The sequence below is a fragment of the Paenibacillus barcinonensis genome (assembly GCF_003217495.1).
In the GTDB taxonomy this organism is placed as follows: Bacteria; Bacillota; Bacilli; order Paenibacillales; family Paenibacillaceae; genus Paenibacillus; species Paenibacillus barcinonensis.
The window spans coordinates 346,030-402,855 of sequence record NZ_QJSW01000001.1 but is presented as its reverse complement, the minus strand read 5'-3'; the positions used below and the strand labels follow the sequence as shown (position 1 = coordinate 402,855).

Sequence of the window (56,826 nt, the reverse complement as noted above, 5' to 3'; positions counted from 1 at the left end):
AAACTTGTATATGAAAAATAAAGTCAGCCATATTGCCGCATTGTATTACGGTCTGGGTAATGCTTTCTCTATGCTTGGACTGGAGCCGGTATCTACATTATCTTATGGACAGCGTGTGGGCAGGAGCACTTCTACAGGAGTCACCGGAGCGACTGGTGTAACAGGAATAACAGGAATAACAGGAATAACAGGAGCCGCTGGAGTAACAGGCACAACTGGAGCAACCGGCCCTGACTTTGCAAGTGAAGGCTTTTTCGCTTTTCTTGCCATCTGTCCACAGCAGCAGCTATTAGTTTGTCCATAGCAGCAGGTGTTAACCCGACTTTTCTTGTGCAGCAAACATCATCCGCAGAACCACACTGGTTAGTGGAGCATCTCCTATCTTAAAGGTATCAGTAACCTTACTCACCTTGCGAGCAGTCCTTGGGAGCGGAATAGTAACGTTGGCTGCCGAAGTTACGTTAAGTACGGGGGATGTTATCGGCTTATTCTATGCAGCTAACGGTATCGTATGGTCAGTTCATCAGATGACTTAATCCATATGATCTCTTGCTAAGCAGATTCGGGATTCCCTCCGAATCTGCTTTTATTTTTCTGAATAAGAGTTCGTACGGCCAAACAAGCATGTCACCTTTTTTTAGCTTTCCTGACAATTCAACCGTTATAAGCTTCAAATGATCAGGCTGAGCTCATATAATATCGCTAATAGTTCTCTCGAAATAAAATGCATAAGGTGATTCATCGTCACGAAAGGATTGGTCTTCATGAGTCTGGAAGCATTGAATGAACGTGTGAGAAATGACTTGACGTTTCTGTCTTATGGCGGGTCCAGTTGGGTGCGAGCCAAAGAGCAGGCAGAGGGCCATGTGTATGATGTCGTTATTGTCGGCGGTGGGCAGAGTGGCCTTGGCGCTGCATTTGGACTTTTGCGTGAACGGATATCCAACATCCTGATCATTGACGAGAATCCGGCTGGACAAGAGGGACCCTGGGAAACCTATGCTCGAATGGTGACTTTGCGAACGCCGAAGCATCTGACATCCATTGATTTGGGCATTCCATCCTTGACATTCAGATCGTGGTGGGAGGCGCAGAACGGGCGTGAGGGATGGGAAAAGCTCGACAAAATCCCGCGCGGAGAATGGATGAACTATTTGCGCTGGTATCGGGAGGTGCTTGAGCTTCCCATGCGAAACGAAGTCAGGCTGAAGCTGATTGAACCGGCTGTTCAAGCTGATATCGAAAACGGTCTGATGGATCAAAATAGCGGGATTTATCGCCTTCATATTGAGGGGCCAGGGACAACCGATAACGTCATCCTTGCTCGGAAAGTTGTGCTTGCAACCGGCATTCAGGGAGGGGGCGAATGGCATGTGCCTTCCATGATTGCTGACCGATTACCGAAGGAATTGTACGCCCATACTTCGGAAGAGATTGATTTTGAACGTTTAAAAGGGAAAAAGATTGCTGTCCTTGGCGGCGGAGCCTCCGCTTTTGATAATGCAAGCTACGCATTGGCCTCGGGAGTACAGGAGGCGCATGTATTTGTGCGGCGGGAGCAGCTGCCCAGCGTTAATCCGATACGTCAGATGGAGCAATCTGGCATGATTGAACGCTTCCATGCATTACCTGTCGCTGATAAATATCGGGTGATCTCTCATTTCTTCAAATATAATCAGCCGCCGACCAATGATACGTTTAATCGCGCTGCTGCCTGGCCGGGGTTTGTTCTGCATCTTCACTCCCCATGGCTGAGTGTGGAGGCGGGGGAGCGAGGTGTATTGGTGCAAACACCGCAGGGGCAATTCAGGTTTGATTATCTCATCATCAGCACCGGACTGCTGAGTGATCCTGCGTTACGGCCAGAGCTTGGCCTGATCGAGAAACATATTGCACGATGGAGTGATTGTTACCAAGCGTCGCAGGAGTATCGCAATGCCTTGTTGGATGCTCATCCATTCTTGAGTCCTGGCTTTGCTATGACAAGCCGAACAGAGCAAGGCAAGCCTGTGCTGCATGGACTGTTTATGTTCAATTATTCGGCACTTGCGAGCTGCGGCTTATCGGCTTCTGCTATTTCAGGCACCAGAGCTGCTATTCCCAAGCTGGTTACTGCCATCGCAGATCAATTGTTTCTGGATGATCGGGAAGACATTTTACAGCAGTTTTATACCTATGAAGACCAGGAATTCACGGCCGTTTGGACGCCAAATAACGTTCTTGCAGAGTAAATTGCTCAAGCATGTAATCCATTTATCGCACAGTGCTCGCGCTGTGCGTTTTTTGTTTTTGTAAACATTGTTTTACAGGGGTCTTTTATTTATTGTAAAATGTCGTTTGGAACATGTTAAAGGCAGGGATTAGAAATGGAGCAAATAGAACCAAGCAAACAGATGAGCTATGAACAATTCAGAGCACATGTGAAAAGAGCATCGCGTTTACGTAATGTGCCTTTAATCAAAATTGTAGCTTTTCAAGAGAAGTATATGAAGATTGAAGAAATGCAATTTTATGATGTGGAACATAATTATATGAGTGTTCAGGCTTGTAATACGTTATGGATGAATCTCAAGGACAAATCATTTCGTACAGTGGTGTCTCAACCGTTGCAGTTTTATCAGCAGATGACCAATCTTGGACGGCATTCTCTTGGAATCTGATTCGGGAGTTGTATGATACGGCTGTTCCTGTTCTGGTGGATTATGATGCATCCCAATACTACACTCTCGAACAGCTGGTTGATATTTTGGTGACCGACGAGGATATGCTGATTGAGCAGCTTGAGATGGGACGTTTCAAAGGAGCCTTCATCAATGAAGAGGGGAAATGGCTCAAGCCAAAGCCGGAAGTAGGAAGCAACGAACTGCTGTAACCGTCAAAATCCTGCAGCACTGCCGTCAGTAGAGGCGGGTGCTGCAGGATTTTTTCGAGCAGATGAACCTGGTGCTATCCGTTGCCTGACACTCGTCGAACGACAAAACCGTCCTTGCACCGGTTCGGAGGACCGGGAACGGCAAGCACTTGTTTGCTTTGAATCATGATGCCTTTGAGATTTGAACGTAATTGAGGAGAGCGTCCATTCAACCGGCAATGGCGGAATTGAATAGGAGTAAACTTGGATAAAGCAGAGGTGACCCCGGCGACGGTAGGTGCCTCAACAATCCATTCCGCCGAGGATTGGGGTCCGGAATAACGCTGTACTGTGCGGAATGTCCAGCCTTTGCTCCCGTTTCTCAACGTGATGCACCAGGTTTTACGTGTAATTTTCGTAATCGAGGCCTGCATCTTATCCCCCGGTGATACAGGGAAAGGAATCATTGTCTCCGCGCTCGGCAGTATTTCCCACCAGGCGTAATATACGGGTTTGCCGTTGATCCAGTCGTGACTGGTTCCCGTCTGAATCAGATCTGCATTATTGTAGCCATCAATGCCAATCCAGGCAGAGGAGTAAGCGTTCATCCGGGAGGGAAGGACATAAGGTACTGTCCATTCTGCAGATATACGCTGATAGCTACGGGGTGATCCAAGCTTTGCATAACCGCTCCAGTTGGAGGAGACCCATCCGGGCTGAAGGGCTGTGTGTTTTTTCGGCTGTTTAAGCTCACAAGGTTGCCGCCGCTTACGAATACGATCCGTCATCTCATGCATCACCTTTCATTAGTAACTTGCAAGATCAAGTACAGTTAAGGCCTCTTTTGCGTGGCCTATGGCTGGATGTAATATTTAATTCACGTGAGATGCCATGTGAAAGGTACAACTGGTCAAGAAAACAAGTCGAATGATGAAACTTTTTGAAGGTTTTTAAATTATTTTGAATGAAAGTGATTGTTTTTTGCGGGATTTATGATACTATAGAAGCAGTTGGAGGAATGAAAATGCTGACTGAAGAACGATATGCTGCAATTGTAGAGCGCTTACATTTACAGGGAATTGTGAAGTTGCAAGAGCTGGTTGATGTGCTTGGCGTTTCTGAATCCACAATTAGAAGAGATTTGATTGATCTGGAAAGCCGTCAGATGCTCAAACGTATTCATGGTGGTGCCTCACTGGTGAATGAAAAAACACTAGAACCAGGCATGGAGGAAAAAACGTTCAAAAACATTCAACAAAAAACAATCATTGCTCGTCTAGCGGCGCAGGAGATTCAGAATGGTGAATGCATCTACCTGGATGCTGGTACAACAACGTTGGCTATGATTCCTTTTATTGAAGCCAGAGATGTAACAGTAGTCACTAACGGACTTTCCCATGTAGAGGCGCTGGTAAGCAAGCGAATTCGCAGCTACCTGCTAGGCGGTATGATGAAAATTCATACGAAAGCGGTCATCGGCAGCATTGCGTTGCAGAACATGGATAATTTCCGATTCGACAAGTGTTTTTTGGGAAGTAACGGTGTAGATCCTGAGATGGGGTATACAACGCCTGATCCGGAGGAAGCCTTGATTAAGAGGCGTGCACATCAGTTGTCAGGAAAATCCTATGTGCTGGCTGATTCCAGCAAAATTGGGGATATTACTTTTGCCAAATTGTTTGATTTGGAGGAGGCGGATCTGATTACAGAGCGAATGCCTGAACATTGGCGGACGGTAATCACCCAGAAAACTAAAATAATTGAGGGATAGCGATGATATATACGATAACACTCAACCCGTCCATTGATTACATCGTAGAAGTGGACGATCTGAAGCTAGGTGGACTTAACCGCATGAATCGGGACTTGAAGCTCCCTGGTGGCAAAGGCATCAACGTTTCCCGTATTCTGAATCAGCTTGGGGCAGCCAATACGGCCATCGGATTTTTGGGTGGTTTTACAGGTCGTTTCATTAACGACAAGCTTCAGGAAGAAGCCATTCAAACCGACTTTGTCACCATTGCTGATGACACTCGCATTAACATCAAGCTGAAGCATGGAGACGAAACCGAGATTAACGGTCTTGGACCAGCCATTCATGCAGAGGAGGCAGATCAACTGCTGCATAAGTTATCTTCCTTGCAAAAAGGAGATATCGTCATTCTGTCTGGCAGTGTTCCGCCATCACTTGGTTCAGATTTCTATGATCGTCTCATTCAAGTCTGCAAGCAGACAGAAGCCGAGTTTGTCATTGATACAACGGGGCCTGCGCTGATGGAAGCGCTGGTACATCAGCCTCTGCTGGTCAAGCCGAATCATCATGAACTGGCCGAATTGTTTGGTGTAACCATCGAGACTCGTGAGCAACTGGTTTCTTACGGAAGAAAATTGCTCCAAGCCGGCGCAAAACACGTGCTGATCTCCATGGCTGGAGAAGGGGCACTGTTCATCACCGGGACGGATGTTTATCATGCAAACGTGCCTAAAGGAAAGGTGAGAAATTCAGTCGGTGCCGGTGATTCCATGATTGGTGGATTTGTAGGTACGTATGTACTGCAAGCAGACTTGTTTGAAGCTTTCCGTACAGGCGTAGCATCCGGCAGTGCAACGGCTTTCTCGGATGACTTGGCAGCGCGTGAATTGATTGAGGAATTGCGTGAGCAGGTTACGATTACCAAGCTGTAGGCAGCAAGTGCATAACAGGGTATGAAATGTTAACACATAAATAATGATGAAGAACAGTTACAGGGATGGCCTGCTGCTGCGGGCCACCCGAACTTAAGGGAGTGTTCCAAGATGAAAATCACTGAATTAATGCTTCAAGAAGCGATGATCATGGATCTGCAAGCGACTACCAAAGAGGAAGCAATTGACGAACTGATTGCGAGTCTGAATCGCAGCGGTCGAATTAATGATCCTGTGCTCTTTAAAGAAATGATCTATAAAAGAGAAGCGGAATCCAGCACAGGCATCGGTGGCGGTATCGCTATGCCACACGCCAAAACAAAAGCAGTAAATGAACCGACGGTTGTTTTTGCGAAAAGCAGCAAAGGTCTTGATTTCGAATCGCTGGATGATCAGCCTGCTCAACTCTTTTTCATGATTGCTGCTCCTGAAGGCGCGGGCAACACCCATCTCCGCACACTCGCGGCTCTTTCAAGGCTGCTAGTTGATAGCGATTTCATCGCCGAGCTGATGAATACGAATACACCTCAAGAAGTAAGCGCTCTGTTTGATGCGAAGCAGGCAGAGGCTGCTGCGAAGGAAGCCGAGAAGGAGAAAGCCAAAGCAGAGAAAGAAGCACAGGCGGCTGGTGCATCTAGTCGTGCTAACAACTCTGGTGTAATTGTTGGCAATGCCAATACCGAGGATTTTGTGGTTGCCGTGACAGCTTGTCCGACAGGTATTGCGCATACGTTTATGGCTGAGGATGCCTTGAAGAAAAAAGCGCAGGAAATGGGCATCAACATTCGTGTTGAGACCAATGGCTCCGAAGGTGCACAGAATGTACTCACGGCTGACGAGATCGCTCGCGCCAAGGGTGTAATTATTGCGGCTGACAAAAATGTCGAGATGGCTCGCTTTGATGGCAAACCGGTACTTCAGAGACCGGTAAGTGATGGTATTCGTAAATCCGAAGAGCTGATTCGTAAGGCAGTCAACGGAGATGCACCGATCTATCGCAGTCAAGGCGGAGGCTCCAAGGATGAAGCTGCAAGTGACAGCAAAATGAGCGTAGGAAGCAAAATCTACAAAGATTTGATGAACGGTATTTCACACATGCTGCCATTCGTTGTCGGTGGGGGTATCCTGCTGGCGATCTCATTCCTGTTTGAGCAGATTGCAAGTCCTGACAATCCCATTGTGAAGCTGCTGCAAACCATTGGCGGCGGTGACGGAGCATTCCACTTCCTGATCCCTGTCCTTGCCGGATTTATTGCAATGAGTATCGGTGATCGTCCAGCTCTGATGCCAGGTATGGTCGGCGGTTTGATGGCTGTGAATTCCAATGCCGGTTTCCTTGGTGGTCTGGCTGCCGGTTTCCTGGCGGGTTACGTTATTCTTGGTCTGCGTAAAGCGTTGAAAGGTCTGCCAAAAGCGATTGATGGTTTGAAGCCAATCCTGATCTATCCAGTGCTTGGGTTGCTAATCGTTGGTGCAATTGCATACTACATTTTTGATCCGATTTTTGGTTCTCTGAATACATGGCTTGTAGATGTACTTGGCAATCTGGGTACAGGTAACAAAGTATTGCTCGGTCTGTTGCTCGGCGGTATGATGGCTATTGATATGGGTGGTCCTTTTAACAAAGCGGCTTATACATTTGCCATCGGTGTATTTACTTCTAGCGGTAACACAGATGGTGCATGGATGGCTGCAGTTATGGCAGGCGGTATGGCTCCACCTCTGGCAATCGCATTGGCAACCACATTTTTCAAATCCAAATTCACGGAGCAGGAACGTAAATCCGGTTTGACGAACTATGTGCTTGGCTTGTCGTTCATTACCGAAGGTGCCATTCCATTTGCAGCGGCTGACCCGCTTCGTGTCCTGACATCCTGTATTATCGGTTCTGCGGTAGCGGGTGGTCTTACACAGCTGTGGAGCATTAACGTACCCGCTCCTCACGGTGGTATTTTCGTAGCGGCGCTGGCTAACCATGCCTTGCTCTTCCTGCTCGCTGTGGCTATTGGTTCGGTCGTTTCCGGTCTCATACTGGGATTGTGGAAAAAGGCACCGGCAATTGTTAAATAACAATCAGATGATCACATCAATAAACAAATGATGACCCGTTGGCATCTCTCCACTTGATAATTCATGGAGAGATGCTTTTTTATATTTTCAAACCACAGGCCATTTCACTTTACGCAAGGCATCCAGCAGCTCAGCAGGGGCATGCAGATTGTCACGTACCAGATCACGTGGTGTTAAAGCCATCCACTGGTTGAGAGATACATCCTCAAAGCGGTCGCTGCGGAAGATTTCCAGAAACCATAACGTGTCTTTGCCTGTATTCTGTATATAGTGCCCCATGGCTAAGGGGACATAGCCGACATCTCCAGCCCTGTAATCAAACGTACGTGCATTGCCTTCCCCGCCAAAAACCGTCATCCTGCCTTCACCTGTCAGATAGTACTGCCATTCATCCGCATTGGGATGCCAGTGTAGTTCACGCATCGCTCCAGGTTTGATCTCGACAAGGGCTGCAGCGACTGTGGTTGAGGCAGGGAAGTTGGTGGAATCCACAATACGTACGCTTCCTCCGGGTGTGATGAGAGGCTCCTGTGCAAGCAAACGATAGGTGAATGAGAGGGGAACTGTACCGTAGGGAGACTGAACCTTCTGGCTTTCGAGGGAGCCGGGTACAGTATCCTGGAAAATGTAAACCTGCTCCTTGGGCATCGACTGAAAGGCCGATTCAGGTACTCCAAAATTCAACGATAAAACCTCTGGCGGGGTGTGCGCAAACCAGTCAGTGATAGAGAGTGTATTCAAGTCCGAGAAGCTGCCATCATCAAACACTAATAAAAATTCACAGCCGTTCTCCAGCCCCTGAATGGAGTGAGGCAGACCTTTAGGGAAAAACCAAAGGTCACCCGGACCGACATCGGCAATAAAATTACGCCCGTTCTGATCCACAGAAGTGATTCTGGCTGTTCCCCATATCATATAGGCCCATTCCGATTGCTGATGCCAGTGAAGTTCTCGTACCCCGCCTGGCGTTAGACTCATATTGACTCCTGCGAGCGTGGTGGCAATGGGGAGATCACGTACGGTAATTTCACGTGACCAGCCGCCATGATTCAGCTGCATGTGGGTATCGGAGAAGGACATTCTCAGATTAGGCAGCAAGCCATGATCTGTCTTGGGGGGCACAAGCATATCTGGATTCTGAATATCCCGCAGCACGTCCCTTGGACCGTAATCAGGCCCTCCGGCACCATCACTGCGTATGGGCTGCGGTATGATGAAAGGCTGGCCGCTGGGTTGTTTTCCCTTACTCATGATATAGCTCCTTCCGCTGTTGGCCTCAATCCTTTGAGACACGGCATTTTCACTATGATTACACCTATGAGCAGGGGCTTGGCAATTATGATGGACATTGGAACTTATGCTTATAGATGTGCTCTACACGGTGCAGCACAGCAGCGCTCTGCTCCGTAAAACGCAGGCGAGCCAGTTTATTGTTGACAAGATAACTGCCCGACTCATGTGTAGTGTTCCCTAGCCCTGCGGCATATAGGAGAGATGCACCTCGGGTTGGAGGAGGGAAAAACAATTTCATGACAGGTTTGATATAGAAGGGTAAGCCTGATAAGTTATTCGCTCTTAATGTGTTGTTCCCGCCAGGGTCCACACTTAGAAGATGTATGCCGTCTGCCTGGGCAGCAGCTGCAGCCTCTTGAGTCCACAACGAAAGCGCAAGCTTGGATGCAGCATAGGGGCCAAACAGCTTTTTAAAGGATATAGGCTGTTCCAGCGTTTGAAGATTGAATGATCTCAGCATGCAAAAAGCAGTTGTGGAGGTGTTCACTACGGTTTTCATCCGTCCTTCACGCAGCAGTGGGTAGAGCTCTCGATAGATGATGTACGGAACTACAGTCTGGAGCTCAAAATGCAGCTCATGGCCTTGAGCGGAGTACAGGAGGCTGGGCGCGCTTCCTCCGGCATTGTTAAACAGGACATCAATGGCGTGGGTTTTGAGGCGAATGTGCTCAAGTGCAGCGTGGAGGCTGGTGTAGCTCGTCAAATCGGCTTGTACGGCGTACAGCTGGCCTGAGGCCAATGCGGCTTGAATGTCGGGGTGTTCGGGAAAGGCGGAGCGGTTCAGACCGATAACCTGCCACTGATTTGTTAGAAGCTTTCGTGTGAGCTCCAGGCCGATTCCTGATGTGGAGCCTGTAATAAGGGCTGTGCGTAATAAGGGAGTAATGTTCATAATAACCTCCATGAAGAATGTATTGTTATATCGAAATACACTCTATAATTTGGAGTGGACTCCAAGTCAAGAGACATATTTTCGACTTGACTTGGAGCTGGCTCCAAATTGTATGATAGAGAGAACTATGTATACAGGAGGGCTGATAATGAGTGGTCATATGATGTTTTCCATTCATTAGACGTCACAACGGTCAGGTTTATCCAAAGATACCATTCGCTATTATGAGAAAATCGGGCTTCTTCCCCGTGCCGAGCGGAAGGCCAGCCGCCACCGTGTCTATTCCGAGCAGGACATTCACACGATGAGTCTGATTACTTGTCTGAAGAAAACAGGCATGTCACTGGAGGAATTGAAACCCTTTTTACACATGTCGCTGGAGTCGGATCTTGATGATTTCCCGGAGGAGCGGGAGATGCTAATCAATTATCAGCAAAAAGTAAAGGCACAGATTACATCGCTGCAGCAAGTGATTGATTTTATTGACGATAAGCTCGCTCAGCGCAGCATGTTCCCGGAGAAATGTAAGATTGATGATGAGCATCTGCTAACGGGATTGGAGAAAAAGAATACATTTTCTTATTAAATTTGACGTTTGTGACGTTAATTAATATAACCGCAACGGGCCATTACCGTGGAAACTGAGAAAGGAGGCAACCCATGACATTACAACAATTGAAGTATGTAATTGAAGTTGCTACACACGGTTCCATGAATGAAGCCGCCAAACGGCTCTTCATCTCTCAGCCCAGTTTGTCCAATGCGATTCGCGATCTGGAGCAGGAAATGCGTATAACGATTTTTGAGCGCACGAATAAAGGCATTACCCTTTCCAAGGAGGGGGTAGAATTTCTGAGTTATGCACGACAGGTCGTGGAGCAGGCAGAGCTGCTGGAAAATAGGTATTTAAATGCAAAGCCTTCACCTCAGCATTTTTCGGTATCCACTCAGCATTATGCCTTCGCAGTGAATGCATTTGTAAAGCTTGTTCAACAATATGGTCATGATGAATATGAGCTTGCCCTGCGCGAGACGAAGACGTATGAGATTATTCAGGATGTCAAGAGCCTTCGCAGCGAGATTGGCATTCTGTATCTGAATGAGTTTAATGCCAAGGTTATCAATAAATTGCTGAAAGACGCGGGTCTTGTGTTTACGAGCCTGTTTACTGCCAAGCCGCATATCTTCATCAGTGTAAACAATCCGCTCGCCAAGCAGGCATCTGTGGCTATCGAACAGCTTCAGGACTATCCTTACCTGTCCTTTGATCAGGGTGAGTATAATTCATTTCATTTTTCCGAGGAAATTCTAAGCACGTTATCACATCCGAAAAGCATTCAGGTCAATGATCGGGCAACATTGTTTAATCTGTTAATCGGTCTCAATGGATATACCATCTCAACAGGAGTGCTTAGTGCTGACCTGAACGGTAACGAGATTATTCCAGTTCCGCTCGAATGTGAGGAGTCCATTAATGTCGGCTGGATCAGTCATAAGAGCACATCGCTTTCCAATCTGGGTGTTGCTTATGTGCATGCTTTACACGAGGCTACCCAGTCACAGGAATGATTCTCAGGGTATCAGTAAGTGAGTGTGAGCAATCAGGGCGAGAGCATTCAGATTTTAGGGAATAAAGAAAGTCAGATTGTCAGGATAAAAGGGGAGTCGCAGCTTGAGAGTGTTATATCGGGATAAAAGTGAGCAGCATGAGTTAACAGTATATGATACCAAGAGACTCTATGGTGAACAGGGGCGCTTCCGTGTACTGCAGTTCTCGGACGATGCAGTTCAGGGGGCTCTTGATCTAGAGCAGCCTTCTCGAATTGTACTGGAGTATCCACGGGCGATGCTGCATCTGATGGAGCGCAATGATCCGCAGTATAGTCGTGTTTTTGTGGTGGGTCACGGGATTGGCACGATACCTTCTTATTTATCTGATCGACAGGTTAAGGTGGCTGAGCTTGATGCCGAGGTTGTCTGGATAAGTCAACACTTTTTTGGCTACACAGGTCCAGAGATCATGGTGGGCGATGGTCGTGAACTGTTGGAACGGGAAAAATCCGGCACGTATGATTATGTGGTTATTGATGCTTTTTCTGCATCCGGTACACCGGAGCAGTTTACGAATCAATCCTTTTTTGCAATGGTTAAGGACAGGCTTGATGCAGATGGTGCTGTACTGCTTAATGTATTTGGTCGTTCTGGAAATGACACGCTGGTCAACGCGATCTACACCACACTTGGGAAGACGTTCGCCTATACACGGGCCTTTGCATTCCCTGCGGAGCCAAATGACGTACAGAATCGCATTCTAATGGGCAGCCATAGGCCGATTGATGTTCAGGTGAGGCAGATGTCCGGCTTTGTGGAACAACGGCTTGAGGAAGGTTATATAATCGAGGGGTGACCGAGACGGTTAGTGAATGGTAAGATGCCCGGATTGAAATTTGTCATGAAATCGTCAATCCTAAAAATTATATGTGAAGATATTATTTTTCTTTATTGCTTCTTAACAACTTTGATATAAGATAGAGTGGATATGCCTTTTTATGAAAATCCGGGGGAACCAAACATGATTGCAAACGATGAAAAATCCAGATTAGGCAGAAAAGTCAGAAGATTCAGGAAAATCAGTCTTACCGCTTTGCTTAGCGGACTTGTTACAATTTCGGTGTTGATGACTTTGACCATCATGGTGATTACGTTGTATACGACCCAGAAACAGGAGCTGGTCAACAACACGCTTTCGCTGAATTATGCAAGTGCAGTGCAGATGAGCCAAACGTTAAACTCATTATTTGAATCCATGCAAAAGAGCTTGAAGCAGGGAGCGGACTATCTTAAAAATGTTGATTACAAAGATAAGGAGACCTTAAACAATACATTGAACTTAATTCACCAGAGCAGTGATTATTTTAACTCTGTTGCGCTTGTGGATGAGACGGGGCTAATGCAGTCCATTTCACCTTATTCTAAAGTTAGTGTTGGAAAATATGTGAAATCTGAGTCGGCCAAAGCGGCCATTAAAGCTAAATCCTCATACATATCGGATGCATATATTACACCACGTACAAAGCGAAGAATTATATTTATTAGTGAGCCGGTCTTTGGTGCTAACGGTAATTACAAAGGTACAATTGGTGGAAATATATATTTGCAGGAGAACAATATACTCGATTTATTGTTCGGAAGTCAATTAAAAGGTAGCAATGGGGCTTATTTCTTTATTGTTGATCATAAAGGCACCTTGTTGTTTCATCCAAACGTAAGCAAAATTGGGAAAAACATTAGTGAAAATACCGTGGTCCGCAAACTGTTGCAAAACAAGACCGGCAAGGAGCAATATACGAACCTGGAGGGTGCGAATTCGCTGGCAGGGTACTACAAAGTTCCTGCAACCGATTGGGGAGTAGTTATCGTATCACCCACTAAAATGGTATATGATCAGTTAAATCGTCAGATTGGACTGCTGCTGCTGTATACCTCCTTACCGTTTGTGTTGCTGACTCTTGTGGCGCTCAGAGTCGCCCGCAGGCTTGTGCAGCCTTTTGTATATTTGGCTAACCTGGTACAACAGGTGGACAAGGGACGAACAGAGCTGCCTGTTGTAAAGCCTCACTGGAACAGGGAGGTGGATCTTCTTACACGCACCGTAATCGGAGCTATGGCCAGCTTCAGAAACAAGACAGATCAGCTTGTGTACGATGCCAGAACGGACATGTTAACCGGTTTAAATAATCGCAGAACCTTCGAGGAGGTTATACAAAACTGGATTCATGAGCACATTTCTTTTGCAATCGTTGTGCTGGATATTGACCGTTTTAAGTTAATTAATGATACCTTTGGTCATTCAACCGGAGATGAGGTACTTAAACAGATTGCCAGACTGATTCAACTGTCTGTTCGACCTGAGGATGTTTGTTCCCGCTTTGGCGGGGAAGAGTTTGTGGTGTTGCTGCGGAATTATGATTCGAAGATGGCCTTTGAAATAGCTGAACACATCCGAATCTCTGTTGAAAAAAGTGTGCTGGCAGTTGATCGCAGAGTAACCATCTCGGCAGGTATTGCAGAATTCCCACTGCATGCCCGGTCTGAAACCGAATTGTTCCATTTAGCGGATAATGCATTATATCTGGCAAAGGAAGAGGGACGTAATCGTACCATTGTGATTCAGTCGGTAGAAAATAAGACACCGATTAGCAACAAATAACAAGCAGAAGCAGGCCCTAAGCAGGGTCTGCTTCTGCTTGTTATTTCCCTTGAGAAGAGATGGGCAAGAGCTTCGCTTTGTGTATGCTGCTTTATTCTACAAATGGGGGACGCAGCATATCAAGTTTCATGCTCCGCATTAAATCGAGCCCTGCTTGATCATATGCTTGACCAGAACTGCCAAACCGAAGCAGGGTAGCCTGAGAGTGTTCAAGGTGGCGTGTAGCGACAGCCTGAATATATGCACCTGCTTCAACTGCGGCGGGGTAAATATTTGTGGACGCGTGAAAGCCGGCTCCGACAAAGCAAAGTTTTGATTCCATCCCATGCAAGCCTCCTATCAGCTTTTTAAATAACTGTAACCGGATCAGGTTGTACGTTCCTAAACATAGGCGGTTTACAAAGAACAAAAAAGGACAAATGTCCCATCGGGACAAGTAGATAAAAAAGTGGTTGCAATATATTTACGTAACATGTATACTCTGAATTACGGTAAAACAAGGAATTGCTTCACCGGATGCCATTTTCATCGTTGATGAGGAGACGCAACATATGCGGTCGTGGCGGAATTGGCAGACGCGCACGGTTCAGGTCCGTGTGGGCTAACCCCCCGTGGAGGTTCGAGTCCTCTCGACCGCATCAGATAAAAAAGGTTTGTACGCTACCGATATGGTGGTGTACAAACCTTTTTTTGTATTCAGGACTCCTGTTTCTGGATACGGTTCTGCCTGATCATAGCGGTGAGCAGACCGGATACCATTCCAGCCAAGCCACATAAGGCAACACAGCACATTAACGGGTATGGAGCCAAGCGTAACAGAAATGCAATTCCGCTTCCTAACGTGGTGCCTGCAAGAAAGCCGAGTGAGAGACCTATCGGTTTGTGTGACTTCATCGTTTCACCTATTTCCTGGATCAGAGTATACAGCAGATGTAAGCAGCTTTCGTTCTTGTACTTCGGCGTTTAGAATATGTAGTCATACCTTCGCTGTGTGATATCATTTTGTGGTATTTGCGGGGAAACTATGCATCCGTTATAACTGGAAGTTCAGGGCGTGCCGAATTTGTATTTAAAAAAAGCTTTGCCTTCCCTGCGGGAGACAAAGCTTTTTGGCTGTTCGCTGTTTAAGTCATGATCGCTTACGATTTTTTCAGAATCACATCTGCGAACAAAATAGTTTTCGGGATGCGGAAAAATTGCTCCGCTTGTTCCTGAAACGCGGCAGAAGGCAGCGTTCCCTGATGCAGCCATTTGCGGAAAGTGCCGGGGTGAACCCCGATCCAGTGGCTGACATCTGTCACCGACAAATCATGGACCATACACAGGCCAGTCAGAATACGGTTACTCACCGGTGAGCGGGTGACCGTTCGCTTCATAAAGCGTGATGGCTCGGGTTGACAGATAACAGGACTGTTACGCACGACTTCTTCATTAAAGAGAATATGCCGCGGATAGCCAAGCAACTGACAGGTTTTGTCCAGATTGGTGCTGCCGGGTATTCGCCCTTCATACACCCACGCGCTTACACTGCGTGAGGAGATCGAGAGATCTTCGGCGAGCTGAGACAATTTAATATCGTTGGCCATCAGCACGGCAAGAAGAACACGATTGCGGATTTGACAGCGTGTCGGTTTACGGAACCGCTTGACGCGGACACCTTTTCCCAAATATTTACGGTTGATCAGAGACCACGCCTGGATGGAATGTTGTTCTGGTTGATTAGGCATATTTCCTCCGATTTTTTTAACCAAATACTACAATAAAAAAAGAGGTACTTCAAGTGTCCCATTTACCTGATTTAAAACCGAAAGAGTGCTGTCTCAGATGAAAGAGGGAACTATGAACTAGACTTCATGTTAAACACATCCTAGTATATTCCTAGATTACAATGATTCACTAAAAATGATGGAATGATTTGTGCAGTATTCAATAAAAAATAGTTCTATAGAACTAACTATAGGTCTTTGGGACTTTTATGTGTTTTTTTGCTTACATCACGCTGTTTATATCTCTGAACGTTCATTCCTGAATATAATTTTTTTGATATGAATGGACTCTGATATGCGCAAATCTGAAATGATAAATCCGCATCCTCTGCAAGGCAGTTGAACTGTCACAATCTCTCATTCTCACATATATTGTAGGGTACTCCAGGCGAAGTTGAAGGGTACCCGGAGGAAAAGAAAACAAGGGAGAGGTGAGGAACGTGAGTCCAGCGGTGAGTACGTTTACTGCCATTTCAGGTGCGTTTGTAACGTTTGCTTTTGGAGGCTGGGATCAGCTGCTTAGTTTGCTCGCAATTGCTATGGCTGTTGATTACATTACAGGTCTGGCGGCGGCTGTGAGGACGGGAACGGGACTCAATAGTAATATTGGCTTCTGGGGGATCGCGCGTAAGGGATTGATGTTGACGATTGTTCTGCTGGCTCACCGCATTGATCTGATTATGGGAACTGACATTATCAAAGGTGGTGCTATTTACTTTTATCTTGTGAATGAATTGATCTCGATTACTGAGAATTACGCCAAAATAGGCTTGCCACTACCTAACAAGCTTAGACAGGCCATAGCTGTGCTTAAGAAGCAGGAGGAACAAGGGCGTTTGCCTGACCGCGAATGGGCCAAGCCGCTGGAGTCTTCCACAAATATGTATTCACCTGCAGAGCATGATACAGAAAATGTTGGGACACCCGGCAAGGAAGAGGAGAAACCAGAGAACGGGAGGGCAGCTTCTGTTCCGCAGCCGGAATCGGGCAAGGGCCCGCCAGAATAATTTTTTCGATGTTAGGGAAACCATGCAGGCATCCTTCCGTATTAAAGAGTGATATGATATATTTTGGATACACGAAACATTGCAATAACATCCAACTATATTAAATCAAACGAGGTGTTTGGCCAGATGATTAAACATATTGTCCTGTTCAAAATGAAAGATCGCTCTGCAGAAACTATTGAAGCTGCTGCCCAGGTTCTTCGTAATCTGGAAGGCAAGATTGATGTTCTGATCTCGCTTGATGTAGGAATTGACGTCTTGCGCTCAGACAGATCATTCGACATTTCATTAACTGCGGAGTTTGCTTCGCTGGAAGATCTTCAGGCGTACCAGGTTCACCCTCTTCATCAGGATGTTATCAAATATATGAACGAAGTTAGAGAGCAATCCATCGCTGTTGACTATGAGTTCTAATAAGTTAAACATTCTACTATGGGTTTAAAGGGGAATCTGCATGAGCGATTTAAGAGACGTTATGGAATTTTTATATATTTTTATCGTGTTTCTGATCGCGTGCCCTGTTATGATCTTCTGGCTCAAGCGCAGAGGCAAACGAAATAGATAACTCACTGAACAGGAAGTGAATGAATGTATTATGTGAATAGGGACCAGATCGCTCGCCGGCTTCATGCTGTACCGGAAGTGGCGGAAGCCCTCAGGCATGCTGTACAAGCATGGGATGGGGGTCTGGTGTTAGGAATGGTACAGGAGCGCTGTCTGCATCTGGCTATCGAGATTGTGACCGATGTGGGCAGTTATCTCATTGACGGCTTCATTATGAGAGATGCAAGCAGTTACGATGATATCATTCAAATCAACTACGAAGAAAAGGTGTTTGATGAATCCACGTATGAGGCTTTGCGCGAGCTTGTCTTATTGCGTAAACCGCTCGTGCAAGACTATTACAGCTGGCAGCGTGAAGCGCTTCATCCGCTAAGCTCAATATTGCCGGAGATTTTAGAACAATTCTCCAGTCAGGTCAGCACTTATGTGGAAAAAGAACTTGGTCCTTTTCAGGGAAATGAAGGCCAAGGGACCGAGTAAGGAATGAGGGAAGCAGTATGGAGAATGAAGAATCCAAAGAAACTAGTTCAGGCAATCGTGAAGGGGATGAGCTCGCTTCGGGTTTTCACCCCGTATACATGGTTGAATTTCTGTTCAGAGAGCGACCGGAGCTGAATCGGCATATGTTGCAGGAGGCGTTGATTAAACGTACAGGACAAGGCCGACTGGATGTCAAGCAGGGGGAGAATGAGCACGATTTGCAAGAAATGCTCCTCTTCTATCATCTGGAGCACAAGGTTGCTTTTCAGGAAGGAAGCATTCCGGCTCAGACTTGTATCCTTCCGGTGCATGAGATTAAAGAGCGTAATCGTTTTGCGGGGGCGCTGCAGCAAGCCTGGCACTGGCCTGAGGCGGGACAGGCTGTAGCTTCAGCGAGGTACGCAATTCGTATTCATGATCTCTTTACTGCTGCCATGCCGCGTAAGAAACGTCTGGATTTGTTCCAGAAGGCGGTACTGGCTGTGTTGGATACGTTAGAATGTGATGCAATTTACTGGTATGGCAGCGACAAGCTGGTTGAGCCTGAAGGTTATGTCCTGTCGCAGAAGCGTGAGGAACACCTCTATGCAGCGATGAATGTGCGGATGTATCAGGCAGGAGGCACGGAGGAGCAACGTGAACTCGTGATGGATACAGTCGGTTTATCAGCTCTTGGTGTGCCGGATGTACAATGTCACTTTAGAGGCCTTGAGCCGGATACCGTTGCCCAGACGCTACTTGGCGCTGCGTATTACATATTTGATCAGGGAGATGTGCTTCAGGATGGTCAGACATTAGGCTCATCTGGTGGGCGTCGCTGGCGCTGTGAGCATCAGACTGCTTTAATCGCACCAGGGCGATATGTCATTGATCTGAATCCGGGAGAAGAGCATGCTGTGGCTGAGCAGCAGTCCGTTCGATAAAATGAAATAGCGATGGGCCATCTCAACCGGAGTGGGGGAGTTCACTTTTTTTCCAGTTCGGAGTGTCAGATCAAGCCCTTTATGCTTATAATGCATCAACAGAGTAGGCATTAGCCCAGAAAAGCAGATCATATGGCCTCTGTGCAGATTGATGCCGAAATCAAACTCAAGGGAGAGATTAAATATGAAGGATTCAAACAAAAACTTGTTGTGGGGCGCTTTAATCGGATCGGTCGTTGGTTCTGTCACTGCACTGTTGCTTGCTCCTAAATCGGGACGTGAATTGCGTCAGGACATTACAGATGGCGCTCGCCAGGTATCGGACAAAGGCCAGGAGCTGGCTTTCAAAGTCGGGGAACAAAGCTCGCAGCTTGTATCCAAAGTGAAGGAAACAGCAGATGTGGTTATTAAGGATATTCAGTCCTGGCGCTGCTCGTCGGATGGCAAGGAAATTCGAATCTCGGCCACAATTACGGATACAGACAAATTAGAAGAACAGGCACAAGATCAAGCTCAGACTGAGGAGATTCAGGCTGAGGAGCAAGTTCAGGAGCAAAGTCTGGCTCCAGAAGCTGTATCAGAAGAGCAAGGTACAGGTAACGTTGTTCAGCTCCCTGTAGCTGATGAGTCCAAGGCTCAGAGCTAAGAAATAAACAGGTTTAATGTATATGGATATGAGCAGGCTTTCCCGTTGTGGAGCAAAGCCTGCTTTGTTGTGTGTTCATGCGCTGCATGACGATGGGCGGTATGCCTCTGAATTTGAACACGGCGATGAAATCGGGTAAGATGTAGGTACCTTTTTGCCGGGAAGTTCATAGAGTAGGTAGAAGGCTTTTTGAGATGCACTATAGGTGAAAGGCTTTTTGATTTGTGTTATCAGAATGAATTTAATGAAGAAGGAAGCGGTGTGTTCGTGCAGCAAGCTATTGCTATATTAGACTCCGGTGTAGGGGGATTGACGGTTGCGAAGGAAGTGATGCGCCAACTCCCACGGGAAAAGATCATTTATTTTGGAGATACTGCCCGGACACCGTACGGACCCCGTTCGTCCGAACAAGTGAAACAATTTACGGAGCAAATCGTTGATTTTTTAATCCAGTTCAATCCGAAAGTTATCGTTATCGCCTGCAATACCGCGACAGCCGCCGCATTGGAATATATTCGGGCCAAGGTGAATGTGCCTGTGATCGGTGTTATCCATCCGGGGGCAAGAGCAGCCATTATGGCAACACGAACCGGACGAATTGGTGTGATTGGAACGGTAGGTACCATCGGAAGTGGAGCATACACATCGGCACTCAAGCAGCTGTCTCCATATGTAGATGTGGTCAGTCAGGCTTGTCCGGCGCTGGTGCCTCTGGTGGAGCAAGGTGAATTTCGTTCAGAACATACCACCCATACGGTGGACCAGGCGCTCGGAGAGATTAAAGGGCAGCCTATTGATTGTCTTATTCTTGGCTGTACACATTATCCGTTTCTGATGGACACCATTCAGGATGTGATGGGGCAAGAAGTGAAGCTTATCAGCTCAGCTGATGAAACAGCCAGAGAGATCAGTACGATATTGTATGATAAACGCAAGCTGGCTAGCGGGGATGAAACGCCTGTTCATCAGTTTTTCTGTACAGGTGATCCGCGCATGTTCCAGAACATTACGAAGCAGTGGCTCGGAGAGCAGATCTCCAAGACACCTGTCGTCTGGCAGGTTACACAATTATCCTAATATGCATATGCTTGTGATAAGGGAATTATCTATTTTCGGACCTGGTGAACAGGTCCGTTTTTTTGTGTTTTTATGAGTGTTCCTATTCTTTGTTTCATAATGGAATTCCCTATCAAGGGGTCTGCGAACGATGTCACATGACGGACAACCAGGCTCGCATACGTATAATACAGACACGGTCAGGCAAGAGCCGGACAGGGAGAAACGGGTCTGTGGGAAGGAGAGCAATATGGAACTGCAATGGATTATTGTGAAAAAAGGAGATACGCTGCCGCGGATTGCTTCCGCATATCGGATGACCGAGGAATTGTTATGTGCACTGAATCCTGAAGCTGCGGCTCAGCCCTATTTGCTTGCTGGACAGATGCTGCGTGTGATGCCAGGAACGGGTCGCAGATATGCGGTTCCACCGGGAGAGACTGTGCACACAACGGCACTGCGTTTCGGATTGACAGAAGAGCGGCTGCGTGAGCAGAACCCCGAGCTTGCCGGTATACAGGATTGGAGTGGTTGCTGCATTCATATTCCTGAGGCTGGAGGAAACAGGGTTATAAATATCAAAGGTGAGTATGGATATCGTGAACTCATGAAAGACATACAGCAATTGGAGTCGTGTTATTCCTGCATTGAATCCGGCACGATCGGTACAAGTGTGATGGGGAAAGCGCTGCCTTATGTACGAATCGGCAATGGTCCTCGCCACGTTCATGTGAATGCATCGGTTCATGCCAATGAATGGCTGACTTCACCGGTGCTGATGAGGTGTATTGAAGAATATGCCGCGGCATATCACTCCAATGCAATGTGGCATTCATTCGATCCGAAGCGCTGGATGCAGGAAACGACACTATGGGCCGTGCCTATGGTCAATCCAGACGGGGTAGAACTGGTTCAGGAGGGGGTGGTGAATCATCATGTATATGAGTCCCAATTACTCGAATGGAACGGTGGTCGTACACACTTCACGCATTGGAAGGCCAATATTCGCGGGGTGGATCTTAACGATCAATTCCCTGCTCATTGGGAAGAGGAGGTTGCGCGTAGAGGGGTTACTTCGCCTGGACCCCGGGATTATGCGGGAACTGCGCCCTTAACGGAACCGGAGGCACAGGCGCTTGTGGAGTGGACACAGCAGCATGATTTTGCGGCTGTGGTTTCCCTGCATAGTCAAGGCCAAGAGATTTACTGGAATTATCGGGATCTGGAGCCGAGAGAGAGTGCACCGCTGTCACGCAAGCTGGCCAAAGCTTCGGGGTATAAAGCAGTGAAGCTTGGCGGTAGTGATGCCGGTTATAAGGACTGGTTCATTCAGACGTTTGGAAAGCCGGGTTTTACGGTGGAGGTGGGTCTTGGCGTGAATCCGCTGCCTGTGGAGCAGTTCGATGACATCTGTGTGGAAGTAGGCAGGCTGCTGGCAGCACTGTTATCCCATGGCTTACGTGAAGAAGGAAGCTCTGTTAAGCGATGAGCGCGAAAGAGGGTTTATGGATCTGTACAGCAACGGGCGCCGTGAACGGTGTTCGTTGTTTATTTTTTTATAACAAGCGTGATTCTACAGGTTATTCACATCAATGTTATTGCGAATAGTTGCAACTTTCTTTACAATAGATGCTGGAGTCCAAATGAATGCTGAAATTGTTGAAACCAGCAATGACAATATAGGAGATGAATTGAATGAACTGCAAAATTACTCGTAATGCAGCGAAAGTGCTGAAGCTTGAACTGGACAAGCCGGAGAACGAAGGCAAATTATTGCGTGTTGTGATTACACATGCGCACGGAGATCACGCTCACTATGGACTTGATCTGGATACGCCAGGAGATAATGATACCGTGGTATCTACGGATAAAGGCATTGATGTTATTTTGGAAAATGGTCAACCTATGCTGGATGGCGTCAAAATTGATTACCTCTACTTGCCTGAGGAAGGGTTTGTCATCACGAATCCGTCCAAGGGTAACCACGGCGACCACTAAGGGAGCGAAGAAGGGGAAACCATGGCTAACGATATCCGCGTATGCGAAAAATGTAATCATATTCGATTGAAGTCGATCGTGCCCAAGCTGGAGAAAATGGCGCCAGGCACAGAGATTAAGATCGGTTGCAAGTCGTATTGCGGCCCATGTGCAAAGCGTGCCTTTGTATTCATTAATGGCCGCTACATCAGTGCGCCTTCGGAGGAAGAGGTACTCGCCAAGGTCGCGAAGTTTGTGAAGTAATAGCCCAACGCTGCAGACCATTGTACAGGCAGAGCAGTGGCTTGTGCATACCGAACAGGCTACATTCTATCCAGAATCAGCACGTACACAGAGAAAAATAATACGTTCCTTTTACAACGAACCTGTAGGCAATTAGCCTGCAGGTTTTCTTTTTTTTTGATTGGGGATAACGCTTAGAATTCGGTCAGAAGGTTAATAGAGCAGAGAGCGGGCAAAAATCAATACGGGAGGTACAGGATGACAAAACATATTACGGATTGTACAATTCTGAACAACGGAGTGACAATGCCATGGCTTGGAATCGGAACCTATAAGGCCAAGGGGAAAGAAGTGCAGGAGTCGGTAGAGACTGCACTGGAGGTCGGGTATCGGAGCATTGATACGGCATCGGTCTATGGGAATGAGGAGGAAGTGGGACAAGCCATTGCGCGTAGTGGGGTTGCCCGTAACGAGTTGTTTGTAACGACTAAGCTTTGGAATGATGATCAAGGCTTCGATTCCACGCTTCGAGCTTTTGAAGCCAGCCAGAAGGCACTGGGTCTGAATGTCATTGATCTGTATTTGATTCATTGGCCTGGCCGGGATCAGTACAAGGAGACGTGGAGGGCGTTTGAGCGTTTGTACAGCGAAGGAAGTGTTCGCGCCATTGGTGTAAGTAATTTTCAGGTGCATCATCTGCGTGATCTTATAGATGAAGGTGGTACGGTGCCTGCGGTGAATCAGGTGGAATTGCATCCTGGACTGATTCAGCAGGAATTACAGGATTTCTGCGGAGAACAGGGAATACAGCTGGAGGCTTGGAGTCCGATTATGAAAGGTAAACTGAATCACGATTCTACACTCAAAGGTTTGGCTCAGAAGTATGGCAAAACACCAGCTCAAATTATTTTACGCTGGGACATTCAGAATCAGATTGTCACCATTCCTAAATCGGTAACTCCTGCACGGATACGAGAAAATGCGGATATTTTTGATTTTGAGCTGACGCCAGATGAGCTGAGACAGATTGATGCGCTGGATGCAGACAAGCGGACGGGACCGCACCCGGACCAGTTGTTTTGGGATTAAGGGGCCAAGCTAATTGTCTAATAGATGGACGTTGGTGAAGCGCCGGTGTTGAATCGTTCTTTCGATCACTGTTGTATTCGAATACAACGGCGAACGCTCCGCTTCTACAGAAGCGATTTCTTCCCCTCCGCAGCAACGTTTTGGAAATTGAGCTTCGTAAAGTAGGGGGCAGGAACTAAACGGAGGGCTTCGCTTTCAGCTCTGCTTGGGGAGCTTGAGGGCAAATCGTAAAGACAGCTAACAGCAACCTCTAACCAAAAAAGCAGCAGGATCTCGGGAATTGTTTCCCGGACCTGCTGCTTTTTTGGGTTAGTTAGACGGTTTGTTTGGAGGGATTTCGCATCCCTCGTCAGTGCATACACCGCCATCTGCTGCGGCATCTGCAGATTCAACGATGGTGAATGGGGAATGCTCATCCCATGCTTTCTGTAATGCATTCAGGAACACTTCATCAGGCTGTGCCCCGGAAACGGCAAATTTGCGATCCAGTACGAAAAATGGAACACCCTGGATGCCGAGCTGTGCGCCCTCTGCTTGATCCGCACGAACGTTTTCAGTGAATTGGTCGCTGGACAAGACTGCAGCTGCAGCATCGCGATCCAAGCCCACTTCCTGAGCCAGATCAGCTAACACCTCATGGTCACCTGTGTGTTTTCCTTCAATAAATACGGCTTGGAACAAGCGTTCACTCAGTTCCAGTGCTTTGCCTTGTGTATCCGCCCAATGAGTCAAGCGGTGAGCAGCGAAGGAGTTCGTAGGGACCATGGCATCAATGTTGTATTCAAGACCAGCGGTACGCGCATTAGCATTCATCTGGGCGTTCATTCCCCGAGCCTGCTCCTCGCTGATGTTGTACTTTGAAGTAAGGTACTCGGTGTTCGTTTTGCCGCTGTTCAGTTCTGCATTGGGATCAAGCTCAAAGCTTTTGAATTGCAGCTTCACTTGGTCACGGTGAGGGAACTGCTCCAGTACGTTTTCCAGACGGCGCTTACCAATATAACAGAAAGGGCACATAAAATCGGACCATACTTCAATATTCATTCTATTTATAACCTCCATTATGTTTGCAATTGAAACCGTTATAGTTACAATTATAAAGCGACTTTCAATTATTCGCAAGTTAATCGTGTTTATTGCGATAAGCTTTGGACCAATGATCAGGCTGAAGTTCATTTAGCGTTTTGAAAATAAGCTTTCCAGCGGGATCATATACTGCAGCTTTCACTTCCTCGCCCCAGAAAAAGAGGCGCTCCTGACAGATTCCGCATGGCGTGAGCACTTTAAATGCAGAGTTCTCATCATCTCGTGCAATGCAGAGGGAATGTGTTACGCGTTCATTTAGTTTGTGGGCCTCCAGGTATGCTCCGGTTTCCATACATAGATGAACGGCGTCATTTATGACTTCTGGTGCCACGCTGATAAGCAAAGAACCAGCATCGGTATAGACGGCTCCGGCTCCGCCCCATCCTTGAGGATAACGTTGCTTAACAAATTCGGCGGCTGCATCAAACAGGTTTTGTTCGATTTCATGTGAACGGATATTGGATGTCATGTTGTGATATTCTCCTTTTTGGAACGGCTTACTGGTTTTCCTCGCGGAACTTGCGAATCAGGTCATAGGTAATCAGAGTGTCGGAAACATGCAGATGCTGGGATGCTTGCTCAAAACCGGCTTTGCAGGCATTGATATCTGTTGTTTCGTGTGTCGAAAGATCATAACAGGACCCGCTTGTGTAGATATAATCATCTGAGGGAAGGTAGAATACCTTGCCATCCGTGAACGAGCGGTTACGCAGAACGACCATCCGTTCCGAGCCATCGTATACGTCACTCCCCATATGGTAATAGGATTCATCGGATATCCCAAGCAAATGCAGCACCGACGGTGTGATATCCAGCTGTCCGGCTGGCTGCTCATACGTGCCGGCTTTCGCTCCGTCCGGTAAATGGACCAGCAAGGGGACTTCGTTCATTATCTGGGCCATATCGAGATCATTCAGCGAGCGGCCGAGAAATTTTTCGTATTGAGGTTTGTCCTTGATGGAGCTGTCGTGGTCACCGTAGAACATAAAAATCGTCTTCTCCCATAATCCGCGATTTTTCAGGTCCTCCACCATACCGCCGAGCGCTGCATCTACGTAATGAACGGACTGCAAGTAATTCCCGAACATGGTACCCTGAAATTCACCCACATCCAGCTGCTGTTTATCTTTAGGTATGGAGGCATAGGGGTGGTGGCTGCTAAGTGTGATAAGGAACGAGTAAAAGGGCTCTTGAACCTCGCTGCTCATTTTCTCTACGGATTGACGGAAAAAGGATACATCCGACAAAGACCAGCCAAGCGGATCGTCTTCTACAAAATCATTTTTGCTGTAAAACTTGTCATATTTCATATTCTGGTACATCGTATATCGATTCCAGAAGCCGCTCTCATAGGCGTGAAATACGTTGGTGCTGTAACCCTGATCCTTCAAAATGGAAGGCAACGAGTCGTACGTATGGTCCGCGTAACGGACAAATGCCGATCCTGACGGAAGAGGATGCAGCGAGATGTTGGCGCCAAAGTCGGCATCCGATGTTCTGCCCTGTCCGGTCTGATGATAGAAGTGGCTGTAATATTGGCTCTCTTTCATCAATTCATTAAAATGGGGTGTGATCTCCTGGCCGCCAATACGTTGCCCGATCATAAAATTCATAATGGCTTCGCCCTGCACAATAATGACGTTGCTGTCTTTATATTTTCCAAACAAAGCCTGATTGTTCTGTAATGTATTCGACTTCTGTCGATCTGTGAAATAAGCCTGCACCTGCTCAACATCGGCTGGATCAGCCTCAGCGCCGGAACCGATGTTGTCCTTGACATATGAGTATACATCATAGCCGTGAAACGCCAGCAATCCGGTTACGTTGTACATGGATACATTCCACCAGTTGTTGTCAAACAGTCCTTTGGCCCAGGTTGTGCTGGAATGATAGATGGGTCCTACGCCGAGGCCGAGTCCCAATACAAGTGCTATGCTACCTGCGAGCAGGCGGTGGTGGAGACGTTTATGACGTGAGGATGCTTCAGCATATCGACTACGCTTGCCGAACAGCATAATGACTGCGAACGGAACGACAAGCAGCAAGTCGGCAAAAAACCAGACATCATGCGCATGGATTAACGTAGCGATACTGTCGCCGAGGGAATCCACCTGCCGAGCCTGTAATAGCACCGGAACCGTAAGGAAATCCTGAAAATAGCGATAATAGACCATATCGGCATAGATTAGTGCGGTAAGAAGCAGATGAAGGATGGCAAGGGCTGCGATCATGCCTCTACGTGGCAGCCACCAGACCCAGAATGACAGGAGCAGGAGTGAGCCGACGGCAATGACTTTGTCGATCAGTCCCATCGTAATGTTGTAGGCATGCAGATCATGATGCAGCAGCATCAGTTTAAGCAGAATGAGTACAGTGAAGATGACATATAACGTCAATGGATGACGCAGAAGCCTGCGCGCTCTGGAGCTTCGCATAGGCTGAGTAATAACCATGTGTGTTCCCCCTTTATAAAGATAGGATGATGATAGATCGTAATGACAATGAAAATAAAACGAGTTCGTTTGTTAACGCAATGTAAAGCAGAGCTTCATATATTATAGCGTGACCGGCAGGCATTTCAACTATGCTCGTCATAAGAGGCTGTTTCTAAGACAACGCAAAAAACGCCCTGACCTAAGAAGGCTGGAGCGTTTCTGGAATCTCTGTTCTAGGCTTGCGGTGTTTTGTTACGCGGGGGAAGTGGGCCCAAATACTGATAGTACTGGGTTTCAATTCGTCCGTTGAACAGCTTGCGGCGCTTGTCCGCTTTGTGTCCGAAATACTCTTCAAATGCTTTGGTAGAGGTGATTGCAAAAAACGACCATGTCGGCATCTCCAGGTAACTGCGTCCTAAGGAACGGAGCAGCTTCTGTACTTCCTTTTCTTCACTCAAGCGTTCGCCATAAGGAGGGTTGGTAATAATAACGCCATACTCGCCTTGAGGTCTGGCCCGATGGGCTGGCAATACGCTGACTTCAATATCTTTGGCAAAGCCCGCACTTTTGATTGCGGCCTGTGCAACCTCGATGGCTTCGGGATCAATGTCACTGCCAGAGATCTGGAGTGGCACATCATCACGCACGGCATCAAATGCTTCTTCTCGCGCTTGTTCCCACAGCTCCGCAGGGATGATGTCCCAATTCTCTGAATTGAAGGTGCGGCGAAGACCTGGTGCGATATTCCAGCCAATCATAGCCGCTTCAATCAGCATTGTGCCTGAACCGCAGCATGGATCGTAGAACGGGCGCGATACATTCCAGCGGCTAAGCTGAATCAATGCGGCTGCGAGCGTTTCTTTGAGTGGTGCTTCCGTAACAAGTTTGCGGTATCCGCGTTTGTGAAGTCCTGGGCCTGTGGTGTCAAGTGTGAGCAAGGCGCGATCATTCAACAAAATGACCTCCACTACATAACGTGCACCATTTTCAGGAAACCATTCGGTGTGATGTGTCAGCTTGAGCTTTTCGACAATCGCCTTTTTGACAATACCTTGAGATGCAGGTACGCTACTCAGCTGGGACTTCTGGGATCGTCCTTCTACAGGGAACTCACCGTTCGCGGGAATCCATTCTTCCCAAGGCAGTGCTTTGGTGCCCTCAAACAATTCATCGAAGGTGGTCGCAGGGAATTCACCCATGTTGACTAGTACGCGGTCCGAACTTCTCAGCCACAGGTTACAGCGGCAAATATCAATGTAATCTCCTGTGAAAAATACCCGGCCGTTATCGACCTTGGCATCCTCATACCCCAGTTGTTTCAGTTCCCGGGCAACAACGGCCTCAAGTCCCATCGCAGAGGTTGCAATCAATTGCAATCGAGCCATGTGATTCATTCAACTCCATTTCCGCGCCGCAGTGGGCTTACCCTCTGGCAGCGATATAGTGACGGTGCGGCCTTGCCGCTTTCCGTGAAAAAACTTACAATGAGTAATGCGGTCTACACCGTATCAATTTCAATGCAGGTGATGCAGTGTTCATTATTCTGTGTTGGATAACAAACATTCATTATAAAACATTGGCATCCATATGAAAAGCAGCCCAAGGAGGAACTTCGTGGTGAATTTGACCCCTGACGAATATGTAAATCAATTATTTCAAGAGGATGAGCTCTTGTTGAAAGTGAAAGAAGCCATTCGGGCGAATGGCATGCCGGAGGTTTCGGTGGCGGCGGCTTACGGTCGTCTGTTAACCTTTCTGGCAAAAACGGCGAAGGCTGAAGCCGCGCTTGAAATCGGTGTACTGGGCGGGTACAGCGGCATCTGCCTGGCTCGCGGGTTAAGCGAAGGTGGCATCCTGACTTCACTCGAACTGAAGGAAGAGTACGCAGCGATGGCTCGCGGACATCTGGAGGAGGGTGGCTTCGGTGACAAGGTGGAGTACCGGATCGGGCCTGCGGCAGACAGTCTGGAGCAGTTGGTACAAGAGGGCCGCACCTTCGATTTCTTCTTTATAGATGCAGATAAAGAAAATTATCCAGTATATCTCGATTACGCGATTCGACTTGCGCGCCCAGGTGCAGTCATCGTAGGGGACAACTGCTTCCTGCGCGGCCGCACGCTGAACCCGGACAAGCAAGGTCCAGCCGTGCTTGCCGTTCGCCGTTTCAACGAGCAGATGGCGAGTGATCCGCGTCTTGTCACCACTATGCTGCCTGACTACGATGGCTTGGTGCTCGCTTGGGTGAGGTAGATCAACTAAACTTAATGAAAAGCTCAATTTCGTAGAAATTTAACGTGAAAAGAAAAAACAGCCAAAAAAGCCGAGACAGGATAAATATCTGCTTCGGCTTTTTTGGCGCATTTATAGCGAGGGTTTAGTAGACTTACACCTGTGGTGTGCCGTAGGTCTCAAACCATTTTTTAATGGTATCAAAATCATCACTGAAGGAGAGTCCGAGCATCAACAGGATGCGTGCTTGCTGCGGGCTGAGGTTATCCCCGGCAATGATGCCCTTACCGCCGCCATAGACGCTGCCAGAGCCTGTCCGGGTAGTGGTTACGAAAATAACTCCTTCTTCAATCGCCTTGGTGCGCGCTTGTCCCATTGCTCTGGAGATGCCTCCTGCACCTGTGCCGGAGGTGACAATGCCCTTCACTCCGCTTTTCACAAAGCCCTCGATGGCTCCACCGCCTGCTTCCTGATAGGAAATTGCAATCTCCACCTTGGCGAGATCGGATTTGGTGATTTTACTTAGATCAAATACAGGCTTCGCTGTGCCCTCCGGTTTCATGGCGCGTGCAGGAGCGCGATAGATTCGAATGTTTTCCTCATCAATGTAACCGACAGCGCCGAGCATCGGGGTTTCAAAGGTATCTGTCCGGTAGTCATTGGTCTTGGTTACGCCACGGGCAAGCTGAATCGTATCATTAAGCATCAGTACGGTGCCAAAGGATTTGGTTCGTCCACTGCCTGCAAGTTTGATGGCGTTGTAGAGGTTTGCTTGGGCATCAGAGCCGATAACCGTCCATGGACGCATAGAGCCTGTAATGATAACCGGTTTGTCACTTTGAACCGTCATATCAAGGAAGTAGGCAATTTCCTCCATTGTATCTGTGCCTGTCGTTACCACAACGCTGTCATATTGGGATAGTGCTTTATCTACTGTTTGAGACAAATCGTAGAGGTCAGCCATGGAATAGGAGCCTGAGCCTGAGTTGCCAAATTGCAAGGTGCTAACATCAGCAATTTTTTGCTTATCCGGCAAATCCTTGACCATGTCCGCAATGAGCAGTGTGCCTGCCTTATAATTTTGGAAGCTGGTGGAATCCTCGGATTTCCCGGCAATGGTCCCGCCAGTACCGATGACAAGCACATTAGGGAGAGGGGATTGTTTGGAGGATTCCGGCACAGCCGGGATGGTTGTGTTTCGTGCTGGCGTGGTTGGTGCAGGCTGAACAGCGCCTGTCGTGCCCTTCACTTCTACGGTAGCCGCCTGGGCAGCGTACGTCCCTACAGGGGATAGGGATAGGGTGAGGGCAGTTAATGCAGCGGTACTCCAAACGGCCCAAGGACGAAGGTAAGATGATTTTTTCATGATGACACGCTCCTTCAAGTGAAATGTGTGTTAGGTATTCTCTTTTTTTATGTAAGTAGATTGAGATTATCTTATTTCATGTCATTTAATATAACAAACAATAGATGATATAGTAATAACGTTTACATTCAAAGTTTAATAGAGAAAAAGGGTTATTTTACCGATAAAACAGCCGAATTTTAAAAAAGGTTTATTTGTTTTGAGGAGAGATTTTGAGGAGAAAGAAGAGAGTTATAGATTTTTAATGCATTATATGTAATGAAATATTACATAAATGTATCTTCGACAACGTCGGAATCGTTTGCAGCAGAAAGCTAGGCCAGAAGTCTTATTTATACTGCTTTGCTGGAATTCGCATCCAGTTGTGTATATAATGATATAGAACGAATATGTAAATAAATATATAATATTGATTGGAGGAAACACGATGAAACAAGCGCCCCGAAAATATGCCAACTACATCCCGATTCGGGAATTGCACAGCAAGGAACGGCAATTATTCCCCTTCCAGGTGTATGCAGAGCTTCGTGAGAACACTCCAGTCCGATATGATGAGCATCGTGAATGCTGGGATGTGTTTCGTTATGAAGATGTGCAGTATGTGTTGAAAAATCCAAAGCTGTTTTCCTCCGAACGTAACCGCACGAGTTCCAGCATGCTCACCACAGATCCGCCCAAGCACAAGCAGCTGCGTGATCTGGTTAATCAGGCGTTTACTCCCAAGGCTATCGAAGCGCTGGCACCGCGAATCCAGCAGATTACGGATGAATTGCTGGCACCGCATCTATCGAATGGAAAAATAAATCTGATTGATGACCTCGCAACGCCGCTGCCCGTTATCGTCATTGCTGAGCTGATCGGTGTTCCGGCTACGGATCGCCGGGAGTTCAAGCATTGGTCGGATGTGCTGGTGAAAGGTGCGCGGGATGACAGTGAAGAGGCTTTTCAGGAGCTGGTCCAAGAGAAGCAGCGGAATATGCAGGAGTTATATACCTATTTCGCAGCAATTCTGGAGCAGCGCCGGGCGGAGCCGCAGGAGGATCTCATTTCCTTGCTGCTGGCCGCGGAAATTGAAGGCCAGCAGCTTACTACAGAGGAAGTTATAAACTTCTGTATTCTTCTGCTGGCCGCAGGCAACGAAACGACCACCAATCTGATTGCCAACGCAGTACGTATCCTCTCTGAGCAGCCCGAACTTCAGCTCGAATTGCGTGAACACCCGGACAGAGTTGCGAGTGCCGTGGAGGAGACGCTGCGATATTATCCGCCAATTGTAGCGATTGGACGTGTAGCCAGAGAGACGGTGGAATTAAACGGGCAAACGATTCAGGCGGGAGATCAGGTTATCTCCTGGGTGGGAGCAGCCAATCGTGATGCTGCGCAGTTTGAACATGCGGATAAATTTGTGACAGATCGCAAGCCGAACAGACATATGGGCTTTGGATTCGGAATTCATTTCTGTCTCGGCGCACCGCTGGCTCGTCTGGAAGCAAGAGTTGTACTTCATACACTTCTCCAGCGCATAGAGCATATACAACTGGTTTCTGAAACAGAGCTGGAGCCGATTCAAAGCGCTTTTGTCTTTGGTGTAAAAGAATATCCTGTTCAATTTAACGCACGTCGCATATAAAAAAGAAAGCCGCTTTCACGCCCATTTAAGGCTGAAGCGGCTTTTTATATATTTTTCGGTTACGATTCGCTTATCCGCACTGGTTTTTTGTACAGCTTGAGTCGAACCCAAACCATATTAAGCAACAACAGAGCGCCAGAAACGATAAACAGTCCCTCGATACCAATAAATCCGGCTAGAAATCCGCCGATGATCGCGCCCAGCATGTTGCCCAGTGCCAGAGTACTGGTATTAAAGCTAAAGGCTCGGCTGATCATGCTGTCAGGTGTGTATCCCCGAATCAAGGCATTTACACTCGGAAGCAAGCCGCCCATAAATACACCCATGACGAAACGAACAAGTATAAGCTGCCATACGCTTTGAACAAAGGCCTGCGGGATTAACATCAGACCAGTGCCGATAAGGGAAAAGGTCAGCACCTTATGTGAGCCAATGCGGTCACTGAGCTTTCCGAGTACAGGCGACATGGCCATATTGGACAGCCCTGTGACTGCACCGACCATTCCTGCCCAGAAGGCTACGTCCACTGCGGTTCCGTGCAGCTTTTGCACATACAAAGGCAAGAGTGACATTGGGCTGATCATTGCAAATTGCAGCAGGAATGTCACGGCGAACAATGCTGGCAGCTGAGGTGCTTTACTAAGCTCCTTCAGACCGGATAAAACCGATTGATCCGGTAGCTTGGCCGCTTGTTGACGGTCAAATTTCTCACGTACCAGAAACATCGCTAGCATGGAAGCCACAAAGATAAGCCCGCCCGTAATATAAAAAATAGGACGAAATCCCACTGCATCAGCCAGCAAGCCGCCGATCAGAGGTCCCAGAATAGTACCTGCCACCTGCCCGGACTGACTGATGCCCATGGCAAAGCCCATGCGATCCTTCGGCGTCGTGCCCGAGATCAGAGCAACGGCCGCCGGATTGAAACCGGAGATGGTGCCATTTAACAAACGTAATAACAGGAGTTGCCACGGATTCTGCACGAAGCCCATCAGTGCGATAACGATAGCCATTCCGAATCCGGACCGAAGCAACATGATTTTACGTCCGTATTTATCGGACAGCTTGCCCCAGAGTGGTTGAAATATAAAAGAGGTGAAGAAATTGGCTGCGAAAATAAATCCGGCCCAGATGCCAATTTCATGCTCTCCTACAACGCCCAGATCTCTGGCGAGAAATAGCGAAAGAAACGGGGTAATCATGGTCATACCTGCATTGACCAGAAACTGTCCGAACCAAAGCACAATGAGGTTAACTTTCCATGTTTTCAAAGTGCTTTCACTTCCTTTCAAAATGTTTTGCAACTCTCGGTGCGAAGTTTATCTGTGTTTCTCAAAAAAAGCCATTCATTCATTATATCACAATTGTCATATTGAAGAGGTGTCTATGATTACTTCAAATACGGAATCTCGATGATCCTTGAAGGTGGTGTTTACAAATACATAGATGACAGGCTAAACCGATGATATAAAAGAGGGTGTAACGAATGTCATAGTATTGTCACTTGGAACACATCCCCAAATGGTTGTTACGGCTCTTTAAAAAGGGCATAATGGTAGTTATGAGTCCAAAAACTATTGGAGGCTTCTTAATATGAGCTATAATGATCGTTTGATTCGGGCAAGTTTCAAACAGCAGGTAGATCGTCTGCCGGTTTGGTACATGCGTCAGGCTGGGCGCTACGATCCCGAATATCGCAAAATCAAAGAAAAGTACTCCTTGCTAGAAATATGCCAGCAGCCTGAGCTGGCGGCTGAAGTTACACTCATGCCCGTACGGAAATTAGGCGTGGATGCGGCTATTTTGTATTCCGATATTATGAATCCGGTTGCTTCGCTTGGCATCGATTTTGACATCGTCAAAAATATTGGACCAGTTATTGATAATCCCATTCGTTCTGCGGCAGACGTAGATCGCCTGCGTCCCATTGATGTGGAAGGTGATCTGTCACACATTCTGGAAACGATTCGTATTCTGGACAAGCAGCTCGATGTTCCGTTGATTACGTTTGCGGGGGCTCCTTTTACAATTGCAAGTTATCTGATTGAAGGTCAGCCTTCCAAAGGGTATATCCGAACCAAAACCATGATGTACAGCGAGCCGGAAGTTTGGCACAAGCTGATGCAGAAGCTTGGTGATATGGTCATTACATATATCCGTGCCCATATCGCGAATGGCGGTAAGGCATTTCAGTTGTTTGACAGCTGGGTAGGTGCTCTCTCGCCCAAGGATTTCAAAACGTATGTACTGCCAACGATTACCCGTATTTTTACCGAATTATCCGATTTGAATGTACCGAAAATTTATTTCCCTGGCGTAGCCTCTGGCGAATTGCTGCCAACCCTGCAGGAACTGCAGGCTAATGTGATCGGGCTGGATTGGAGAGTCTCTGTTTCGGAAGGTCGCAGACGACTCGGGGGCAAATTTGCAGTGCAGGGCAATCTTGATCCGTATATTCTTACTGCACCAATGGAAGTAATTAAAGAACAAGCCAGAGTTATCATTGATGAAGGAATCAAGGAGCCGGGGTACATTTTTAATCTTGGACATGGTTTGTTCCCTGAAGCTTCTCTAGATAAATTAAAAGAACTAACCGCTTATATTCACGAATATTCAGCAGAAGCATTAAAGATGGGAGTGACGGTAAGCAATGACTAATACTGTAGGTGTATTGGTGATGTCATATGGCACACCTGAAAATATGGAAAGCATTGAAGCCTATTACACGCATATCCGCAGAGGGCGGCCGCCTGAACCGGAACAATTGAAGGAATTGACCGATCGGTATGAAGCGATTGTTGGCGGTGTCTTCCCGCTGCGTGAGAACACGGATAATCAAGTAAGAACATTGCAGGAGACATTAGAGAAAGATGATCGCCGGAATGGTACTGAGTTTCGTTGTTATCAAGGATTGAAGCATGCATATCCGTTTATTGAGGATGGCGTGGAGCAGATGGCAAAGGACGGTATCAAGACCGCAATTGGCATCGTGCTGGCCCCGCATTTCTCGACGATGAGTGTGGGCAGCTATATCAAGCGTGCACGGGAAAAAGCCGAGGAGCATGGCATTCACATGTCCTTTATCGAAAGCTATCATTTGCATCCAAAGCTCATTCAGGCACTTGCTGCACGAGTAAGCGCGAAGCTGGATGCTTTTGAGGAAGCGGGAGCCAAGCGTGGGGACGTGAAGGTGCTGTTCAGCGCACACAGTCTGCCGGCACGTATTGTAGATATGGGCGATCCATACCCGAATCAACTTCTGGAAACCTCTGAAGCGATCGCTTCCCGAGTGGACATTTCCAACTGGCAGTTTACATGGCAAAGTGCAGGACGTACCGCTGAGCCATGGCTTGGTCCAGACATTCTGGACACGATGCAGGAGCTTTCGCGTGAACAGGTGGAGGATGTGCTTGTGGCACCGATTGGCTTTGTGTCGGATCACTTGGAAGTGCTGTATGATCTCGACATTGAAGCCAAAGCGATTGCGAAGGAAATGGATATGCGTCTGATGCGCATCGACTCACTTAATAGTGATCCTTTATACATGGAAACATTAAGCGACTCTATCATAAGCCAGTGGCAGCAAGGGTCTGATAACTAATGGAAGAAAAGAAACGGCGTGTCGTTATTATCGGCGGAGGCCTTACGGGTCTCAGCGCGGCATTTTATATTCGCAAGTTTTATCGTGCAGCGGGCGTGGAACCAGCAATTACCCTGCTCGAAAAAAGCTCATCTATGGGCGGGATGATTGAGACGCTGCACCGGGACGGATTCGTCATTGAGAAGGGCCCCGACTCTTTCCTGGCTCGTAAAACAGCCATGATTGATCTGGCGAAGGAGCTGGAGATTGATCATGAGCTGGTCAGTCAGAACCCGGAGTCGAAAAAAACATACATCATGCAACGTGGCAAGCTTCATCCGATGCCGGCAGGGCTTGTGCTCGGCATTCCGACAGAGCTTAGGCCTTTTCTGAGAAGTGGACTTGTTTCTCCGGCGGGCAAGCTGCGGGCGTTGATGGACTTTATCATTCCGCCCAAGCGCACAACAGAGGATGAATCACTCGGTTATATGATTGAGCGCAGACTAGGAGCAGAGGTGCTGGAGAACCTGACCGAGCCGCTTCTGGCTGGTATTTACGCAGGGGATATGCGCAAGCTTAGTCTGCAAGCTACCTTCCCGCAGTTTGGAGAGGTAGAGCGGGATTATGGCAGCTTGATTCGGGGTATGATGACGGGGCGCAAGCCAACCGAGACACACACTGGAACAAAGCGCAGTGCTTTTCTGAACTTCCGCCAGGGGCTGCAAAGTCTGGTGCATGCTCTTGTGCATGAACTGCATGATGTTGAACAGCGCTTGAATACCGCTGCGCGATCTTTGAAGAAATCAGAACAGCAAGATGCAAGATATCGCGTTGAGCTGGACAATGGCGAGTGGCTGGATGCGGACGATGTTGTCGTTACCGTTCCTACGTATGTAGCCTCGCCATTGCTGAAGCCGCATGTGGATACATCGGCGCTGGATGCCATTAATTATGTTTCGGTAGCAAATGTTGTTCTGGCTTTTGAGAAAAAAGAGGTTCAGCATGTTTTTGACGGTTCGGGATTTCTTGTGCCACGCAAGGAGGGGCGTAACATTACGGCCTGCACATGGACGTCAACCAAATGGCTTCACACCAGCCCGGATGATAAAGTGCTGCTTCGCTGTTATGTTGGCCGTTCGGGGGATGAACAGAATGTTGAGCTTCCCGATGAAGCACTCACGGAACTTGTTATGAAAGATCTAAGGGAAACGATGGGCATTGAAGCAAGTCCGATTTTCTCCGAGATTACCAGATTACGCAAATCCATGCCGCAGTATCCTGTCGGTCATCTCCAGCATCTTGCGGACCTTCGTAAAGAGCTTGGACATAACATTCCGGGTGTTTATATTGCGGGGGCTGGTTATGAAGGTGTAGGTCTGCCAGATTGTATCCGACAAGCAAAAGATATGTCTATACAGGCAGCGACGCAGCTTAATGCGAATTAAAGGCATAGATCGTTAATACGTGTATGCAATATGCCGTCTCTAATGTAGCAGAATCTACAGCAGAGGCGGCTTCTTTGTTATGATTGACCCTTAGATTGAAATCGGATTTATTGATATGAAGGAACATTTAAAAGGAAAGATGCACATCCAGAATATGCTTGATATAATGGTATGCAAATGGATTTGTTTGTAAAGAAGAGGAGTGGCTTATGTATCCCCCAAGATCGCAGCGAAGCTCAGAAAAGAAAAAAGCAAGACGTACGCGTAATGTCAAGATCAGAGTTATCAATCTTATGCTTGTTGCGGCGATTGGTCTGATCGGTGTGTATTACATCCTCAACACAAGTGAACAGCAGTCAGGGAAGTCGGTTCCTCAAGAGGTAGCACAGCAGCAGGAACAGGGGTCCTCCTCGGCAACAGACAATCAGGGGGGCGGAGCAGTCAGTGAGCCTGAGGATGCTCCGGCTGAAACACCGGGTGAGGAGGCTGCTCCTGTAGATGGGAAGGCGGATGAAGAAACTGGAAATACAGATGAGTTGGCAGCATCCGGTGCAAGTGATCCGTCAGAGAATAGCAGCGGCAAAACAGACGCAGGCGCGAAGCCTTCTGATTCGGGCCAAGGCAATTCAGGCAAGGCTGAAAACAGCGGAAATACCAAGGCTCCTGATCCGGCAAAGGATGTTACCATTCATTTTGTAGGGGACATTCAGTTCTCCGGTAAAGTGGCGGAGTTGCTGGAGAAGAACGGTTACAATTATCCTTTCGCCAAGCTAGGCACCATGTTTAAGGATGACGATCTAACTATTGGTAATCTGGAGACGCCGGTTACTCATGGAGGAACGAGCGCAGCAGACAAAACGTTTGTATACAAATCGTCACCAAAAGCCTTGCAAGCTATGGCAGCAGCCGGATTTGATGCGGTTAATCTCGCAAACAATCACATTCTGGATCAGGGTGTGGAGGGTCTGGTGGATACGCTGACATATCTTGAGCAATATGGCATTGCTCATACCGGTGCCGGTATGAATGGCACGGAGGCTTACGAGCCCGCTTATTTCGATCGTAAAGGCATGAAGATCGCCTTGCTTGGCTTCAGCCGGGTTGTCCCTGTTGCAAGCTGGAAGGCTGACGGGAACCGGGCGGGGGTGGCGGAAGCGTATGATTCCACAAGAGCGGTTGAAGCGATTCGAACGGCCCGGAAGAAGGCAGATCTGGTCATCGTAGTGGCCCATTGGGGAGAAGAACGTGTCAGTACCCCGAATGCAGATCAAACACGGCTGGCACATGAGTTTGTGGATGCTGGAGCCGATCTGATTATAGGTGGTCATCCTCATGTGTTACAAGGTCTTGAAAACTACAAAGGTAAATGGATTGCATATAGTACGGGGAATTTCATTTTCACAAGATCTACTACGGAAGAGACCTGGAAGACAGCTGTGTTTCAAGCAAGCTGCAGTCGGGACGCGAATTGCAGCATGAAAGTGATCCCGTATGAGGCGGCTTTGGGGCAAGCTGTGCCGATGCTTGATGAAGCAAACCGTCTCCTGCTGGAGCAGATGGCAAAAATGTCACCAGGTATTCGCATTAACACTAATGGAGTTGCTACGCCTAACTAAATCAGCCTGTTGCTGAGGAGAGATAAACTATGAATAATCTGTGTGTAGCCCATCGTGGATTCTCATCCATTGCACCAGAGAACACGATGGCAGCATTTAATATGGCAATGGAAAGACCGGAAGTTCAATGGATGGAGCTGGATGTACAGTTATCCCGAGATGGTGTGCCAGTAGTCATCCATGACTTCACACTAGAACGTACAACCAACGGCAAGGGAAGCGTCAAGGACACGGATTGGGCTGCCCTGAAGCTGCTGGATGCAGGATCATGGAAAGACAACAATTACACTGGTGAGCGTATTCCTTCCCTCAGTGAGGTTTTGGATCGCTGCTGTGGCAAAGTTCGATTAAACATCGAATTGAAAACTCAAGGGCAGATGTATCCGGGTTTGCCCGCAGCGGTCATTCATGAAATTAGAAAAAGGCATATGCAGCATGACGTGGTCATTACTTCCTTTGAACCGGCTGCTCTGGTGGAAGTGAAGAGGCTTGCGCCGGAGCTGCAAACCGGTCTGATTATTGATGCCAAACCAGGGGACTTGCTTGCAGTTTTGCAGCAGATGCATTGTACTTTCCTTTCCATCGGTTACACCAATGTAGACCAGGCGTTAATGAAGCAAATGCATAGTGCCGGCATTCAAGTGATGGCATGGACGGTGGATGACAAGGCCTCGATGAAAAAGCTTGCTGCCATTGATCCTGATGTGATGATCTGTACCAATCGGCCGGATGTTTGGGAAGTGGCCTTTCAGGAAACGAGCAGCCGCTTCTTTAGACCTTAAAGGCCGATAAACCAGGGTGTATAATCGAAGCATTGAATCCAGCAAAGGTGGTTACAACTCATGTTAACAAATATCTGTAATGTATATTGTGTAGGACGCAATTATAAACTTCATGCCGAGGAGCTGGGCAATGCTGTTCCGGATGAACCGATGATTTTTATGAAACCATCCCATGCAGTTGTGGCTCTGAATGGAGAAGCGCTGGAGTTGCCAGCTTCCAAGGGTGAGGTTCATTATGAGGCGGAGTTGGTCATTCGAATTGGCCGGGATTATGAGCCGGGAGTGCGAGTGGATGAACTGGTGGATGCCTATGCTTTCGGAATTGATTTTACACTGCGTGATGTGCAGACCGTGATCAAGAAAAAGGGGCATCCATGGACAGCTGCCAAAGGGTTCAGAAACTCGGCACCCATCACAGCGTTTCAGACCTTTCCGGGAGCTGCGGCGATGGTTGAGAAAGATTTTGCGCTGATGAAGAATGGTGTTCAGGTTCAGCGTGGTAACATAAGCAACATGATCTTCAGCTTGCAGGATATCGTAGATTATGTAGGTCATCATTACGGCCTGGGGCCGGGAGATGTTATTTTCACAGGCACGCCTGAAGGTGTAGGTGCTGCTAACGCAGGGGATGTGCTTGAACTGGCGTGGGATGGCACAGTGCTTGGAGCATGTACAATCAAGGCAGCTGAGTAAATCATAAACTTGACATGATCCGTAAGGATGTGTAGTGGGCTGCAACATGAATCCAATTAGATTTATGTTAACCGAGGGGCGCGATGCGCTCCTTTTTTGCATTTCGCTGCCTTGAAGTTATCAAATAATAGCCATGCCAACGTCAAAGTTTGAAGTCCGACGAAATATACGCTTTGTTTGCACTATCCGTAATCAGTTGTGTAATTTCCATCGACTGAAGCGAGTGCTGCTCGGAGCTGATGCTTCCGCTTGCAAGGCGCTCATCCAGCTGTGCTTGGAGCTGTCGGATCTGAAGGGCAATAACCTTGTCGTAATCCCCTCCGTTGCTTTGGGCGATGCTTCGCAGGGAGTGGCCTCGATACAGCTTGTCAGCGACTTCTTCTTCGGATGACTGATTTAATGCGCTGAGAAATTCATCATCCTCATTCTCACTGCTGTTCTCCAGATCAACAATGGACCATTTAGGCATAGGTATAGGAGTAATAGCTGATTTCCCCCATGCTGTTCCGGCAAAAGACATCGTTACAATCATCGTGCCCAGGATAAAAACTCTTCTCGCATTCATCGTTATGCCCTCATTTCTATCGTTATGTACGAACCTAGGTCGCAGCTATCCAGTGGTTTGATCTGAGCTTATTGTAACCGATGAACCTGAAGGGAAACTTAAAAGTAAATAAGGTTTTGTCAGGCTCTATGTTCCGTTTCGGCATTGGCTGCAAACCGTGGTATAATTAACTTTCAAAATAAAATAAAGGTCATGTGAACGGCATAAATATCACATGCAGGAGAGCTTATGGATTGGATGATTGGTGCTGTGTGTGCTTCATTGGTAGCGGGAGCCGCTTATGCAAAAAAATCGCTAACTCTGTCAGGATGCTTGGCAGCCATTATGATGGGTACGATATATTACGGGGCAGGCAATCTGTTCTGGTTCGGTACGCTCTTGTTATTTTTCATCACATCAACACTGCTGTCCCGGTTTCGTAAAGAACGGAAGCAGGAGATGGAGAAGTCTTATGCCAAGACAGGTAATCGGGATGCCGGGCAAGTGATGGCGAATGGCGGCATGGGCATGCTGTTATGTCTTGCCAACTGGTGGGTTCCACACCCGGCCTGGATGTATGCTTTTATCGGAGTAATGGCAACCGTCACCTCAGATACCTGGGCAACAGAGGTCGGAAGTCTGAGTCGCAAGCCGCCTCGTTCCGTAATGACCTGGAAGGTGCTCACGCCTGGAGCTTCCGGGGGAGTGTCTTTACTGGGAAGTGCTGCTGCCGCTCTGGGTGGCGCTTTAATTGGTCTCGGTGCGTTTGTTTTTGCATGGATTAGCGGGATCGAGCAGATGAACTGGCTGGGCTGGATGTTGACGGGATTGATAGGTGGTTTAGCGGGAGCGTTCGCGGATTCCTATCTGGGTGCAACGGTACAGAAGATGTATCGCTGTACGGTGTGTGGACGTGAGGTAGAGGTTCATGAACACTGCGGTCATAAGACGGTAAGGGCTAGGGGCTTGTCATGGATGAGCAATGATCTGGTCAATGTGCTCAGTTCTTTGATTGGTGGAGGTATAGCCATAGGAATAGGCAGTATGTTGGCGTTATAGGGAGGGAATGCAGGTTGAGTACGATACAAGGAGATAAATCGGAGGCTATTCTGGATGCAGCCTATGGCATTTTTGGATCGAAAGGGTTCTATGAGACCAAAATGTCCGATATTGCAGATGAGGCGGGCATTGCCAAGGGCACGATTTATTTGTATTTCAAAAGCAAGGAGCAGTTGTTTGTTGCTGTGTCCATGCGAGATTGTAACAGCTTTATCAGCCGACTGGAATACGCTTTGCAGGCAAATGAAAATACGGGTGACAAGCTTGCTGCCATTGCGAAAACACATCTGACGTATTATTATGAGCGTCGCAATCATACCAAGTTATTTTTTATGGCACCGAATAATGATCCGGACTTGATGAAGTTTATGAAAGCCTTTATGAATGAATACATGAGCATCGTACGCAGTGTTCTTGAGAGTGCCGGAGTACCCGAGCCAGTCCTGCTGGCAGAAGCGTATATCGGTATTCTGGATCGACTGAAGATGGATATTATGCTGAATCCTGAATTTAATGAGACGGATCTGAACAAGCGAATATCATTTGCGGCGGCATTGTTTTTGGACGGCTGTCGTTCCTTTTTGCAGGTATAGGAAATTACGGGAGCGTGCGTAATACGTTTATTAGAGGGTAGAGCATCTCAAATTACAGAGAAGTGTGGGTAACGAGCAATGAACATAATGACGGTAGAACAAATTGCAAAAAGTTATGGCGAGAAAATTTTGTTCAATGATGCTTCATTTGGGATGGAGGATCAGGATAAAATCGGCGTAGTGGGTGTGAATGGCACGGGGAAATCTACGTTTTTGCGAGTTATTGCCGGTTTAGAGCCGGCAGATGAGGGTCAGATTGCTATAGGAAATGATGTACGTGTGCAATTCCTGGCACAGAACCCGGAGTTTAATCCGAATAATACAGTATTACAGCAGGTGTTTGAAGGCGATGGCGCTGAGATGAGAACGGTACGTGAGTATACAGAAACGATGGAGCTGCTGGAATTGAATCCGTCGGATAACGCACTGAACGAGCGCTTGATGCATCTGAATCAACAGATGGAGCAACTTCAGCTCTGGCAGATGGAGAGTGAAGCAAAAAGTATTTTGTCCAAACTGGGTATACAGCAATTTGATGCGCTTATGGGTACCCTGTCAGGTGGACAGCGCAAAAGGGTTGCCTTGGCGGCAGCGTTAATTCATCCTTGCGAACTGCTCATTCTGGATGAGCCGACGAACCATATTGATAACGATTCAGTTGTGTGGCTGGAGCAATATTTGCAGAAGCGGCGTGGCGCATTGCTTATGATTACGCATGATCGCTACTTCCTCGACCGTGTAGCTAATGTCATGCTGGAGCTTGACCATGGACGCTTGTTCCGATATGAGGCAAACTATACACGTTTTCTGGAGCTGAAGGCTGAACGGGAGGAGCGGGAAGTGGCTTCGGAGCAGAAACGTCAAAATCTGCTGCGAACCGAGCTTGCCTGGATTCGCCGGGGAGCCAAGGCGCGCACGACGAAACAGAAGGCGCGAATTGATCGGTTTGAACAGCTTAAAGATCAGCAGGGGATTCAGCGTTCTGGTTCCCTGGAGGTGTCTGTTGGCTCCACACGTCTGGGTAAAAAAATACTGGAGATCGAGCATCTCTCCAAGTCTGCGGATGACCGCAAGCTGATTGAAGATCTGAGCTACATCGCCGTGCCGGGTGATCGTGTAGGCATTGTTGGTCCGAATGGCAGTGGTAAATCCACCTTGCTACAGATGATCTCGGGCAGATTACAGCCGGATGCCGGAGAAGTTGTACTTGGGCCAACTGTCAACTTGGGTTACTTCACCCAGGAGCATCAGGAAATGGACGAGACAATGCGTGTTATTGAATATATCAAGGAAGTGGCCGAAAATATTAAAACAGCTGACGGTTCACTCATTACAGCAGCCCAGATGCTGGAGCGCTTTTTATTCAGTCCAGCCTCACAATGGACGCCCATAGCTCGTTTGTCCGGTGGAGAGAAACGGCGGCTCTACCTGCTGCGAATTCTGATGGCGGCTCCCAATGTATTGCTGCTGGATGAGCCGACGAATGATCTGGATATTCAGACGCTTGCGGTACTGGAAGACTATCTGGATGATTTCCCAGGCGTTGTGTTTGTAGTATCGCATGATCGGTATTTCCTGGATCGTACGGTCGATAAAGTGCTGGCGTTTGAGGGTGATGGAGCCATCCGTGTGCACGTAGGTGATTATAGCGAATATGCAGAATGGATGCTTAAAAATGCGCCTGTTAATCAGCAGAGTGGTGCTGTTCCTGCTGCCAAAAAACAGGCAAATGAAAAAGCCTCCGAGGCTGTTCCTGCTGCCTCCGCTGCCCCTGCGAAGCCGAAGCTGAAATTCAGTTTTAAGGAGCAGCGTGAATTTGATCAGATTGATGAGAACATTGAGAAGGCTGAAGCGAATCTGGTGCGAATCAACAAAGAGATGGAGAATGCCTTCAGTGATTCTGCCCGTTTGCAGGAGTTAATGACCGAGCAAACCGAGGCTGAACGTCATCTGGATGAATTAATGGAGCGCTGGACTGTACTGAATGAGATCGCTGAGCAGATTGAACAGAATAAATCCTGATCGGTATTAGGTATGAAAAACATATCATTGCCTTTCTTCAAGGTGGCTGAAAGCTGCTTTGAAGAAAGGCATTTTTTGCTTTAATCAAACGGATCGGAATAATGTAGAACTGGCTTGAATGACGCGATTAAGAGGCGTCGCTGCGTAAGAACATAACAAAGGACACATTTTCTCGCACAATGAATGTGCTGAGGAGGATGTGTCCTTTTGTCCTGTGATGAAGGAAGATAAATGCATATCCAATAGACATACGAATTAGACTTAGTGATTTATTCCTGTGTGGTGATATATGCGGCAAGCAGACGTGCTGTATTGATTACCGCTTTGGTGTGAGTACGCTCCATGGAGTGAGAAGCATGCACGCCAGGGCCGATTAATGCCGCACGAATGTTGTTACCGCCGCGCAGAGCTGCGCTTCCGTCTGAGCCATATTGAGGGTAAATGTCGACGACATAATCCATACCTGCTTGCTTCGCCAGCTCAATCAGACGACTTGTCATATCGTAGTCGTAAGGGCCAGAGGAGTCTTTGGCACATATGGATACATCGGTTTCTTTACAGCTGAGATCATCTCCCATAGCTCCCATGTCTACGGCAATCATTTCACTGATATTGGCCGGAATGTAAGCTGCTCCGTGTCCAACCTCTTCATAGTTTGAGATGAGCAGTGTAACGTTATGTACGGGCTTCCAGCCTTCCCGATGCGCAGATTCAAGAATGCCGAACAGGGCAGCGACGCTGGCTTTATCATCCAGATGACGTGATTTGATATAACCGCTTGGTGTAATGACAGCACGAGCATCAAACGAGATAAAGTCACCAACGCCGATTCCGAGATTCAATACATCCTCTTTGGAGGAAACCAGTTCATCAATGCGAACCTCCATGTGGTTCTCTGAACGTTCGAATGTTCGGGCATCCGGGTAGACATGCACGGAAGGATGCAGAGATAGAATGGTTCCCGTATATACCTTGCCATCTCTTGTATGAATGGAGCAGTATTCGTTCTCAATGCTGTGCATCGTAAAACCGCCTACAGAGGTCAGCTTCAACGTTCCATAAGGTGTAATGGAACGTACCATTGCACCTAGTGTGTCTACATGTGCACTAAGGGCGATGGTTTTGGAAGAATCCTGACCTGGCCAAGTGAGCACGGCACCACCTTTGTTGTTCAGATCCCAGGAGATATTCAGGGACTCTGCTTCCTCGCAGATCATCTCTATAATGTGCCGGGTGTATCCGCTTGGGCTTGGTGTATCAAGTAATTTTTTGAGAAAAGACAGAACGTAAGATTCATTAATGGTAAAGCTCATGGGATCTTCCTCCTTAAATTATGCCGCCTGCTGGCATGGTTTGAGTAAAAGAATACAGCCTGACTGGAAAGGGGAGGCATGTCCATTCCCGGCTCGCCAGCAGGCTGTTTCTGATTTTACAATGTTCCTGTAGAATTTCCTTTATGCTGACTTTGAATGGAATCATTGTGCAACTGTTCATCATGTTCAGGTTCGCTTGAACCGATAGAGTTCAGGCTGTCGTATGACACAGGTACAGCTGTGCTGGCTGTAGAAGCCTCCAGTTCACTAATACGCAATTTCAAGCGTTTATTTTCACGCTGCAATCGGTATTGACGGAAGATTCCATAAGAGCCGACAATAATTCCACCAATTAGCGTACAGCCCAGAATTAATAGAATCAATGGAACTCGAACGGTATTAAACAGCAGGTTAACCTGTACGGAATCGACATTGATGACGGCGAAAACCCCTGTAAGCAGTGCAAAAACGAGACCTGCAATAAGCGCCCATTGCATTTTCATGGATGTTGCCTCCTTGTTGAACATTTGCGAACTAGAGATGCATTACCCTTTTTGAAGCAAACTGCATCTTGCTTGATTATAAAATCCCTTGCCCGTTGGGGCAAGGGATACAGATTACAGGTCAGTGTATCCTTATTTGGTTAATTGCTCCATCTGCTCAATCAGGTCCTTGAATACGCTCATTGCTTCACGAATTGGCTGTGGTGTAGACATATCTACACCGGCTTTTTTCAAAATATTGATCGAGTAGTCGCTCCCGCCACTTTTCAGGAAGCCGAGATAGCGGTCTACAGCAGGCTGACCTTCCTCCAGAATTTGCTTGGAGAAGCTGGTCGCTGCCGAGAAGCCTGTAGCGTATTTATATACGTAGAAGCTGTTATAGAAGTGAGGAATACGCGCCCATTCCATCTCGATATCTTTGTCAACGACCATGTTTTTGCCATGATATTGCACATTCAGGTCATAATAAATTTCCGATAGCAGCTGTGGTGTGAGAGCTTCGCCCTGCTCTGCACGCTCATGAATAATTTTCTCGAATTCGGCAAACATCGTTTGGCGGAATACGGTGGTGCGGAACTGATCTGCATAATACGTGAGCAGGTATAGTTTTTCCTTCGGATCCGTTGATTTATTCAGCATATAATCCATAAGCAAGGCCTCATTTGTGGTCGAAGCAACCTCTGCCAGGAAAATGGTATACTGCGCATCACGATACGAAAGGGTTGTATCCGAATAGTGTGAATGCAGCGCGTGACCCATCTCATGAGCAAGTGTGAACATGCTGTTCAGATTGTCCTTATGGTTAAGCAGAACATACGGGTGAGTGCCGTAAGCACCCCATGCGTAAGCGCCTGAGCGTTTGTTTTCATTTTCATATACGTCGATCCAGCGGTTATCATAACCGGACTTAAGTGCTTCTGCATAATCCTTGCCGAGTGGAGCCAGACCTGCTTTTACCGTCTGCTTGGCTTCTTCATACGTGATATCCATTTTGTATTCATCCACGAGCGGAGCGAACAGATCATACATGTGCAGTTGATCTACGCCAAGCAATTTTTTCCGAAGATCCATATAGCGATGCAGCAAAGGAAGACTCTCGTGAATCGTATCCACCAGATTGGTATAAACATCGGTCGGAATGTTGTCACCATACAGATTCATTTCCATTACAGAAGGATATTTCCGCACGTTGGCATAAAACATGTTTTTGGTCACATTGGCATTTAGCGCAGCTGCAATCGTGTTTTTTTGTTTGGCGTACGTTTCGTATACTGCTTTGAAGGCGCGCTCACGAACTTCACGATTAGGATTTTCGAGAAATTGAATGTAGCTGCCATGCGTCAGCTCGACCTCATTACCCTTCTCATCCTTGATTCGTGGAAACTTGAGATCGGCGTTGTTTAGCATGCCAAAAATTGTCTGAGGAGCTTGGGAAAGATTGCCCACCTGTGCGAGCAGAGCTTCTTCAGCCTGACTTAATACATGGGCTTTCTCGCGTTTCATCTCCTCCAGCGTGAAGGTATAGGCGGCAAGTTGCTCATTGTTGATGAAAGCGTCCAGCTCTGCGTCTGGTAAAGATAGAATCTCAGGTGTCACGAAGGAAAGTGCTTCACCTACGTTTACACCCAGCTTTTGCGCTTTTTGGGACAGGCTTTGATATGTAGGGTTAGCTGTGTCTTCATCCTGATGCATACGAGCGTATACGAAAAGTCGTTCAAGCTTGAGTCCGATTTTGTCTTCGAATTCGAAGCAAGCTTTGAGTGTATCGGGCTGATTAAGTTTACCTTGGAATTCGGAGGCTTTCTTCAGCATAGAAGATACTTCTTCATATTCCTGATCCCAAGCCTTCTGATCGGCAAATAAATCTTCCAGTTTCCATGTATGCTCGGCTGGCACTTCGGAACGTTTCAATAGTTTACTCATGGGAATCCTCCTTTGATTGTGTGCTGAAAAAATGGGCATAGCCGTCTTCGTCTCCTGTGCTTGAGCGGCAGGAGACGAAGGGAACAGGCTAAGAGCCAGTAAAATAAATAAGGTTTTCCGATATTTCAACAGCCTTCCTCCTTGCTATACAAATCACTTCATATAGTATGGCCTGGGCATAGCTGAAATATTTGAGAGCCTGGATACTTGTGAATACGCAAGCAAGTACGGATGTAAGCGTTAGGCCCCCATGTTAACGAGGTAATAAACGATTAAGAAAAAGGCGAAACAGATCATAAGGGTAGCGATCAGAGCCATTCCTTTTCTCAGTCGGTCAGGGATGGAGTTGCGTCCCAGAATTAAAACAATTCCGAGTGAGAAGGCGAGAATGATAAAAATAACGACATTGCCTGAATCCAGCTGCATCGCTTTATACTCCCTTGAAGGCTGCCATCAATGCACGCCATTCCTCTTCGCGATTCTCGAAATCCTCCTTCGGAAAGCGGCGCTCAGCCCAATGCATCAAAGCAGGGCGGCTGAGGAAGGTGTGACATTCCTCGCCCCACTCTTCAGAAATTTCCCGCAGGACGAGATATTTGCCTTGTACCTCTACAGTCATCATATTCCACTTGTCTGTTTTGTATATTTCGTGTTTTTTTATCATAGGTAGTCTCCAAACTAACGGTTTTGGTAAAATGATACCGTACCCTACGTTGCAAAGCAAATTTTTCTATATTTATGGAAAAGATAAATTGCAAATTGGAAGCCCATACAGTATAATAAGGGTATTCGCCATAGATGGCGATATTTTTAGGAGGTTGTTCATTTGAAAGGTACAGTTAAATGGTTTAACGCAGAAAAAGGCTATGGCTTTATTTCAGTTGAAGGCGGCGAGGACGTATTCGTACATTTCTCCGCAATCCAAGGCGACGGCTTCAAAACATTGGAAGAAGGTCAAGCGGTAGAATTCGAAATCACTGATGGAAACCGTGGTCCTCAAGCAGCTAACGTAATTAAATTGTAAGATTTTTCCGTTCTGTACGGACTTCTTATAAATGATTGATTATAGCTGAATACAACGAACACAAGCACAGTCCCCTTACGGAGACTGTGCTTTTTTTGGTTCATATCGTCGGTAGTCGGGATGTAACTCAGGATGAACGACTGGCAAGGCTGCTGAGCAGCTTGACGCCAAACCCGACGAGGCCAGCCAAGGCAAAGGCCATCGCTGTAAGATAAAACGTCTGACGTCCGGTATGCTCCAGCAGCAGCCCGCCTAAAGTCCCGCTCAGCAGCCCGGAAGCGCTGGACCAGACAATAGTGAACAGAGCCATCCCGGTTGCCCGGTAATTGTCAGGCACAAGCCGTGTTATATATCGAACAGCAGTGACATAGAAGATGCCAAAGGTGACACTGTGCATCGTCTGAATGAGTACAACTGAAGTGGGTGTATCTGATAAGGACATAAATAGCAGGCGAATGGTATACATCAAGGCAGCCAAGGTCAGAAGAGGCAGCTCTTTATATCGGTTTCCATACTTGCTGAGCAGTAAAAATATCGGGATTTCACTTACAGAAGAGATCAGCAGGGACCAGCCAATCAGGCCTTCACTTGCACCCAGGTCCTTCAGGGTAATGGTCAGAAACGCTTCATTCATCCGATGCCCCATAGCGAGCAGAAATACACATCCGAAAAAGGTGAACACCTCTCGGCGCTTGAGAATATCCCACACCCCGGATAATTGCATTTTTCCTCCGCCACCGGAAGGCTGATCTTGCAGCTGAAAGCTGATAAGCAATGTTATTGCAGCAAGACCGATGCAAATGCCCATCGTCCATTCGGGACCAAACGAGCCGAGCACGTAACCGATGCTGAGCGCAAAGAACGCATAGCCGATCGAGCCGAAGACCCGGATAGACGTGAAATTACGGCCATATTTATGTGCCGTTGTAATAGCCATCGTATCCGAGAGCGGATAAACCGGATAATAGAAAAAGTAAAATAAGGTCACAAGAACAAATACTTCTGCAAAAGTGGACGCGTTTGCCAGCAGTACACCTGTAATCAGCTGACCACCCAGAAGGATGATCATAATTTTTCGCACCGTTCTGTACTTGTCACTCGCCATACTCCAGAACATGTTGGAGAATACAGAGATGAGCGGACCGATGCCGTACAGATAACCGATTTCAGCGGGGCTGAAGCCAAGATGACTGAAGTAAAGCTGGAAGTAGGATACGACCAGGGCGGTAGAACCAAAGATGGTGAACATAAGTGCCCGAAGCCAATTCTGATCTGGTCGTGCAGTGAAGCTTGATTTCATGATGAGAGACTCCATTCTTGAATCCTGTTCAGTTTTCAATCCATGTCAATAATTGTATTCCGAAGAATTCATTTGTAGTGTGTTTCAAAAGCTCTGTTAGCCATTCAGGATACAGACCCGCGAGATGCAGACACAGTCATGGTTGGCTCTTTTTGTGTGCGCCGGATTACCATCCAGACGATAACAAGTTCTGCAAGTAGTCCGAGGGACTGGGCTGCTGCTCCAATCATACCGTTCCACGCCGGAAAGATGCTGACCAGAATGAGCAGAACGATGATGGTACAGATAGCGTTTGCGCTTTGTGAGCGAAACATCGTCTTGGTCTGCCCGCGAAGCAGGATGAGACCGTTACCGAAATCAAGAAACGGAGAGATTAGCGGAAACAGGACAAAGGCACGAAGGGTCCAAAGACTTTGCTCCAGCAGCTGGCCTTGAACACTCATCACGTTCTCAAACACCCAAGGACCGAGAGGAGTATATGCGATAGATACGGTCATGGCAAACGGAATAAAGCCGGTAACCAGTGCGAATTTCTTGACGAGTTTGGCATCAATCAGATAGAAGTTGAGCACAATCTGATGAATGTAGGTGAAAAAGCTCAGCATGAGCTGCATCAGACTGCTGGCTACGGCAAACGAAGAGATGGCAAGAGCAATCCCGGTTGTTTTGCCAAGCACAATGTTGATTACAGGACCTATAAATAGGGCTACAAAGCTGGATAACAGCAGCGGTTTGTAAAAACGAAACACATCCCCCTTACTTTCCACAGGGTGATCGTCCAGCTTGGCTGGCATTTGTCGCATGATGCTTCTGCCCTCCAGATAGCTGACGAGCGCTTCGATCATCATTCCCGCCGCAAAGATGATAGCGCCTACACGACCACTGTTAATGGAATCTGTATAGATGAAATAGAGGGATAGACCATACATACCGGCTAGCCTGAAGATCATGCCGATGGTCAGCCATTTGGTTCGGTTGTTTGTAATGATGATGCCCTGATAAATGTTTCGAATGACCGAAAAAATACTGACGTACATTAGGATCTCGTAAACGTCGATCACTTTGCTTAGCAAATCCGGGCTTACACCAAATAAATATTTGAACACTCCAGTGCCGACGGGAGAATATACGATGAGAAATCCGATCAGCAGCACACAGGCCAGAAAGATTTTGGTAACAAACGTCAACGCCTGAAAGGAGAGTCTGTCACGCACCAATGCAGAGCAGGTCTGGCGAAGTAGAGTAGAGGGACGCTCCGTTAAGGTAAGCAGACTTCCGGCAATCGCATAGCTGGCTATCACTGTCTCAGGATGGGCTGCTCGGGCAAGTGTACTGTTGATAATTACGTGTGATATGGTGACGAGAGAGGCGGAAATGCCGAGTGGCACAAAAAAAGAAAATAACCGACTCCACGAAAGTGGTTCACCTGACGTCATGTCAACGACTCCTTTGATGGATAGAAATATGCATAGTATAACATAAACGATTGGCGGGAGATGCGACATTTTGTGCGGTTTATGCGGTAGATCATTTGTACAATTAAGGGGATCATATTATAATAGTAATGGTTAAAAAACAGCTCTAATACGTATTCAATCAAAGTGGAGGCACATTTAATTTGAGCCAATCAAATCGAAAACGTCATCAGTACCCGCGAGGAGCGCTGGCATTGATGAGAGGGGTGTACAAATACACCATTCCGGAAACGCGTAATGCATTGAATGAATGGCGTGCCCAGGCTGAAGCAATTCCTGATGAAGAATTGCGAACGCAGGCACTTGCCAGCATAAGAGATAAGCAATTCCATTGTGAAGGTGGAACTGTTTATGCTTTGGCTGACCTGCCGAACCGTCATATTCTGATTCCGTTAATTGTTTCTTATCAAACGATAAGTGATTATTTGGACAATCTGTGCGACCGCAGCACCTCGATGGACCCGGATGATTTCCGTCTGCTCCATCAATCCATGCTTGATGCGGTAGATCCCGAGGCTGTACCCGTCAACTATTATGCGCTTCGTGAGGAGCAGGATGATGGCGGATATCTTCGGAATCTGGTGACGACTTGTCAGGAGCTGACCCGTCAGCTACCGGGATATGCGTCAGCCAAGCGACAAATACAGGATCTGGCAGGCCTATACACGGACCTGCAGGTATATAAGCACATCAAACCAGAACTGAGAGAAACGGCTTTGCTCGAATGGTGGTCGGAGCATCGCCACCGCACACCTCAGTTCCGCTGGAATGAATTTGCCGCAGCTACTGGCTCTACTCTGGGAGTATTTATGCTGTTCCTTGCTGCAAGCGACGAACAGCTGACCGAAGAGCAGGCGGTTTCAATCCATACGGCTTATTTCCCGCATGTATGCGCATTACACATCATGCTCGATTATTTGATCGACCAGGGTGAGGATCGTATCGAAGGGGATCTCAACTTCTGCAACTACTACGAGAATGTGGAGACGATGCTGGACCGAATTGCTTTTATTGTGGAGATGGCTCGCAGTGATGTGCAGAAGATTCCGGGGACTGCGTTTCACCGGATGATTATTGAAGGACTAATAGCCATTTACCTGTCTGATCCCAAAGTCAGCGAACAGCAGGAGGTTCGCGATGTGTCCAAACGACTGATGAAGAACAGCCCGATTACTCGTGTGTTTTTCTTCATTTTCAGCCGCTGGATACGCAAGCATATGTAAGTCAGGTGTGTTGTTGCGGGAGCCTGAAGTGAAACCAGAGGAGGAAGAAACATCATGACAGCAGTAAAGAAAATCGCAGTGTTAACGAGCGGTGGTGATTCACAGGGGATGAACGCGGCCGTTCGTGCGGTTGTTCGCAGCGGACTATATCACGGATTGGAGGTTTTTGGTATTCAACGCGGGTACCAAGGGCTTCTGAATAATGACATTTTCCCAATGGATCTTCGGAGTGTCGGGGATATTATTCAGCGCGGGGGAACTGTTCTGCAATCCGCACGTTGTAAAGAATTTTATACCGCTGAAGGGCAGCAAAAAGGGGCAGATATTTTGCGCGCTCGTGGCATTGATGGTCTCATCGTCATCGGCGGAGACGGTTCATACAATGGTGCGAACAAGCTGAGCAAGCTCGGCATTAACACGATGGGCTTGCCAGGCACAATTGATAATGACATCTCATTCACTGATTACACGATCGGATTTGATACATCCGTAAGCGTTGTGGTTGATGCGGTAAACAAGCTGCGTGACACAATGTCCTCGCATGAACGTTCTTCCATCGTTGAGGTTATGGGCCGTCACTGTGGTGACATCGCACTGCATGCCGGACTTGCTTCGGGAGCCGAAACGATTTTGGTGCCAGAGGTTCCGTTTGACATGGATGAAGTGGCTGAACGGATGAAAGCCAACTTTGCACATGGCAAACGCCACAGTATCATCATTGTTGCTGAAGGTGTAGGTAAAGGTGAAGATGTAGCCAAAGAATTAATGGAACGTTGCCCAACGTATGAGCCGCGTGTTACCGTGCTTGGACATATTCAACGTGGCGGGACGCCAACACCGTTTGACCGCAACCTGGCGAGCCGTCTTGGTGATTTCGCAGTACGTAGCTTGATTGCAGGCGAAACAGATAAAGGCTGCGGAATTATTAAAGGTGAGCTGGTTCTCACCGATATCGACAAAGTGGTAAATACGAAAAAAGCATTTGATATGGAAACGTATGAGTTAGCACAGCGTCTATCTCAGTAACGGTTCTTTAATCAAGAAAGAGCACAACTCCGTTGATACGGATTGTGCTCTTTTTTTGATGTTAAAATGTTGATGAAATTGAAAGGGTCCATTTCAGTCAAGGACGAAGTGCCGCTTGCTTCTGCACGTGGAAAAGTCTCCATAGAAGTGCAGTCGCACCTACAGCCAATCCGGCGATAAGACCGATCCAGTATCCAAACGCGCCAAGCGAGGTATAGGTGGCTGTGATATACCCTACAGGAAGGCCGATGATCCAGTAGGCGACAAAGGTAATTATCAAGGCAGGGTTCACATCTTTGTAGCCGCGCAGTGCTCCTTGGGTGGGCGTAGCAATCGCATCTGAAATCTGGAAGAAAATCGCATAGATTAGGAAATGCTGAGTTAGAGCTATAACATCACGTTCATTGGAGTACACGCCAGCGATCTGTTCTCCGAATACCAGCAGGATAACGGCTGTGATCAAGGAGAGAGCAACAGCACCTCCGATGCCGAGCACACTGTACTGCTTGGCATCTTTTAATCGTCCGGCGCCGTTCTCGAAACCGACCAGAATTGTAAGGGCCATACAGATGCTCAAAGGCAGCATATAAAGGGTGGAGGCGAAATTCAGAGCTGCTTGATGGGCTGCAATGGTAATTGTATCAAATCGGCTCATAAGCAACGTAACGGCAGCAAAAATAGATGTTTCGAAAAAGGTTGCAAAGCCGATTGGCACACCGATGAGAAGCAGCTCTTTCCACTTACGGAGGGAGACCGGTGACCACTCGCGGAAAATCCCGTACGGGGCAAAAGGCTCGATGCGATGCACAAAAAACAAACTGATCAGGAAAATGAGCCAGTATGTACAAGCGGTAGCGACACCTGCGCCAACTCCGCCCAATTGAGGGAATCCCAGACGCCCGAAGATCAGCACATAGTTCAGTAAAATATTAACGGGCAGGGAGACCAGCGTGATCAGCATGGTGATCCTTGTCTGTCCAAGGGCGTCCATGAAGCTGCGCAGCACGGTGTAGCCAAACAGCGGTACGATGCCAAACGCAAGCGCGCACAAAAAATAAAATGCGACATTCGCGACATGTGGCTCCAGCGGCATTCCGTTTAAGACAGGGCTAAGCAGGAGTGCTCCTGCACCCAATACAACCAAACCTACAGCGATGCCGAGATATAAGGCTTGAATGACGCTGTGCCCAATCTGATCGTGGCGACGCGAGCCAAGCAGATAAGAAACAACAGGTGTGATGCCCATCAAAATGCCGCTAAGACCAGTTTGCACGGGCATCCACAGACTTGTACCGATGGCTACACCTGCCAGATCAGCAGGAGAAAACTTTCCGGACATATTGGTATCAAAGAAGGACATGGCTGAAAGAGCAAGCTGTGTAGTGAAGATGGGCAGAAATATAATCAGAAATTGTTTAATCTTTTGTGAAAAGTTCGTTGTGTGCATGTTCACTGGAATTGCCTCGCGATCTTTAAAGTTATCATGACGATGTCATGTCAGACAGCTATTTATTCTAGAGGATTTTGGTTGGTTTGAACAGTGCAGGCGTCCAGGAAGAGACAGAGCGAAGTTACTTTAATACCTCAGTATGAACAATAAAATGGTTTGCAAACGAAAAAACACAGTAAAAAACCGCTTCCTGACGAAGGTTATGCTCGTCAGGAAGCGGCGTGATCAATCTGTAAAGATTTTATTGAATATACACATCGTTCTGATGCTCACAAATACTGTATTGAATGATTTCCATTGCGTCTCCCTGTTCCAGGATGCCCAGCCCATCCCGGAGCACAATCAGCGAGTCGAGTTCATTCGGTTTCAAGAAAGGGAGCATTTCCGGGCACCATTTGTTGACAATTTCGAACAGTTTTACCGTTTCCATATCCACAATAATCACCCTTTCCTACTCGAATTCCAAAATGGTAAGTCATTCGGTGCGAATCGGGAAAGCTTATGGCTTGGTGAAAAGTAAAGTTCAGAACCTGCTTACAACATATTTAAGAACGGTGCACCATTATTATACCACAAACTTGCGAATTGTTAACGGGCATGTGTCTAGCTGCGGCGGAAGGAGCCCATAACCCCTACCGTTTCCACAATATTCACAAATGCATTAGGATCGGTTTCCTTGATGATGCGTTTGATCTCGACCAGTTCGTAACGTGTTGTCACAGTCATTAACATATCCTTTTCAATGTCCGTATATGCCCCT

55 protein-coding genes, 1 tRNA gene and 2 pseudogenes (1 of these 58 only partly in view) are annotated in these 56,826 nt (G+C 47.5%); 35 read left to right on the top strand and 23 right to left on the bottom strand.

All coding sequences use genetic code 11. From position 1 onward, the window contains the following. Positions 1 to 10 precede the first annotated feature (10 nt). The 3 genes from DFQ00_RS29395 (at position 11) to DFQ00_RS28705 (ending at position 2,872) form a co-directional block, all read left to right on the top strand. Entirely contained in the window at positions 11 to 304 is a 294-nt protein-coding gene (locus DFQ00_RS29395) for a hypothetical protein (protein WP_174812280.1), read from the top strand. Positions 305 to 764: 460 nt separating this feature from the next. Beyond that, positions 765 to 2,231, top strand: coding sequence for an FAD/NAD(P)-binding protein (locus DFQ00_RS01835; RefSeq protein ID WP_110893547.1), 1,467 nt, complete (start codon positions 765 to 767; stop codon positions 2,229 to 2,231). A 326-nt stretch (positions 2,232 to 2,557) separates the two neighbouring features. Then, entirely contained in the window at positions 2,558 to 2,872 is a 315-nt protein-coding gene (locus tag DFQ00_RS28705; protein ID WP_146236090.1) for a hypothetical protein, read from the top strand. A gap of 74 nt (positions 2,873 to 2,946) precedes the next feature. On the opposite strand, the gene DFQ00_RS01820 is transcribed toward DFQ00_RS28705, so the two are convergent. After that, complete coding sequence (locus tag DFQ00_RS01820) at positions 2,947 to 3,639, bottom strand: G1 family glutamic endopeptidase (RefSeq protein ID WP_110893541.1); 693 nt, start codon at positions 3,637 to 3,639, stop codon at positions 2,947 to 2,949. Positions 3,640 to 3,875: 236 nt separating this feature from the next. Here DFQ00_RS01820 and DFQ00_RS01815 point away from each other — a divergent pair, with 236 nt between their 5' ends. The 3 genes from DFQ00_RS01815 (at position 3,876) to DFQ00_RS01805 (ending at position 7,606) form a co-directional block, all read left to right on the top strand. Then, entirely contained in the window at positions 3,876 to 4,622 is a 747-nt protein-coding gene (locus DFQ00_RS01815) for a DeoR/GlpR family DNA-binding transcription regulator (protein ID WP_110893539.1), read from the top strand. A gap of 2 nt (positions 4,623 to 4,624) precedes the next feature. Continuing rightward, positions 4,625 to 5,536 carry a 1-phosphofructokinase gene (gene pfkB / locus DFQ00_RS01810; RefSeq protein ID WP_110893537.1) on the top strand — a complete coding sequence of 304 codons (912 nt, stop codon included), beginning with the start codon at positions 4,625 to 4,627 and terminating at the stop codon, positions 5,534 to 5,536. 111 nt (positions 5,537 to 5,647) lie between these two features. Then, entirely contained in the window at positions 5,648 to 7,606 is a 1,959-nt protein-coding gene (locus tag DFQ00_RS01805; RefSeq protein WP_110893535.1) for a PTS fructose transporter subunit IIABC, read from the top strand. Between the two features lie 87 nt (positions 7,607 to 7,693). Here DFQ00_RS01805 and DFQ00_RS01800 read toward each other — a convergent pair whose 3' ends face one another. Together DFQ00_RS01800 and DFQ00_RS01795 are read right to left on the bottom strand one after the other, a co-directional pair. Then, positions 7,694 to 8,857: an oxalate decarboxylase family bicupin gene (locus DFQ00_RS01800; protein ID WP_110893533.1), complete on the bottom strand. Its 1,164-nt coding sequence runs from the start codon at positions 8,855 to 8,857 to the stop codon at positions 7,694 to 7,696. An 85-nt stretch (positions 8,858 to 8,942) separates the two neighbouring features. Continuing rightward, positions 8,943 to 9,791: an SDR family NAD(P)-dependent oxidoreductase gene (locus tag DFQ00_RS01795; RefSeq protein ID WP_110893531.1), complete on the bottom strand. Its 849-nt coding sequence runs from the start codon at positions 9,789 to 9,791 to the stop codon at positions 8,943 to 8,945. A gap of 214 nt (positions 9,792 to 10,005) precedes the next feature. Between DFQ00_RS01795 and DFQ00_RS01790 the strand changes: the two genes are divergently transcribed. The 4 genes from DFQ00_RS01790 (at position 10,006) to DFQ00_RS01775 (ending at position 14,001) form a co-directional block, all read left to right on the top strand. Then, positions 10,006 to 10,377 carry a MerR family transcriptional regulator gene (locus DFQ00_RS01790; protein WP_244964954.1) on the top strand — a complete coding sequence of 124 codons (372 nt, stop codon included), beginning with the start codon at positions 10,006 to 10,008 and terminating at the stop codon, positions 10,375 to 10,377. A gap of 74 nt (positions 10,378 to 10,451) precedes the next feature. Next, positions 10,452 to 11,360 carry a LysR family transcriptional regulator gene (locus tag DFQ00_RS01785; RefSeq protein ID WP_110893529.1) on the top strand — a complete coding sequence of 303 codons (909 nt, stop codon included), beginning with the start codon at positions 10,452 to 10,454 and terminating at the stop codon, positions 11,358 to 11,360. Between the two features lie 109 nt (positions 11,361 to 11,469). Further along, positions 11,470 to 12,198, top strand: coding sequence for a spermidine synthase (locus DFQ00_RS01780; RefSeq protein ID WP_341866247.1), 729 nt, complete (start codon positions 11,470 to 11,472; stop codon positions 12,196 to 12,198). 165 nt (positions 12,199 to 12,363) lie between these two features. After that, positions 12,364 to 14,001, top strand: a complete 1,638-nt coding sequence (locus DFQ00_RS01775; RefSeq protein ID WP_110893525.1) for a sensor domain-containing diguanylate cyclase — start codon at positions 12,364 to 12,366, stop codon at positions 13,999 to 14,001. Positions 14,002 to 14,158: 157 nt separating this feature from the next. Here the strand turns inward: DFQ00_RS01775 and DFQ00_RS01770 are convergent. Then, a pseudogene (locus tag DFQ00_RS01770) lies at positions 14,159 to 14,323 on the bottom strand (Gfo/Idh/MocA family protein); the annotation flags it as partial. Between the two features lie 231 nt (positions 14,324 to 14,554). On the opposite strand from DFQ00_RS01770, the gene DFQ00_RS01765 reads away from it, so the two are divergent. Continuing rightward, a tRNA-Leu gene (locus DFQ00_RS01765) sits at positions 14,555 to 14,639 on the top strand. 58 nt (positions 14,640 to 14,697) lie between these two features. Here the strand turns inward: DFQ00_RS01765 and DFQ00_RS01760 are convergent. Together DFQ00_RS01760 and DFQ00_RS01755 are read right to left on the bottom strand one after the other, a co-directional pair. Next, entirely contained in the window at positions 14,698 to 14,895 is a 198-nt protein-coding gene (locus DFQ00_RS01760; RefSeq protein ID WP_110893523.1) for a hypothetical protein, read from the bottom strand. A 245-nt stretch (positions 14,896 to 15,140) separates the two neighbouring features. Further along, entirely contained in the window at positions 15,141 to 15,728 is a 588-nt protein-coding gene (locus tag DFQ00_RS01755) for a helix-turn-helix domain-containing protein (RefSeq protein ID WP_110893521.1), read from the bottom strand. Between the two features lie 470 nt (positions 15,729 to 16,198). Here DFQ00_RS01755 and DFQ00_RS01750 point away from each other — a divergent pair. The 10 genes and pseudogenes from DFQ00_RS01750 to DFQ00_RS01705 form a co-directional block, all read left to right on the top strand. Continuing rightward, positions 16,199 to 16,603 (top strand): annotated as a pseudogene (locus DFQ00_RS01750) (phage holin family protein); the annotation flags it as partial. Positions 16,604 to 16,900: 297 nt separating this feature from the next. Further along, entirely contained in the window at positions 16,901 to 17,188 is a 288-nt protein-coding gene (locus DFQ00_RS01745; RefSeq protein ID WP_110894066.1) for a Dabb family protein, read from the top strand. A gap of 174 nt (positions 17,189 to 17,362) precedes the next feature. Beyond that, positions 17,363 to 17,818: a DUF86 domain-containing protein gene (locus tag DFQ00_RS01740; protein ID WP_110893517.1), complete on the top strand. Its 456-nt coding sequence runs from the start codon at positions 17,363 to 17,365 to the stop codon at positions 17,816 to 17,818. 17 nt (positions 17,819 to 17,835) lie between these two features. Next, on the top strand, positions 17,836 to 18,741 hold the full coding sequence (locus tag DFQ00_RS01735) for a DUF4261 domain-containing protein (RefSeq protein ID WP_110893515.1): 906 nt from the start codon (positions 17,836 to 17,838) through the stop codon (positions 18,739 to 18,741). A gap of 184 nt (positions 18,742 to 18,925) precedes the next feature. Beyond that, positions 18,926 to 19,387, top strand: a complete 462-nt coding sequence (locus DFQ00_RS01730) for a YtxH domain-containing protein (protein ID WP_110893513.1) — start codon at positions 18,926 to 18,928, stop codon at positions 19,385 to 19,387. Between the two features lie 267 nt (positions 19,388 to 19,654). After that, complete coding sequence (gene racE / locus DFQ00_RS01725) at positions 19,655 to 20,464, top strand: glutamate racemase (protein ID WP_110894064.1); 810 nt, start codon at positions 19,655 to 19,657, stop codon at positions 20,462 to 20,464. 229 nt (positions 20,465 to 20,693) lie between these two features. Next, the gene (locus DFQ00_RS01720) at positions 20,694 to 21,932 is read left to right on the top strand and encodes a M14 family metallopeptidase (RefSeq protein ID WP_425271002.1); all 1,239 of its coding nucleotides are present in this window, start codon (positions 20,694 to 20,696) and stop codon (positions 21,930 to 21,932) included. 206 nt (positions 21,933 to 22,138) lie between these two features. After that, the gene (locus DFQ00_RS01715) at positions 22,139 to 22,441 is read left to right on the top strand and encodes an iron-sulfur cluster assembly accessory protein (RefSeq protein ID WP_110893511.1); all 303 of its coding nucleotides are present in this window, start codon (positions 22,139 to 22,141) and stop codon (positions 22,439 to 22,441) included. Between the two features lie 21 nt (positions 22,442 to 22,462). Next, positions 22,463 to 22,684, top strand: coding sequence for a YuzB family protein (locus DFQ00_RS01710; RefSeq protein ID WP_110893509.1), 222 nt, complete (start codon positions 22,463 to 22,465; stop codon positions 22,682 to 22,684). A gap of 237 nt (positions 22,685 to 22,921) precedes the next feature. After that, positions 22,922 to 23,752: an aldo/keto reductase gene (locus DFQ00_RS01705; RefSeq protein ID WP_110893507.1), complete on the top strand. Its 831-nt coding sequence runs from the start codon at positions 22,922 to 22,924 to the stop codon at positions 23,750 to 23,752. A gap of 309 nt (positions 23,753 to 24,061) precedes the next feature. On the opposite strand, the gene DFQ00_RS01700 is transcribed toward DFQ00_RS01705, so the two are convergent. The 4 genes from DFQ00_RS01700 to DFQ00_RS01685 all read right to left on the bottom strand — a co-directional run bounded on the left by DFQ00_RS01700 (position 24,062) and on the right by DFQ00_RS01685 (position 28,655). Then, a complete protein-coding gene (locus DFQ00_RS01700; RefSeq protein WP_110893505.1) occupies positions 24,062 to 24,793 on the bottom strand; it encodes a DsbA family oxidoreductase in 732 nt (243 codons plus the stop codon). Positions 24,794 to 24,872: 79 nt separating this feature from the next. Next, a complete protein-coding gene (locus DFQ00_RS01695; RefSeq protein WP_110893503.1) occupies positions 24,873 to 25,304 on the bottom strand; it encodes a cytidine deaminase in 432 nt (143 codons plus the stop codon). A gap of 28 nt (positions 25,305 to 25,332) precedes the next feature. Next, complete coding sequence (locus tag DFQ00_RS01690; RefSeq protein WP_110893501.1) at positions 25,333 to 27,288, bottom strand: LTA synthase family protein; 1,956 nt, start codon at positions 27,286 to 27,288, stop codon at positions 25,333 to 25,335. A gap of 215 nt (positions 27,289 to 27,503) precedes the next feature. Beyond that, the gene (locus DFQ00_RS01685; RefSeq protein ID WP_110893499.1) at positions 27,504 to 28,655 is read right to left on the bottom strand and encodes a THUMP domain-containing class I SAM-dependent RNA methyltransferase; all 1,152 of its coding nucleotides are present in this window, start codon (positions 28,653 to 28,655) and stop codon (positions 27,504 to 27,506) included. Between the two features lie 202 nt (positions 28,656 to 28,857). Here DFQ00_RS01685 and DFQ00_RS01680 point away from each other — a divergent pair, with 202 nt between their 5' ends. Beyond that, on the top strand, positions 28,858 to 29,520 hold the full coding sequence (locus DFQ00_RS01680) for an O-methyltransferase (protein ID WP_174812283.1): 663 nt from the start codon (positions 28,858 to 28,860) through the stop codon (positions 29,518 to 29,520). Positions 29,521 to 29,653: 133 nt separating this feature from the next. Here the strand turns inward: DFQ00_RS01680 and DFQ00_RS01675 are convergent, their stop codons facing one another. After that, entirely contained in the window at positions 29,654 to 30,865 is a 1,212-nt protein-coding gene (locus tag DFQ00_RS01675; RefSeq protein WP_110893498.1) for an asparaginase, read from the bottom strand. 427 nt (positions 30,866 to 31,292) lie between these two features. Between DFQ00_RS01675 and DFQ00_RS01670 the strand changes: the two genes are divergently transcribed. After that, positions 31,293 to 32,495 (top strand): cytochrome P450, encoded by a 1,203-nt coding sequence (locus DFQ00_RS01670; protein ID WP_110893496.1) that lies wholly within the window; start codon positions 31,293 to 31,295, stop codon positions 32,493 to 32,495. Positions 32,496 to 32,554: 59 nt separating this feature from the next. On the opposite strand, the gene DFQ00_RS01665 is transcribed toward DFQ00_RS01670, so the two are convergent. Beyond that, on the bottom strand, positions 32,555 to 33,766 hold the full coding sequence (locus DFQ00_RS01665; RefSeq protein ID WP_110893495.1) for an MFS transporter: 1,212 nt from the start codon (positions 33,764 to 33,766) through the stop codon (positions 32,555 to 32,557). A 322-nt stretch (positions 33,767 to 34,088) separates the two neighbouring features. On the opposite strand from DFQ00_RS01665, the gene hemE reads away from it, so the two are divergent. From hemE to DFQ00_RS01635, 6 genes are all read left to right on the top strand, one after another. Continuing rightward, complete coding sequence (hemE, locus tag DFQ00_RS01660; RefSeq protein WP_110893493.1) at positions 34,089 to 35,153, top strand: uroporphyrinogen decarboxylase; 1,065 nt, start codon at positions 34,089 to 34,091, stop codon at positions 35,151 to 35,153. After that, positions 35,146 to 36,096, top strand: a complete 951-nt coding sequence (gene hemH, locus DFQ00_RS01655; protein ID WP_110893491.1) for a ferrochelatase — start codon at positions 35,146 to 35,148, stop codon at positions 36,094 to 36,096. Before hemE ends, hemH begins: the two co-directional genes overlap by 8 nt. Continuing rightward, positions 36,096 to 37,520, top strand: a complete 1,425-nt coding sequence (hemY, locus tag DFQ00_RS01650) for a protoporphyrinogen oxidase (protein WP_110893489.1) — start codon at positions 36,096 to 36,098, stop codon at positions 37,518 to 37,520. Before hemH ends, hemY begins: the two co-directional genes overlap by 1 nt. A gap of 209 nt (positions 37,521 to 37,729) precedes the next feature. Then, positions 37,730 to 39,136 carry a CapA family protein gene (locus DFQ00_RS01645; protein ID WP_110893487.1) on the top strand — a complete coding sequence of 469 codons (1,407 nt, stop codon included), beginning with the start codon at positions 37,730 to 37,732 and terminating at the stop codon, positions 39,134 to 39,136. Between the two features lie 29 nt (positions 39,137 to 39,165). Beyond that, positions 39,166 to 39,918 (top strand): glycerophosphodiester phosphodiesterase, encoded by a 753-nt coding sequence (locus tag DFQ00_RS01640; RefSeq protein ID WP_110893485.1) that lies wholly within the window; start codon positions 39,166 to 39,168, stop codon positions 39,916 to 39,918. Positions 39,919 to 39,978: 60 nt separating this feature from the next. Next, positions 39,979 to 40,611, top strand: a complete 633-nt coding sequence (locus tag DFQ00_RS01635) for a fumarylacetoacetate hydrolase family protein (protein ID WP_110893483.1) — start codon at positions 39,979 to 39,981, stop codon at positions 40,609 to 40,611. Positions 40,612 to 40,753: 142 nt separating this feature from the next. Here the strand turns inward: DFQ00_RS01635 and DFQ00_RS01630 are convergent, their stop codons facing one another. Continuing rightward, positions 40,754 to 41,176: a hypothetical protein gene (locus DFQ00_RS01630; protein ID WP_110893481.1), complete on the bottom strand. Its 423-nt coding sequence runs from the start codon at positions 41,174 to 41,176 to the stop codon at positions 40,754 to 40,756. A gap of 228 nt (positions 41,177 to 41,404) precedes the next feature. Between DFQ00_RS01630 and DFQ00_RS01625 the strand changes: the two genes are divergently transcribed. From DFQ00_RS01625 to DFQ00_RS01615, 3 genes are all read left to right on the top strand, one after another. Further along, positions 41,405 to 42,214: a DUF92 domain-containing protein gene (locus tag DFQ00_RS01625; RefSeq protein WP_110893480.1), complete on the top strand. Its 810-nt coding sequence runs from the start codon at positions 41,405 to 41,407 to the stop codon at positions 42,212 to 42,214. Between the two features lie 14 nt (positions 42,215 to 42,228). Further along, positions 42,229 to 42,807, top strand: coding sequence for a TetR/AcrR family transcriptional regulator (locus tag DFQ00_RS01620; protein WP_110893478.1), 579 nt, complete (start codon positions 42,229 to 42,231; stop codon positions 42,805 to 42,807). A 78-nt stretch (positions 42,808 to 42,885) separates the two neighbouring features. Then, positions 42,886 to 44,829: an ABC-F family ATP-binding cassette domain-containing protein gene (locus DFQ00_RS01615; protein ID WP_110893476.1), complete on the top strand. Its 1,944-nt coding sequence runs from the start codon at positions 42,886 to 42,888 to the stop codon at positions 44,827 to 44,829. 269 nt (positions 44,830 to 45,098) lie between these two features. On the opposite strand, the gene DFQ00_RS01610 is transcribed toward DFQ00_RS01615, so the two are convergent. The 5 genes from DFQ00_RS01610 to DFQ00_RS01590 form a co-directional block, all read right to left on the bottom strand. After that, entirely contained in the window at positions 45,099 to 46,142 is a 1,044-nt protein-coding gene (locus DFQ00_RS01610; RefSeq protein WP_110893474.1) for a M42 family metallopeptidase, read from the bottom strand. 116 nt (positions 46,143 to 46,258) lie between these two features. Beyond that, complete coding sequence (locus tag DFQ00_RS01605; protein WP_110893472.1) at positions 46,259 to 46,645, bottom strand: LapA family protein; 387 nt, start codon at positions 46,643 to 46,645, stop codon at positions 46,259 to 46,261. 132 nt (positions 46,646 to 46,777) lie between these two features. After that, the gene (pepF, locus tag DFQ00_RS01600; RefSeq protein WP_110893470.1) at positions 46,778 to 48,568 is read right to left on the bottom strand and encodes an oligoendopeptidase F; all 1,791 of its coding nucleotides are present in this window, start codon (positions 48,566 to 48,568) and stop codon (positions 46,778 to 46,780) included. Between the two features lie 240 nt (positions 48,569 to 48,808). After that, complete coding sequence (locus DFQ00_RS01595) at positions 48,809 to 48,994, bottom strand: hypothetical protein (protein ID WP_425270998.1); 186 nt, start codon at positions 48,992 to 48,994, stop codon at positions 48,809 to 48,811. A gap of 4 nt (positions 48,995 to 48,998) precedes the next feature. Beyond that, positions 48,999 to 49,232: a hypothetical protein gene (locus DFQ00_RS01590; protein ID WP_090924721.1), complete on the bottom strand. Its 234-nt coding sequence runs from the start codon at positions 49,230 to 49,232 to the stop codon at positions 48,999 to 49,001. Between the two features lie 162 nt (positions 49,233 to 49,394). Here DFQ00_RS01590 and DFQ00_RS01585 point away from each other — a divergent pair, with 162 nt between their 5' ends. Beyond that, on the top strand, positions 49,395 to 49,592 hold the full coding sequence (locus DFQ00_RS01585) for a cold shock domain-containing protein (protein ID WP_095288023.1): 198 nt from the start codon (positions 49,395 to 49,397) through the stop codon (positions 49,590 to 49,592). 127 nt (positions 49,593 to 49,719) lie between these two features. Here the strand turns inward: DFQ00_RS01585 and DFQ00_RS01580 are convergent, their stop codons facing one another. Further along, complete coding sequence (locus DFQ00_RS01580) at positions 49,720 to 50,892, bottom strand: MFS transporter (protein ID WP_110893468.1); 1,173 nt, start codon at positions 50,890 to 50,892, stop codon at positions 49,720 to 49,722. 104 nt (positions 50,893 to 50,996) lie between these two features. Further along, positions 50,997 to 52,328, bottom strand: coding sequence for a multi antimicrobial extrusion protein MatE (locus DFQ00_RS01575; protein WP_110893466.1), 1,332 nt, complete (start codon positions 52,326 to 52,328; stop codon positions 50,997 to 50,999). Between the two features lie 182 nt (positions 52,329 to 52,510). Between DFQ00_RS01575 and DFQ00_RS01570 the strand changes: the two genes are divergently transcribed. Both DFQ00_RS01570 and pfkA read left to right on the top strand, forming a co-directional pair. Further along, positions 52,511 to 53,590 carry a tetraprenyl-beta-curcumene synthase family protein gene (locus DFQ00_RS01570; RefSeq protein ID WP_167433567.1) on the top strand — a complete coding sequence of 360 codons (1,080 nt, stop codon included), beginning with the start codon at positions 52,511 to 52,513 and terminating at the stop codon, positions 53,588 to 53,590. Positions 53,591 to 53,644: 54 nt separating this feature from the next. After that, positions 53,645 to 54,616 carry a 6-phosphofructokinase gene (pfkA, locus tag DFQ00_RS01565; protein WP_110893462.1) on the top strand — a complete coding sequence of 324 codons (972 nt, stop codon included), beginning with the start codon at positions 53,645 to 53,647 and terminating at the stop codon, positions 54,614 to 54,616. 97 nt (positions 54,617 to 54,713) lie between these two features. On the opposite strand, the gene DFQ00_RS01560 is transcribed toward pfkA, so the two are convergent. The 3 genes from DFQ00_RS01560 to DFQ00_RS01550 form a co-directional block, all read right to left on the bottom strand. After that, positions 54,714 to 56,063: an MATE family efflux transporter gene (locus DFQ00_RS01560; RefSeq protein ID WP_110894057.1), complete on the bottom strand. Its 1,350-nt coding sequence runs from the start codon at positions 56,061 to 56,063 to the stop codon at positions 54,714 to 54,716. Positions 56,064 to 56,307: 244 nt separating this feature from the next. Beyond that, complete coding sequence (locus DFQ00_RS01555) at positions 56,308 to 56,496, bottom strand: hypothetical protein (protein ID WP_174812284.1); 189 nt, start codon at positions 56,494 to 56,496, stop codon at positions 56,308 to 56,310. Positions 56,497 to 56,669: 173 nt separating this feature from the next. Continuing rightward, positions 56,670 to 56,826: the 3' end of a YitT family protein gene (locus tag DFQ00_RS01550; RefSeq protein WP_110893458.1), read on the bottom strand. Its footprint extends 665 nt past the window's final position; the window shows 157 of its 822 coding nt (coding positions 666-822); its start codon lies beyond the right edge, outside the window — the gene reads right to left on this strand; its stop codon occupies positions 56,670 to 56,672.

What these genes read in the sequence shown, in the direction of transcription:
- DFQ00_RS01755 (WP_110893521.1), bottom strand. Translation starts at nt 15,728, where the DNA reads ATGCCTAATCAACCAGAACAACATTCCATCCAGGCGTGGTCTCTGATC.
- DFQ00_RS01815 (WP_110893539.1), top strand. Translation starts at nt 3,876, where the DNA reads ATGCTGACTGAAGAACGATATGCTGCAATTGTAGAGCGCTTACATTTA.
- DFQ00_RS01640 (WP_110893485.1), top strand. Translation starts at nt 39,166, where the DNA reads ATGAATAATCTGTGTGTAGCCCATCGTGGATTCTCATCCATTGCACCA.
- DFQ00_RS01680 (WP_174812283.1), top strand. Translation starts at nt 28,858, where the DNA reads ATGAAAAGCAGCCCAAGGAGGAACTTCGTGGTGAATTTGACCCCTGAC.
- DFQ00_RS01740 (WP_110893517.1), top strand. Translation starts at nt 17,363, where the DNA reads ATGTATTATGTGAATAGGGACCAGATCGCTCGCCGGCTTCATGCTGTA.
- DFQ00_RS01610 (WP_110893474.1), bottom strand. Translation starts at nt 46,142, where the DNA reads ATGAGCTTTACCATTAATGAATCTTACGTTCTGTCTTTTCTCAAAAAA.
- DFQ00_RS01735 (WP_110893515.1), top strand. Translation starts at nt 17,836, where the DNA reads ATGGAGAATGAAGAATCCAAAGAAACTAGTTCAGGCAATCGTGAAGGG.
- DFQ00_RS01630 (WP_110893481.1), bottom strand. Translation starts at nt 41,176, where the DNA reads ATGAATGCGAGAAGAGTTTTTATCCTGGGCACGATGATTGTAACGATG.
- DFQ00_RS01560 (WP_110894057.1), bottom strand. Translation starts at nt 56,063, where the DNA reads ATGCACACAACGAACTTTTCACAAAAGATTAAACAATTTCTGATTATA.
- DFQ00_RS29395 (WP_174812280.1), top strand. Translation starts at nt 11, where the DNA reads ATGAAAAATAAAGTCAGCCATATTGCCGCATTGTATTACGGTCTGGGT.
- DFQ00_RS01580 (WP_110893468.1), bottom strand. Translation starts at nt 50,892, where the DNA reads ATGAAATCAAGCTTCACTGCACGACCAGATCAGAATTGGCTTCGGGCA.
- hemH (WP_110893491.1), top strand. Translation starts at nt 35,146, where the DNA reads ATGACTAATACTGTAGGTGTATTGGTGATGTCATATGGCACACCTGAA.
- DFQ00_RS01835 (WP_110893547.1), top strand. Translation starts at nt 765, where the DNA reads ATGAGTCTGGAAGCATTGAATGAACGTGTGAGAAATGACTTGACGTTT.
- DFQ00_RS01645 (WP_110893487.1), top strand. Translation starts at nt 37,730, where the DNA reads ATGTATCCCCCAAGATCGCAGCGAAGCTCAGAAAAGAAAAAAGCAAGA.
- DFQ00_RS01555 (WP_174812284.1), bottom strand. Translation starts at nt 56,496, where the DNA reads ATGGAAACGGTAAAACTGTTCGAAATTGTCAACAAATGGTGCCCGGAA.
- hemY (WP_110893489.1), top strand. Translation starts at nt 36,096, where the DNA reads ATGGAAGAAAAGAAACGGCGTGTCGTTATTATCGGCGGAGGCCTTACG.
- DFQ00_RS01675 (WP_110893498.1), bottom strand. Translation starts at nt 30,865, where the DNA reads ATGAAAAAATCATCTTACCTTCGTCCTTGGGCCGTTTGGAGTACCGCT.
- DFQ00_RS01775 (WP_110893525.1), top strand. Translation starts at nt 12,364, where the DNA reads ATGATTGCAAACGATGAAAAATCCAGATTAGGCAGAAAAGTCAGAAGA.
- DFQ00_RS01670 (WP_110893496.1), top strand. Translation starts at nt 31,293, where the DNA reads ATGAAACAAGCGCCCCGAAAATATGCCAACTACATCCCGATTCGGGAA.
- DFQ00_RS01590 (WP_090924721.1), bottom strand. Translation starts at nt 49,232, where the DNA reads ATGATAAAAAAACACGAAATATACAAAACAGACAAGTGGAATATGATG.
- hemE (WP_110893493.1), top strand. Translation starts at nt 34,089, where the DNA reads ATGAGCTATAATGATCGTTTGATTCGGGCAAGTTTCAAACAGCAGGTA.
- DFQ00_RS01730 (WP_110893513.1), top strand. Translation starts at nt 18,926, where the DNA reads ATGAAGGATTCAAACAAAAACTTGTTGTGGGGCGCTTTAATCGGATCG.
- DFQ00_RS01705 (WP_110893507.1), top strand. Translation starts at nt 22,922, where the DNA reads ATGACAAAACATATTACGGATTGTACAATTCTGAACAACGGAGTGACA.
- DFQ00_RS01615 (WP_110893476.1), top strand. Translation starts at nt 42,886, where the DNA reads ATGAACATAATGACGGTAGAACAAATTGCAAAAAGTTATGGCGAGAAA.
- DFQ00_RS01685 (WP_110893499.1), bottom strand. Translation starts at nt 28,655, where the DNA reads ATGGCTCGATTGCAATTGATTGCAACCTCTGCGATGGGACTTGAGGCC.
- DFQ00_RS01800 (WP_110893533.1), bottom strand. Translation starts at nt 8,857, where the DNA reads ATGAGTAAGGGAAAACAACCCAGCGGCCAGCCTTTCATCATACCGCAG.
- DFQ00_RS01820 (WP_110893541.1), bottom strand. Translation starts at nt 3,639, where the DNA reads ATGACGGATCGTATTCGTAAGCGGCGGCAACCTTGTGAGCTTAAACAG.
- DFQ00_RS01720 (WP_425271002.1), top strand. Translation starts at nt 20,694, where the DNA reads ATGGAACTGCAATGGATTATTGTGAAAAAAGGAGATACGCTGCCGCGG.
- DFQ00_RS01805 (WP_110893535.1), top strand. Translation starts at nt 5,648, where the DNA reads ATGAAAATCACTGAATTAATGCTTCAAGAAGCGATGATCATGGATCTG.
- DFQ00_RS01745 (WP_110894066.1), top strand. Translation starts at nt 16,901, where the DNA reads ATGATTAAACATATTGTCCTGTTCAAAATGAAAGATCGCTCTGCAGAA.
- pfkB (WP_110893537.1), top strand. Translation starts at nt 4,625, where the DNA reads ATGATATATACGATAACACTCAACCCGTCCATTGATTACATCGTAGAA.
- DFQ00_RS01710 (WP_110893509.1), top strand. Translation starts at nt 22,463, where the DNA reads ATGGCTAACGATATCCGCGTATGCGAAAAATGTAATCATATTCGATTG.
- DFQ00_RS01635 (WP_110893483.1), top strand. Translation starts at nt 39,979, where the DNA reads ATGTTAACAAATATCTGTAATGTATATTGTGTAGGACGCAATTATAAA.
- DFQ00_RS01695 (WP_110893503.1), bottom strand. Translation starts at nt 25,304, where the DNA reads ATGACATCCAATATCCGTTCACATGAAATCGAACAAAACCTGTTTGAT.
- DFQ00_RS01715 (WP_110893511.1), top strand. Translation starts at nt 22,139, where the DNA reads ATGAACTGCAAAATTACTCGTAATGCAGCGAAAGTGCTGAAGCTTGAA.
- DFQ00_RS01795 (WP_110893531.1), bottom strand. Translation starts at nt 9,791, where the DNA reads ATGAACATTACTCCCTTATTACGCACAGCCCTTATTACAGGCTCCACA.
- pepF (WP_110893470.1), bottom strand. Translation starts at nt 48,568, where the DNA reads ATGAGTAAACTATTGAAACGTTCCGAAGTGCCAGCCGAGCATACATGG.
- DFQ00_RS01760 (WP_110893523.1), bottom strand. Translation starts at nt 14,895, where the DNA reads ATGAAGTCACACAAACCGATAGGTCTCTCACTCGGCTTTCTTGCAGGC.
- DFQ00_RS01625 (WP_110893480.1), top strand. Translation starts at nt 41,405, where the DNA reads ATGGATTGGATGATTGGTGCTGTGTGTGCTTCATTGGTAGCGGGAGCC.
- DFQ00_RS01595 (WP_425270998.1), bottom strand. Translation starts at nt 48,994, where the DNA reads ATGCAGCTGGATTCAGGCAATGTCGTTATTTTTATCATTCTCGCCTTC.
- DFQ00_RS01700 (WP_110893505.1), bottom strand. Translation starts at nt 24,793, where the DNA reads ATGAATATTGAAGTATGGTCCGATTTTATGTGCCCTTTCTGTTATATT.
- DFQ00_RS01690 (WP_110893501.1), bottom strand. Translation starts at nt 27,288, where the DNA reads ATGGTTATTACTCAGCCTATGCGAAGCTCCAGAGCGCGCAGGCTTCTG.
- DFQ00_RS01785 (WP_110893529.1), top strand. Translation starts at nt 10,452, where the DNA reads ATGACATTACAACAATTGAAGTATGTAATTGAAGTTGCTACACACGGT.
- DFQ00_RS01575 (WP_110893466.1), bottom strand. Translation starts at nt 52,328, where the DNA reads ATGACGTCAGGTGAACCACTTTCGTGGAGTCGGTTATTTTCTTTTTTT.
- pfkA (WP_110893462.1), top strand. Translation starts at nt 53,645, where the DNA reads ATGACAGCAGTAAAGAAAATCGCAGTGTTAACGAGCGGTGGTGATTCA.
- DFQ00_RS28705 (WP_146236090.1), top strand. Translation starts at nt 2,558, where the DNA reads ATGGATGAATCTCAAGGACAAATCATTTCGTACAGTGGTGTCTCAACC.
- DFQ00_RS01605 (WP_110893472.1), bottom strand. Translation starts at nt 46,645, where the DNA reads ATGAAAATGCAATGGGCGCTTATTGCAGGTCTCGTTTTTGCACTGCTT.